Consider the following 57,671-nt stretch of genomic DNA (forward strand, 5'->3'; position numbering starts at 1 on the left):
ACAATCATCACATCCCACAAAAAGCCCTCAACTTCTTGTCTCCGATTGAGGCTATGAAACAGTGGCAGGTTAAACAGCCGGATCTGTTTACGAGGAAAGTTTATAAACAGGCGGAACCTGACACCTATAGCCATTGAAAAGTGGGATAAAAAAAATATAAAAATTAGCTTCTTTCCCATTGCCGAGCCCGCCACATTTCTGAAGTTAATGTTATTGCATTGCCAGGTATTGAATTCTGGCAGGACTCAATAGTTATAAAATTGAAAATCCCCTATTTCTCAACTGTGAGAAACTTTAGAAGAATCGGTGCGTGGTGATGTGCAGTGTGTGCCGAAAAAAGAGTACCTTTGATTTTAACTGATTTACCTAATAAAGGCCGAAGCTCCTGATATTCCTTTTGTCTTAGTAATAGTTGCACCAAAGAAACACCTGTCATTGGCGTACTGCCGGGCTCGCTTTGGTCGCCTACGGTGCAAATGGGATTTCTGACTACCAAATAGAATCCCGTTTCGGGATCATCACCATTCCTGATACTTTCGAAATTAGGAAGGCCCGGAAATGTTTTGCGAACCAACTTCCCTGAGAGTGTGACCACTTCTGGCTCGTATTTGAGGCATTCTGCATTCGCACATGACGTAAGAACCAAAGCGTAAAACAACAGGTAGCTTGCACGAGAAATTGACATGGCTTTTGAACGCATACCGTTAAATTCGTAGAAGAAGCTGAAAATTTAGTTCAGTTGCATTTCTGGCGGATCTGGATGGAGAGAACATCTTCCGCATTCAAGGCGACCAGCGCTGACTGATTGGAGCCGCTTTAATCGATGACAACCACTTGGTTGGCCATACTGAGCCATGGCTTGCTGAAAGCAACTCAGGGCAGCCGCATGATCCCGCTTGTCACAGAGCAGGACGTCCACGGTTTTGCCTTCGGAATCGACGGCGCGATAGACATACTGCCATTTCGCCGAGATATGGACATCGGTCTCAGCCATCCGCCACTTTGTACCCACTGCCTTTTTCTGTTGGCGAAACCGCTCAGTCAAGACCGGCAGAGAGCGGATCGCCCAGCGCTGTAGCGTACGATGATCCACCTGAACGCCTCGTTCGGCCATCATTTCCCCAATCTGCCGGTCACTCACGGAATAGGCCACAACCCAGCTGACACACTGCCGGAGGATTTCCACTGGAAACCGGAACCGTTTCACGTTCAACATCGATTTTCCCAACCGATTTGACCAGCCCATAGCTTACAAATGACCACTGATTGGTAGCTAATGCAACAGAACCCCTGATAGCGCCTTCAGAGTAGTACTCGCTTGTAAAATGCCAGTTCTTCTTCCACTACTTTCTTTATGGTCTCAGGGCGTCTAAAGCCATGTGACTCGCCAGCAAATGGAAAGTACGCGACCGGCACATCCCGAGCCAGCACGGCTTCGTACATACGAGAAGACTGCGACGGTGGCACCACTTTATCTTCCAGCCCCTGGAACAAGATAAGTGGCTTGTTCAGCCTGTCCAAGGCGTGGATAGGTGACCGCTCAATGTATCTTTGCCTCTCGGTCGGATAGGGGCCGATCAGCTTTTCCAGGTCGTGGGATTCAAACTTATGCGTCTCATGCACCAAAGATTCCAGATCGGCGATACCGTAGTGACTTGCCCCAGCTTTGAAGTCATCGAACTGGATCAAGGCAGACAAGGTGGTAAATCCGCCAGCACTGCCGCCACGGATTGCCATTCGAGACGCATCAACCTCGCCCCGCTCCACCAGAAATCTGGCACCGCAGACGGCATCCTGGCTATCCACGATTCCCCAGCGCTCGCGCAATCTTTGCCGGTATTGGCGTCCATATCCGGTACTGCCACCGTAATTCACATCGAGTACGGCGAAACCACGACTGGTCCAAAACTGGATCGAATACTTGAGCGTGCTGGTGGTCGCACCGGTCGGGCCGCCATGTACCATTACCAGCAACGGCGGTAATTTGTTGGCATGAGAAGAAAATTCAGGGTGACTTGGCCGGTAAAAGAAGCCATATGCCCGCTCTCCGTCACAACCCGGAAAGCTAATTGACTCGGGAATTGACAGATAGCCGGGTTCAATCTGGGTGTCGAGCGTACACCTGAGTGGCTGGCAATCGAGTGGTTCCAGTCCGACTTTAACGACGGCATGCGCTTGGTCCGGGGCGCCAGCAATCAGCACCGCATCATTGCCTATCATCTGCAGGGCATTGAAATCCCGGTAGGGCAAGTCAAAGGTCTGCGTGCGTCCGCTTTCCGGATCCAGCCGCGCCAGATGCCATTCGCCTCGCTGGCAGTAGCTGCAGACGATGTGGCCCGACGCATCAAACCCATAGCTGGACATGCCTAACGACCACTGTGGCCGGGCAAATTCCGCTTCTATGGTCCAAAGTGGCTCAATTTTGCCTTGCCGTTCTCTGTAGAGATTCCACCAACCGGTGGCATCCGATACCCAGTGCAGCTCACCTGACGGAGACCATTCCGGTTGAAAGATCGAGACTTCGGCCCCCCCATCAACCAGACGCTGGTCGCCTAGATGCCCGGCCGGCCCAAAATAGCCGCACCACAATTCGCAGCCATCCCACGGCATATTCGGATGTTTCCAGCACAACCAGGCTATCGCTACGCCATCCGGGCTCAAGACCGGTGAGGAATAGAAGTCATGCCCTTCTGCCAGTATCTGTTCCTCACCATCGTCCAGACGGATAGCAACCAGATAGTTCACCGGCGAAGCAGGCTGCGGTAGATGGCGCTCACAGACGGCAATCAGGCGGTTTCGGGCCGGGTCGTAGACCGGTTCCGCGTAACGCGACTCAGGCTGACGGCTGATCTGAAATACTTCGCCGTTACGCTCCCGGCAGTAGAGTTGCTGATCATCGGCATTCACAAAAAACACTCTGCCATCGCGGACTGAAAACTCACCGCCGCCGTATTCATGCACATCGCTACGGGCTTGAAACGGTGCATTCAGCAAGGTCTGCTCGGTACCATCCGGAAAACGGCAGACGACGGCCATTCGCCCCCCCTCGGTGGGACGGCTTTCATTCCAGTAAATACGATCGTTTTCGACAGCCAGCTGACCAAAGCGAAGACAATGGCGCGCCAGAATGTCTGAGGACACGGGAGAGGGCCAGTAACCGTATTCCACGGTATTGGCGGAACTTTCATTAGGACTGTTCATCAACGACTTTCAAAATGGATGGCCGAGCAAGGTCTGCCGCTAGTCAGGCATATTCAGGTTGCGTACTGGCGGGGACCAGATCATGCAGTCGATCCTGGCTTGGTAACCCCGCATACTGTTCAAGGGTCAACGCCACCTTTCCCTCCTCCTCATAATTCCGGAACACACGCTGAAAGTGCGCGGCCTGTCTTGAAAATTCAGGCTGACCCAGTATCTGCTGGATCTGGGCATGCAAAGAGGTCGCTGTTGCTGTGGCGGGGTCGGCGACCAGACCAAGACCGTGATAGGCAATGCGGGCGGCCATTCCCGGCTGGTCCGCATATTGGGGCAGTACCAGAAGCGGCACCCCACACCACAGTGCCTCTTTGGTCGAATTGGCGCCACCGTGGTTGATCAGCAAGTGTGCCTGCGCCATAGCCGAGAGTTGCGGTGCCCACTCGGTAATCTGGATGCGCTCAGGCCAATGACTACGGGACTGCTTCAAGTGCAGGGCGGCCTCGGCATGGCCTGTTGCCAAAACCAGCCGCCAGTCGGACGCGGCCAGAACAGCCTGGAGGACACTCTGATATAGCGCCAGCTTGTGGGGGCTCATCTGTTTACCCACGGTTCCCAGATTGCAGTAAATCAGCGGGCCCTCCCCTGGCGGGGGGGTGAATGCCTGGGTGGCGCGTTGCAGATCAAGGCATGGCCCCAAATACGCTACGCCAGTGGGTAAGGGTCTGGCACGAGGAAAGTCGAATTCTGCCGCGTGAAGTACCAATTCCGGTACGGAGCGGAAACTCAAATCAAACGCCAGAGGGCGAGTACGGTTCTCCTGCTTCAAGCAAAACCCCGTATGACGCGCGGCCAGTAATAAGGCTGAGCGATGGGAGATACCATATCGCCACTGTTGCCACAGGCAATCCACCCGATAGCGGAGGTAGCGCGCACGCATACGCCACCATTCCCATTCCACTCGCACCCTTCCCTGCCAGTCATGGGTAGGCTTCAGACCACAGGTATACGGCGGGACCCAAGGGTCGTAACTCAGCAGTGGTTTGGTACTGAAAGACACTGCAGGCAGGTTCTGGCGCTGAAAAAAAGGATAGACACCCAGCTGGAATGGCTGAAACAACAGCAAGTCGGGCTTGAAGGTGGCGGCGACTGCAGCCGCCCCTTGCTCAGCCACGCTTAGCCAGTGGTCAAACTCTGCCAGGCGGGCTGGTTTGGGGAGTTTGAATAACGCATCCTCATCCGGGCTATCCAGCCAGGGGGCGGGTAGATGGCTGAAGCCTGCCGCCTCAATCGCCGCAGGCGAACCAGCACTCAGAAAAGCCACCTGATGCCCGCGCAGCTGCAGGCGACGTGCAACGCCCAGCACGGCATGCAAATGGCCTGTGTGCTCGCCGACGACAAACAGAAAGCGCCCCCATCGACGTGTTGTGGATGGGTGATTCGATTCAGCAGATCCCATACATCCCTTTCTCTCGCCATTGTCCGGCCTGTGCCACCGACACCATGCCCAACAGCGACATGGCCCGGGCCACATCCTGCTTTAACAAGGCAATCAGGTGCTCGACCGCCGCTTCGCCACCGCTAGCCAGGGCAAACAAAAATGGACGCCCCAGGAACACCATGCCTGCCCCCATGGCAATCGCTTTCACGATGTCCTCCCCGCTCCGGACCCCGGAATCCAGCAGCAAACTCGCAGCCGGGATGCCACCGGCAGACATCGCCGGCAGCATGCTGAGCGGCGCCGGCGCTGAATCGAACTGCCGGCCACCATGATTGGATACCACCACCGCATCGAATCCGAGTCCAAGTGCTTGTTGGGCATCTTCAGCGGCCAGCACGCCTTTCAGTATCAGCTTTCGCGGCCAGCGCTCACGTATCCTGGCCAAGGTGGCCCAGTCCAGTGTTCCGCCGGTCTGCCAGGCCATCAACGACGAGAAGGACAGCGCGGCCTGATCCTCGCCGGGCATGGCCAGATTGGGGAAGGTAATCGGCCCTGCCAGCACCCGTCGCGCCGCCCAGTGGGGATGACAGAGGGTGGTGACGATATTTCCAAGACTGGGCCGCAAAGGCAGCTTCAAGCCATGCCTTAAATCTCTCAATCGTTTGCCTGGCGCAGCCACGTCCGCCGTCACCACCAGAACGGGGCATCCTGCCCGCTCTGCCCGATCAAGCAGACTGTTGGCGGCGCTGGTGGATTTCGGCGCATAAAACTGAAACCAGGGCGCTTGCCCGAGCGCATCCGCAATCTGCTCCAAAGGGGTGTTGCTGGTCGCGCTTAAAACAAACGGTACGCCGCAACGCGCCGCCACACGCGCCAGCATCTGATCGGCTTGCGGATGAACCAATCCACATAGGCCCAGGGGGGCAATACCGAACGGCACCTCAAATCGTTGCCCCATGCAATCCACCGAAAGATCCTGCTGGGCATGGCACGCCCCCAGGCGCGGCACCAGTTCGACGCGGGCGAAGGCAGTGGCATTACGCGCCAGCGCACGTTCAGACCCTGCGCCGCCGTCGATGAAATCAAAGGCATATCGCGGCAGGCGACGACGGGCACGCTGGCGAAAGTCATCGACCGTATGAAAATCAGCAAACAAGGACATGGTTTTCTATCTGACCGCCAGACGCAGACAACGCCGGTTCGGCCATTGCGGGTAGCAGGAAATCTGCAAAATCCCGTTCAGGGCGGGTAAATGGCGTTTGCCAGGTCCCCCCCGAACACCAGAACAGGGCGGGTTCGGGGTCTGCCAGCAGGGCAGCAAACGCACGGCCGGCATAAGTCTGGTCCAGCGCCACATTGTGATGCTGCACAAACAGCGCAGAGGCGTGCTGTGCGGCGTCCGAAGCCTCACCGTAAGCGGCAGAGGTGCTGCTGTTGACGACATGCAGCCGCTCCAGAACGGCTGTGACGGCCGGCGCATCCCCTGTCCAGGCAGCAAAGGCCTCGTCCAGCAAAGTTTCGAAAGCTTCTGCCGAGGCAGGGGTATCCGCCGATACGCCGACGGCAACCACCTGCAACGGCGACTTGGCCAGCGCCAATCCGAAGGCCAGACCCAGTGCCAGGCGGCCCGTCGCGGCGGCCACATAAACCCGCTTCGGCTTGGGTTCCAGTTGCCTCACCTGCGAAGCCAGTTCGAGCCCCGCCGCGATATAAGCTCGCGGTGCCAGCGGATGAGTACCACCAAAGGGCAGCAGGAAAGGTCTTGCCCCCTGTGCGCGCAAATCGTCAACAAAGCGAAGCACCCAGGGGCTGCTGCTGCGCAGTGAGACCCCATCTGGGGCGGCGTGATAATGACAACCGTACGTCATCCCCAGATTCATGGCCTGCCGGGCCCCGGCGGACGCCACCTGCCGCCGAACCAGGGCATGGCAGGAATAGGCGGCCTGATGGCAGGCGTACGCACTGGCAGCCACCAGCGAAGACCCCGCGCTGGCAAGGCAAACCAATGTATCCGCGCCGGCTTCTGCCATCAGCGGCAACACCACATCCAGCAAGCGCCACTTGGAACAGCCAGCCCCCGCACTCAAACGATCATCCCATTTGATGAAGGTAGGCGTCTGGCGCCAGGCAAGACGCTCAATGGGGGTAATGGGAAGCGACACGTCGCATCAACCCAGCTGCGGACCAGACCAGTTTTGTTCGATCCAGCTCAGGCATTCAGCCCGGCTCCCCTTCATGTCCAGAGGGTCCCAGCCTGCAGGCAAGGTTTTTACTGAAGGCCAGATCGAATGGTCGCCCTTGGCATTGCGTACCACCAGATAGTGTTCGAAGGGGTCGCGTTCATCGTTTGTTTGAACCGTAGACATCGGTTGCATTCCTCTAATGTGTGACAGGATTCTCAATAAAGTTTGCCGGCTTCCAGCGTCCGGAAGAGCCGTTCGACAGAACGGTCGGTAAAGGCCCCGCCGCGACGCTCAATCAATTCGTAGCGCACTTCCGAGTCAGGTGTCCGACCCAGGAAAACCTGACGGATGCCGTGATCAACGATCATGGGGGTATCCATCACAATGCCGTTTGCTTCCAGACTGGCTACGGCCCGGTCCAGATCTGACACGGCCAGCGCCACATGCTGGACCCCCTGACCATGACGGGCGATGAATTGCGAAACCTGAGACGCTTCGCACATGCCTTGCACCAGCACGACCACCGCCTTGCCTGCCTTCATGACGGCAGACCTCATAGCCGTATGTTCGCCGGTCGTGACTCTGCGGCTGACTTCCGTGAAGCCCAGTGCCCGGCTGTGCCACGCTACGGCAGCATCCAGATCTTCAACGGCGATGGCGACATGATCGAGTTCCAGAATCAAGTCTTGAATACTGGCCAAAGCGGGCTGTGAATGGGGAGTGGTAAGCGTTTCCATATTTGTTTTTGCCTCGTAGAAAGGATCAGGATTCCTTGCCTGCCGTTTGCAGGGTTTGTACCAACGGCGTCGTCAGGTACTCGATGTAGCGGCGCTGCCCGGTTTTGATTTCGACGGTGGCTCGCATACCGGGCATCAGCTTGATCCGGCCACTGCGCAAGACCTCCTGCTGCGGATCAATCGTGACGCGCACACGATAATTGCTGCTCTGAGGATCGGTGCCGATGGCGTCGGCAGATATGCCATCCAGACGTCCGGCAACGGTTCCGAACTTGTTGAACGGGTAGGCGGCCAGCTTGATGGCAACCGCCATGCCCGGCCGGACCTTGGCAACATTGGTGTTGGCCAGCTCTGCCTCGACCGAAAGCAGAGCCTGACGAGGCACCAGCGACAGGATCTGGCTGCCCGGCGCCACCACCGCACCCGCCGCATGGACTTTCAGATCGGTCACATACCCCTCGGCCGGGGCCGTCAAGCTGGCATTACGGCTTTCCTGCTCGGCCTTGGTCAGCTCATTGGCAATCAGTACGACCTCTGACTCGGCCTCGGTCTGACGTTCAAGCATGTCTGCATTGAAACTGCTCCGGGCGGCAGCCAGCTGGTTCTGCAATCGGGCCATCTTGTGCTCGGCCTGAGTCAGTCGGCGTCCTGCGGCCTCCAGATCAAAGCGTTGCTGGATAGCCTGCTGCTCGGTTTCGAGCAGCTTGAACTTCGACACATAGCCAGTCCCTGCCAACTCCCGGGTGCCGACCAGCAATTTTTCAGTAATCTGCAAGGATTGCGCTGCGCGCTTCTGGTCTGCCCTGGCAACCTCCAGTTCATCACCCAGTTGCTGTTGTTCCCGTGCCAGATCCTGCAGGCGCTGACGCTGCATCAGTACCGTCTGGCGAACAATCGCATCGTCCCGGGCAAGCAAGGTGGCAGGGATGCCTTCTGACTCCACCCCTGACAAAATCGCCCGATAGCGAGCGGCCTTGCGCTGGGCATTCTCAAGACGCTCGCGCGTTTGCTGAAGATTGGAATGGCTGACGGTCGTGTCAAAATCGAGCAACGCGGCGCCGTTGCGCACCAGCGTTCCTTCCGTCACATGAATCCGCTTGACCACGCCGCCATAAGGCACCTGAACCGGGGTAACGTAACCATGCGGAATGACACGGCCCTCGGCGACAACCACCGTATCCACCCAGCTCAGATAGGCCCACAGCGTTCCGGCCACCAGCAAACCCAGGCATAACCATAAAACGGTTCTCCCAAGCGGACTGGGTGGGCGCTCATTCAGGGCCATGATTTCTGGCAGAAAATCGTAGTAATCCGGACGCGATGACGTCTGCTTTGCTTGCCGGCGGGGAAAGAAAGACGATTCCATCTCAATTCACCGCCTGCATGGACCACATGTCGGCATAACGACCACGACTTGCCAGCAAAGTATCGTGATTGCCCATTTCGACGATGCGCCCCTGTTCGAGAGTGATAATGACGTCGCACTGGCGTACGGCGGACAGCCGGTGCGCAATGATCAACATGGTGCGGCCGTGAGCGATCTGCTGCAGGTTGCGCTGTATCACCTGCTCGGTTTCCACATCCAGCGCGGAGGTCGCCTCGTCAAAGATCAACAAGCTGGGATTGCGCAGCAAGGCGCGGGCAATGGCAATCCGCTGCCGCTGTCCGCCCGAGAAATTACTCCCCCGTTCTTCCACTGCCGTGTCGTAGCCTGCGGGCAAGGCACTGATGAACTCATGTGCGCCGGCCAGTCGCGCCGCTTCCATCACCTCTGCCAACGATGCCTGGGGATGACCAAAAGCGATGTTGTCGCGGATGCTGCCCATGAACAGCATGTTCTCCTGCGCGACCACCCCGACCTGACTGCGCAAGGAAGCAGGGTCGATAGTCGAAATATCCACGCCATCCACCAGCACACGGCCCTCGGTAGGCAGATACAGCCGCAAAGCCAGCTTGGCCAGCGTTGACTTGCCCGAGCCGGATTGACCGACCACCCCAATCATCTGGCCAGGTTCCACCCGTAAACTGATGTTCGACAGCACATCCTTGCCATCGGGTTGATAGCGGAAGGCAACATTTTCCATGTCGATCTGACCACGCAGTTTGGGCATGGCAACCTGGGTAAGGCTGGTGACTTCCGGGCTCGCATTCAGAATGTCACCCAGACGCTCCACCGACAGCCGCATCTGCTGGAAGCGTTGCCACAGCTCGGCAATGCGCAGGATGGGCGCCGTCACTTGCGAGGCAAGCATATTGAAAGCCACCAGCTGCCCCACGGTCAGCCGCTCGCCCATGACTTCGAGCGCGCCGAAGTACAGAACCAGCAGGAACGAAAACTTGGAAATGGTCTGGACAGTGCCACCCACCCACAGCCCCAGCTGTTCCACAGCAAAACCCGACTTGACATAGCTGGCAAGCCGCCGCTCCCAGCGGTGCTGCAGCAAGGGCTCAACGGCCATGCCTTTGACGGCCTCGACGCCGTGAATCGACTCAATCAGGAAGGCATTGACCTCTGCCCCCCGCTCAAATTTCTCGTCGAGCTTGCGTTTGAGGATTGGCGTTGAAATCACACTGACCACCACATAGCCCAGCAGCGACAGGGCAACGATGCCAGACAGCATTGGGGAATACAGGAACATCGCCACCAGGAATACCGTGGCAAACACCAGATCAATCAGCAGCGTAATGGCGGATGAGGTAATGAACTCGCGGATGTTTTCGAGTTCGCGCACCCGCGACAAGGTGTCGCCCACCCGGCGCGACAGAAAATACGCCACGGGCAGCGAGAGCAGATGCCGGTAAAGCCGCGCACCCAGCTCGACATCCATGCGGCTGGTGGTATGAAACAGGATGTAGCCGCGCACGGTACGAATCACCGTATCGAACACGATCAGGCCCGCCATGCCCACACAGACCACCAGCAGCGTCGCCATCGCGCGATGCACCAGCACCGTGTCAATGACCATCTGGAACAGTAAAGGCGTTGCCAGGGCCAGCAGCTGCAAGGCTACCGACGCCAGCATCACCTCCACAAACGGCTGGCGAAAACGCAGCATGGCCTGGGTAAACCAGCTGATATCAAACTTCGGCTGGCCGCTCTGTTGTGCGCCAGCCGCTACCAGAACCACCTCGCCAGCCCAGCGCTCGCTGAAGGCAGCCAGGCTTAACGACTCCGGCCTTCCTTCGCGTGGATCGTGATACAGCACCTGACCATCGACCACTGCGGCAATGACGGCGAAATGACCATCCCGCGTGGGAACAATCGACGGCTGCGGCAAGTCGGCCAGACCCTCCAGCGCCGGCTTGACGCGGCGGGCGCGGTGGCCAAGGCGTTGGACCAGGCTCACCAGATCCTGGGCATTGATCAAGGGACGATTGGCCTGCACATGCCGTAGCGACAAATATTCAACCGGCAGGTGTAACAAGCGCATGGCCAGAACGAGTGAGGCCAGCCCGGTATCGAGAGGTTGGTCTTGCGGGTTCATGGCTGATTGCCGGTCTGGCTCGCCCATTTGCCGATTTCCTTGCTTACCGCAGCGATCAACGCTTCGCGCTCGACATGGGCAAGCTTGCTGGGTCCGACCAGCACAGCGGTCAGAATCTTGCGGCCGCCCGGAGCGTAGATGATGCCGACATCGTGCGTTGCCAGATTGATGCCGCCGGGCAGCTCGCCGGTGCCAGTCTTGTGTGCGAGCTTCCAGGTCTCGGGTATGCCCGCCCGCAGGCGTTTACGACCGGTTTGAACCTGCGCCATCTTCTCGAGCACGATGCGGGTGGACCGTGCAGACAGCAGTTTGCCTTCGGTCAACCGTTGCAGAAGGGTGATCAGCGCCGCACCGGTGGCCGTGTCCCGTTCGTCTTTCAGCGAGACCTCACTGGGCAGTTTGTCCTGATCCGTTGTGATCTGGCGCTCGAAGCGATCAACCCGGATACCGCTCAGCTGATGACGTGCCAGGAAGCGGTTGACGGCCTCCGGGCCGCCGATCGCCTTCAACAACACATCGGAAGCGGTGTTGTCACTTTCCATCAGCGCTTCATCGGCCAGCTCGCTATAGCTCATGCGCTGGGGGCCTTTTTCAGCCAGTGTCTCGGCCAGGGGGCTGTAACCTCCAACCGCCTGAGCCGGGGTGATGGTAATCACCCGATCCAGCTTGAAGCCTTTGTCCGCCGCATCATAAGCCGCCAGGACAATCGGCAGCTTATAAACGCTCATCATGGTCATTGCCCGTTCGGCATTGATCATGACCGTGCATTGGCTGCTGGGCTCCAGCACGGCCACCGCTACCGGCGTCTGTGGCTGGCGCGCCAACACCTGCTCAATATTGCTCCCTAACTCCGGACAGGCAGCAAGGGCCGAGGCACTGATGGTTGCCAAGGCCAAAGCCAGAAACCCTAAACGCAAGGGGGTGGAAATTCGCAGTGTCACGTTCATTACCTGAAAGACTTTCTATCTAATAAATTGCAAATCAATGTGCCGATCCAAGCGTGGTCAAGGCAGGCCGCAACCTTGCGGCTTCACACCACTTCAGCCACGGCCAGCTTGGTCTCGATAAACCTGGCCAGGCGCTCGACGCCGCGCTCGATCGTGTCTGCATCGGCATTGCTGAAGGCAAGGCGGATCTGCCTGGTCTGATTCCCCACCGTGGAAAATGCCTGCATCGGCATCACCAGCACCTGATGCTGCGACATACAGCACTCGAACTCGACCTGGCCAAACTCGAACGGCAGGTCAAGCGCCAGAAAGAAGCCGCCTTCGGGAATCTGCCAGCGGATGCCGCGTTGGCCGCTAGGGCCGAAATGGCGAATCAATGCCGCAACCAGCGCATCACGGTTGGCCGCAAGCTGATTGCGGCGGGGCGCAATCCAGCGTTCCAGGGAATAGGCTTCCTGCTGCAAAAGACCCGCCAGCATGGCCTGGGTGATCGGTGACGTCGCCACCGACAGATAGCTCTTGATGGAAGACAGCCGCTGGGCCAGACGCGTGCCTTGCGCGTCCTGATGATCTGCCAGTAATACCGCGAGCCTCAGGCCGGGCAGGACTGACTTGGCAAACGACTCGATATAAACAACCCGCCCCTGCTGATCCAGTTGCTTGATTGCCGGCAGCTGGGTGCCTTCGTAGCGATACTGGCGATAGGCGGCGTCTTCAACGATGAAGAAGTCGTACTGCGCGGCCATTGCCAGCAGACGCTGCCGCTCCGCCAGGGTCATGACGCGTGTGGAGGGATTGGCGAAATCGGGAATCACATAAACACAGCCAATCGGCTTGCCGGGCCCCTCAAGCCGGGCTTGCAGGCGATCCAGAAACTGCGCGTCGTCGAGGGCGGTTTCCAGCGCAACGCCCATGGCATCGGCCGCCCCGGCAAAGCCGACGTAACAGGGGTCGGGCGCAAAGGCGACTTTGTCTCGTCCCGCCAGGCCTGCCAGACAGATTGCCATGGCCTCCTGTGCGCCGTTGCTGATCAGGCAGCTGGCCGCCTCGGCCCCGGCAAAACCGGCTTGCTGCAGATATCGGGCCACATGCTCACGCACCACGCCATTGGTATCGCTGTATTGGCCAAGCTCAGTCCATTGCTGTTGCCGGCCAGCGGGTGTGGCGTGGCTATGCTCGATGAAATGCTGTAGCCAGCCTGTGGCAGGCATGGCATCCACGCTGTGCTGGGGTGGCCGGCCGGCCAGAAAGGAAATAGCTGCAGGATAACGCCGGGTGGCTTCATTCAGCAGGTTCATGGTGTCGGTAATTGCCGCGCACATGGTGCAGTCCCCGCTCAGGCTGGCTGTGCCGCAAGGCCGCCAAGGTGGGTCGCGAAATGCGTGTAGACCGGGTCATCGCCCCAGTACGGCGTCGGGTTGACATCGACGATGTAGATCTCGTTGTCTTCGTCGATCAAAAGATCCAGCGAGCCGAAATCCAGACCGAACGCATCAGCAAAGCGGATCGCCTGTTCGAAAGCCCGTTGCTGTTGCGGGCTGATGATGCTCGGCAGCTCTTCGTGGCCATACATGGAACGGGTGATACGGATATCCCGTCGTTCCGACGCATCGCGGTTGATGCGCTTGACGATCTCTTGCGATTTGCCTTCGCACAGAATGCAGTTTTCACCCGCCATGAACACGCGGAAGAACAAGCCATCGCGCCTTTCCACAAAGCGTTCGATCAACAGTTCGGGCGCTTGCCATAACTCAGCCGGGACTTCGGCGACGGTCATGGTCGGATATTCGGTCATGCCGGCAACTCTTGAGCGCTTGATGTTGCCCAGGCCAAGCTTTTGCAGCACCGTATCTTCGAGCCGGAACTCGGCACGCCCCAGCGCATTGACATCGGTCTTGATCATGACCCGTGCCTGGGGCGATAGCTGGTTTGCATCCAGCACTTGGGTGGAGGGCAGCCCGTTGCGACGGCATACGCGATGCATGCTGGACTTCCGGGTATCCCGGATCCGGCCATTCCAGACACTGCCGCCCGAGCCGATGATCAAACGGATAAAGTCGTCCATGCCATCAATCACCTCGCCCCAGAGGCTGATGTCGATGTGCAGCAGAACCGTCGGCCCGGCGCCCGTCAGCCGCAGGACCTGGTGCGCCACCTGCACCCAGTGCATACCGGGACTGACATAGATCACCGGTGTACCCGGATACAGATGCGAGGCCAGATAGCCCCCCCAGCCATTGGCGGCAACAATCACGCTTGGCAACACATTATCTTTACTCATCGGCTCTTCCTGAATCAATTCGGTGAATATTCGGCAGAAGGTGGCCAGCCACCTTCTGCCGGGCCGGGGACTGCTCCCCCCGGCCCTACCGGTTATCAAGCGTCAAACGAACGACGCTTGTTGGCCGGCAAGCCCTCTTGCCCTGCGGCCGAGAGCAAGGACATCGCTTCACGCCCATAAGGCTTGTCTGCCGCTTCGAGCGCGGTGCCGCCGGTCTGGTTGTGGAACGAGGCTTTGGCCTGAACCAGCAGGCTGAGCTGCTTGTCCAGCTGGGTGGCCACATCCACAACATGGCTGGCGCGTTGGCCTGGCTCGACCGAAGTCAGCACGTCTGCCACTTGCGGACGCTTGCCCTTGCGAGCGGCTTCAACGATCTCAGCAGCCTGCGGACGCTTGCCACCACGAGCAGCTTCGACGATGTCAGCCGAAGCAACTTGAGGACGCTTGCCCTTGCGAGCGGCTTCAACAATCTCAGCAGCCTGCGGACGCTTGCCACCACGAGCAGCTTCGACGATGTCGGCCGAGGCAACTTGAGGACGCTTACCCTTGCGAGCGGCTTCAACAATCTCAGCAGCTTGCGGACGCTTGCCACCACGAGCAGCTTCGACGATGTCAGCCGAGGCAACTTGCGGACGCTTGCCCTTGCGAGCGGCTTCGACGATGTCAGCCGAGGCAACTTGAGGACGCTTGCCCTTGCGAGCGGCTTCAACAATCTCAGCAGCCTGCGGACGCTTGCCACCACGAGCGGCTTCGACGATGTCAGCCGAGGCAACTTGAGGACGCTTGCCCTTGCGAGCGGCTTCAACGATCTCGGCAGCTTGTGGGCGCTTACCTGCGCGAGCGGCCTCGACGACTTCAGCAGCTTGAGGACGCTTTTTCTTCTTGCGGCCTTCTACAGCGTCAATCGCGTCATCAATTTCCACCAGCGCGGCTTGCGGACGCTTGCCACCACGAGCGGCTTCGACGATGTCAGCCGAGGCGACTTGAGGACGCTTGCCCTTGCGAGCAGCTTCAACGATCTCAGCAGCTTGTGGGCGCTTACCTGCGCGAGCGGCCTCGACGACTTCAGCAGCTTGAGGACGCTTTTTCTTCTTGCGGCCTTCTACAGCGTCAATCGCGTCATCAATTTCCACCAGCGCGGCTTGCGGACGCTTGCCACCACGAGCGGCTTCGACAACTTCAGCAGCTTGAGGGCGCTTTTTCTTCTTGCGGCCTTCTACAGCGTCAATTGCGTCATCAATTTCTACCAGCGCAGCTTGCGGACGCTTGCCTGCGCGAGCGGCCTCGACAACTTCAGCAGCTTGAGGGCGCTTTTTCTTCTTGCGGCCTTCTACAGCGTCAATTGCGTCATCAAAGTCAACCAAAGCGGCTTGCGGGCGCTTGCCACCACGGCCAGCCAGTTCAACATCCAGAACCAGGCCGGACTGAGGACGCTTGCCGCGTGCTGCGGACAGCTCTACGTCGATTACAGCGCCCAAAGCCGGCGCCTTACCCTTACGACCGCCTAACTGAGGTACGTTTGTGGGAGTCATTTGTTTCTCCATTGATAAAAAAAACAGCCATCTTTGATGGCACCTGATAAGCCAACCTGGCCAGACATCTGCCAGATTCGCCTATGGGTGATGCCGGCATTTCACCGGCAAATTCCTCGACGTACCCAAGTCAGGCAGCCCATTGGGGCGACTGGCCTTTGCGTAATAGATAAAACTCAAACAGGGCATGCCTGGCAGGTGTTGCGGCAACACTCGACAACACCTCGAAACCCTGCATCTCAAACCATGCAGCCGGTAACTGAACCGGTGTGTGACCAAACACCAGGCAGTAACCGCCTGCGCGTAATGTGCTGGCGGATGCCAGAAACAGGCTTGCAGCATCGGCAGCTGTCACGACTTCAACATTCAGATGGCGTAGCACCAACAGATCGACCGACTCGGCGGCCGGGGCCGGTTGAATGCTGTCACCGCAAAACACTTGATCAACCCGCTGCCTGGCCAAGGCCGCCATACCGGGATTGCGATCCTGGCCGATGGTGACCAAACCGCCGTAGGCTTGCTTGAGCCCACTCAGAAAAGCACCGGTCGAACAGGCCGGGTCGTAGACCACGCCCCGTTGCAGACCAAGCTGTTCCAGCAAACTCACGGCGGTAGCGCGGAAATACACTTCGTCGCGGTCAAGCTCTTCAGCGAAGTCCGGGTCCGGATCCCAGGCGTCTGGCGGAGGCACCGACTCTTCTCCACCCGGCAAAATCTTGGCAAAGGGATAGCTGAGGCTGGCCTGTGGGTCTTGTGCGGCCTGCTCGAACAGACGGCTGATCTCGTTGTGTGGCAGCGGTTGGTAGTAGGCGGTGTAGCCTTGTGCCGTCACCCGGGTGGCCAGTAAGCGGCCTTTCACCATATGGGCTTCCACCAGGCTGCACTTGCGCACCGGGCCTTCCGGCTCGAATCGGGCTTCGCTCTTGATACCCACCAGCTCGACGCCGGCAACTTTCAACAAAAACAGGTCGTAGGGTTTCTCGGCAAAGCCGATCACCAAGCTGTTGACCGGCAAGGAAGTCAGGGAAACGCGGTCGTTCATTGCGGGGATTCCTCCAGAGCAGCCCGTATTGCCAAAGCGGTACTGGCCAAGAATTCAGGTTTGAATAGATCGTGATGAACACCCTGCAGCGGACGCAGCGTCAGATCCGGTAGATGTCGGGTAGACCAGCCATTGGCAGGGCCGAGGGCCGAGGTGTCGTCTTCGGCTTGCAGCAAGACCACTCTGCCGGGATACGGTGCTGGCGTGGCCGCCAGCGCCAAGGCGGTGTTATGGCGAATCTCGTCGCGCAGCGCTTCGGTCGGTGCTGCAGCGTCGTGCTGTAGCATCAGGGCGTGCTGGCCCGCCAGCTGGTAGCTGTCAATCAGCAGAACCGTCTCAACCGTGCTGCCATGCGCACGCATCTGGCGAGCCATTTCCAGCGCCACCACACCGCCGAATGACCAGCCCCCCAGCATCACAGGCCCATCGCCGGCCAGGCTGCGTACCCACTCCACGTAGAGGCGCGCCATTTCGGCCAGGCTGGCAAATTTGTCGCGTTCCAGCTGGCGTGGGTTGCTGAAGGCGTAGATCGGCCGCTCTGGCAGGAACTCGCCAAGCGTGGCATAGCAAAGCGCCATGCCTTCCACCGGGTGGATCAGGAACAGCGGCGTGGCACTTGGCGCGGCAGGTTCGCTGACCACCAGAACGTGATCGCGTCCTGACCCCCCTGCACCCGAGTGGATCGCTTCGGCCATGCCAGCGACCGTCGGAAATTTGAACAAGTGGGTCACTTCCACCTTGGCACTGGCATCCAGCCTTCGCCGTACGGCCAGAACCAGGCGCATGGCGGCCAGCGAATGCCCACCACTAGAGAAGAAATTGCTGTGCCGATGGGTAGGTGCGCTACCCATTACTTCGGTCCAGGCTGCCCACACGGCCTCTTCCACCGGATTTTGCGGGCCTTCCTGCGGACCCTCACTGGCAGTGGCGGTAACCGGCAACGCCGCCAGTGCCCGGCGATCCAGCTTGCCGTTGGCATTGACCGGCAATGCGGTATGCATCCGGATCGGCAGCGTCAAGCCATAGGGCAATTCAGTACTCAACCATTGCGGCAAGGCTTCCACCACGGCCGGATCGGCACCGTCGCGCAGGCAAAGGTGCGCGGTCAGGGTCGAAGTCGTGCCCGCTGCGACCACGACCGCCGCATCGCGCACCGCAGGGTGTCTCGCCACGATCTGTTCCAGCATGCCCAGATCAATCCGCTGGCCCCGTAATTTGATCTGTCGATCCTTGCGCCCGTGAAATTCCAGCAAACCATCGGCACGCAAAATGGCGCGATCACCGGTGCGATACATCAGGCTGCCGGGCTCGCCCCAGGGGTTGGGCAGGAAGGCCTCTGCCGTCGCGGCTGCCGCGCCCACATAGCCTTGGCACAGGTTCTCGCCCGCCAGATACAGGTCACCCTCCACACCAACCGGTGTCGGGCGCAGCCACTCGTCCAGCAGATACACGCAGGCTCCCCCACTGGGCTGCCCGAGCGGGACTCTCTGCGCCTCACCATCTTCAGGTCGACACAGGTGGTCCACGACGCTGATCGAAGCTTCGGTCGGGCCGTAACCTTGCCAGAGTGCTGCAGACAGGCCTTGGGCAAACCAGCGGCGGACCAGGCTGGCAGGCAGGGTCTCGCCGCCACTCACCACCGCTTTCAGGCTGGCCAGCTGATCCGGCCTGGCCGCATCCAGCAATAGCTCAAGCAATGAAGGAATCAGGTGCAGGGTATCGACACCATGCAGTCGGATTTGCTCGGCAAAATCAGAGAAGTCACGTAGCGACGTCTCGGAGGCAATCACCACCGTTCCCCCCTGTACCAGAGGGAAAAGCAGCTCCCACAGACCAATGTCGAAACCTGCTGCCGCATTGGCGAGCAACACCGGCTTCTGACTGCCGTAAAGGCTGGCGGTGGTGCGAATCCGCTCCAGCAACCCGGCCTGATGGCACAGCACTGCCTTGGGTTGCCCGGTGGAACCCGAGGTGAACAGAATCATCCGACCCGATGCCTTCACCGCTGGCGGCACCCCGCCAACACCAGCCAGGGGCTGGGGGGGTAGCGGTGTGCCGGGGAGTGCCGCATCGCCATCGGCCAATAGCCAATCCGGCTGAACCAGTGCCGCGCAGGCCTGACGTATGGCCGGTGGATGGCCCGCATTCAGCACAGCGGGTATCGCGCCCAGATGCCACAAGGCCAGCAGGTTGATGGCCAGACGGGCTGAGCGTGGCTGCATCAGCAGCACGACCTGACCACAGGTGACGCCCGCTTTGCTCCAGCTCGCCGCGCAGGCTTCAATTTCTGCTGCCATTTCCTGATAAGTCCAACGCCGGTCGGCGTCGATCAGCGCCAAGGCCGTGGGAGCGGTCTGACCCTGCAGGGCGATGGCGGCATGCAGCGTCCGGTCGCCTTGCGCGGGGGCGGCGGATTGCAGTACCGGCAGCAATGGCCCCGGCAGATTGGCCAGCACGCCGTCAGGCTCGTTGATCATGGCGTCGAGCAGGCCGCGATAGATCCAGGTCAGGCGCTCGACTTCGGCTGGCGCGAAATGGGCGGTATCGAAGTTGAAATGCAGTTCCAGCGCCTTGCCCGGCAGCACGATCAAGCCAAACGGATACTCGGTTTTCTCATCGCAAAAGCGGTCGATGATGTCGAGCCCCCCGGTTTTGCCTTGCGGCAGATTGTTTTCCGGGTAGTTTTCAAAGGCGATCAGACTGTCAAACAGGCGCTCGTCACCATAGCGACGGCCGCGCCATTGGCCGGCAATCTCGGCCAGCGGCAGGTCTGCCTGTCGGCTGGCTTCGGCCAGAGTACGTTGGGTTTGCCGCAAAAACTCGCTGACCCGCTGACCCGCCTGATGACGTAAGCGCAAGGGAATGGTGTTGATGAAAAGGCCAACCATCTGCTCCGAACCATCCAGCTCGGGCGGCCGTCCCGACACCGCCACGCCATGAATCACGTCGCTACGGCCGGTCTCCATGCCAAGCATCAGGCTCCAGGCGGCTTGAATGATGGCGTTGACGGTGATTTCACACTGACGGGCCAGTTGGTTGAGGCCCTCGGTTTTTTCCGGCGTCAGCTTGATCCGCCAGGTATCAAATCGTCCTTCGGTATCTGGGCTGTGCCGTGAAAACAGCGTCGGCGCGTCATAGCCATCCAGATAATCACGCCAGAAGGCCGGGTTACGTCGTGCCGCACCGTGGTGCCGCAGCCATGTCAGATAGTCGCGATAAGGCCTTGGGCGCTGAGGAGGCAAAGCACGGCCTTCAACGGTGGCCGCATAGTGCTTGAACACATCGCCCCAGATCAGCGACAGGCACCAGCCATCCAGCAAGATATGGTGGTGACTCCACACCAGAAAATGTCGCTCTGGGGTCAGGTGGATCAGGTTGAAACGCCAGAGTCCGGGTTCGCGCAGGTCAAAGGGCAAGCTCCGATCGGCATCCATGAAGGCGGCCAGCCTGGCTTCGATGGCGGCTTCATCCGTGCTGCAATCCTGCCAGTCATGCTCACACACGCCATGACGGGTTTTGGCGGCGATGTGCTGAACCGGGCTTTCCAGCCCTTCCCAGGCATATCCCGTGCGCAAGGCTTCATACCGACCGACAACGGTCATCCAGGCATCGACCAGCGCCTGTCTTTGCAAAGGGCCGTGCAGTTCAATCAGGTTCTGGTTGAAATACGCATCCGACTCCGGCCAGTAGATTGAGCGCAGCAGCATCCCTTCCTGCATCGGCGCCAGCGGATAGGCGTCGGCGGCCTGCGCCAGTGGTCCGGCCAGTGGCCGCGAAGACGGCAACCCGCTGTCCGGAAAATCCTGCGCCAGACGCTGCGGACCTTGCGTGTGACAGCCCTCGTCCAGCGCCTGCAGCGTCGGCGCCATCAGCCGGGAAACCAGCGAAGCCTGGCCACTCCAGCAGAATCGCAGCTGATCTGCCTCCAGCAAGGCCACCAGTAATAGCTCATCCTCTACCGCCAAGGTCTGGGCCAGCAGTTCCAGATATTCAGCTGTCCAGTTCAAAGTGGTGTCTGTCGGTGGCGTCACGGCCAGCACCCGGCAGTTCTGCGCCGGCTCATCCGCAAACTCGGGGGCGCCGGGCAGACCACTGCGCAAGCTACGCAGTGCCATGAACTGCTCGCTGGCCATATGCCAGTTGGCCAGTGATAGCACCGGGGCAACTTCAAGCGCCAGACGACCGAAGCAATGCGATAGCTCCCAGCCCGTCTGCGCTGCCCAGGCACGACTTTCCGGCAGGCGGCAGCGCACGCGCTTCACGCCGGTCGCCGCCATGGCGGTCAGTGCAGCGGCGCTGATCAGATCAATCAGCGGATCCTCTGCCCCGCCAGAGCTGGTCTGACGCTGCTGCCAGTTGGCAGGCAGCGCAAAGTGGCCACTCTGGCAGTACGGGTTTGCGGTGGCCTTGGCGCCAGCGGCAGGGCGCTCCAGAGACGGGGCTGGCAACTGACGGGCGTTGTCAGCCCACTGCCGGAAATCAACACTGCTGATGCCCTGGTCTTTGGCCTCCAGCAAGGAAGCCAGGCGAGGCAAGCTCGACCAGTCGGCACTGTGCGGCGGCAAGGCCAGCATCAGTTTCTGACCATCGCGGGCAGCCGCAAAGGTTCGCTGGGGAGCGGCCGCCAGTTCGGCCACCAGCCGGTTGAGTGTGGCCATGCCCGTTGCAGGCAGTCGCAAGCCTGGCTGTAAGCCGGGCTGCCGATTCAGCAGCAACTGATCCAGTCTGGCCAGCCCGGCCTCCACCTCCCCTTCCGGGGCTTTCCAGTCGAGAACCGCCACAATGCAGTCCTGAGCGGAGAACCCGTGTTGCCACAGGGCAACTGAAGCAGGAGCGGGTTGTGTATCAACCTGTGCATCCGAAATGCCCTGTGCCTGGGCCGCCAACGCACGGACCGTAGGATGCGCAAAGACATCGTTCACCTCAAAGCGCAGACCTTGCGCACGCGCACGCGCCACCAGCTTGATGGCCAGAATCGAGTCGCCACCTGCGGCAAAGAAGTTCGTGCTGGCATCGATTTCCGGCAGGCCCAACAGGTTTTGCCAGATGCTGGCCAGCGTCTCTTCCCGCTCGCCACTGAGCGGAACCGTACCGGCAGCGGCACGTACCGGCTTGGGCAATGCGTTGCGATCAAGCTTGCCATTGACCGTTGTCGGCATGGTGGCAAGGCCGATCCACACCGCCGGGACCATATAAACCGGTAGTGCCTTGGCAGCCGCCGTGCGCAATTCGGCTTCTATCTCGGCCAGCGACCGGCCTGCGGAAGGAACGATATAGGCCATTAGCTGGCGTGGCTCATCGCTGACGATGACGGCTGCCTGGCTGACACCGGAGTGTTTGCGCAGAACTTCTTCAATCTCGCCCAACTCGATACGGAAGCCCCGCAGCTTGACCTGCATGTCGCGCCGGCCAAGATATTCGATGGCACCGTCGGCATGGCGACGGACAATGTCACCGGTTCGATACATCCGGGCACCCGGCAACGCGGAGAACGGGTCGGGAATAAAACGCTCGGCCGACTGGGCAGGGCGCCGCAGATAGCCAGCGCCGACGGCAATGCCTCCCAGATACAACTCCCCCTCGGCCCCGACCGGCGCCGGGGTCAGATCATCCCGCAAGACATGGGCGTCTACGTTATCGATCGGCAGGCCAATGGGCACAAATCCGTAGTCCTGCTCCGGGTCGAAACGCCAGGCGGTGACATCAATCGCCGCCTCCGTCGGACCGTAGTAGTTATACAACGCGGCATCAAGGCGCTGGCTGCAACGCAAGGCAGTGGCCTTGGGCAGGGCTTCGCCGCTGCAGACAATGGCACGCAACGAGGCACAGCCTTCCAGCGAATCCTGATCCAGAAAGGCATCGAGCAAGGTCGGCACGAAGTGACAGAGGCTGACCTGATGCCGCGCAATCAGCCCTGCGAGACGATGCGCGTCACGCGCATCCTCGGTGTCGGCAATCACCAGCGTCGCGCCGGTCATCAGCGGCAGCAGCTGTTCCCATACCGAGACGTCGAATCCAAATGCCGTCTTGTGCAGGATGCGGTCATCCGGCCCGACCTGCAGCGCATCGCGCATCCACACCAGACGGTTGTACAAACTGTCATGGCGGATCGCACAGCCCTTAGGCTGGCCGGTCGAACCGGAGGTATGAATGATGTAGGCGTAGTCAGATACCTGGCGGGCTGCCAACGGCAGGGCATCGCTCGCAACAGCCGGTGCTGCGGCACCCAGATCGAGCGCCTGGTCGATGCCAAGGGCTTGGGCCGTGGCGGATGTGGCTACCAGCAGGGCCTGGCCGCAATCATCGAACTGCCGGCGCAAGCGCTCGGTGGGGTGGTCCAGGTTCAGCGGCAGGTAGCAGGCACCACAATGCAGGGCGGCCACCACGGCCACCATCCGCTCTACGCCCGGTGGCAAGGCAATCGCTACCGCCGTGCCCGGTCTGGCGCCTGCCGCCATCAGAATTCGGCTGCCGTGCACCACCCGCTGCCAGAAGGCACGGTAACTCAGCACCTCATCGCGGTAGACCAGCGCGGTCCGGTCGGAATATTGCTGCACTGCGCGTTCAATCAGAACGTCTACATAGGCATCGGCAGGCAATTCGACGCGACGGCCATTCCAGACCTGGTAGCGCATCAATTCATCGTCATCAGCAGCCAGCAGTAACGAGAGCGAGTCGTCGAAGTTAGTCATGCTATCGGGTCATTCCTTGTTGTTAGGCGCTGTTGACGTTTTGTTTCCGGTCGCGCCGGGCCGGAGGGTTTCGCCGGATTTGGGCCTGCTGCGGCGTTGAAAATCACTTGCTTAGTCCACTAAGCGGCGCGCTTTTCGCCTTGCAGCAGGCCCAAATCCGACGAAACGCGATCCAGAAATAAAATGTCAACAGCGCCCAGGCACGGCCGAGTCGGCCAGTAAGCGCAGGATGCGGCACAGGGTCTGCTCGATTTGCTCGGCCCTGGCGTTCAGTGCTGGCTGGTCAGCCAGAATCAGTTCAAAACTCATCTCGGTATCGGGCAGGCAGACCAATACGAAGGGCATGCCGCCGTGTTCATGCGAAGGCAGTACCCGCAGCCGGCCAGCGTCGGCCAAGGCCACCCCCTGCCGGTCGCCGGGATAGTTCTCGAAAACCAGCATGGAGTCGAAAGGCAGGCCGGGCGCGCCGGTTGGCCGGGCCTGGCTCAGCGAGCCGTGGCTATGGTGGAGCGCATCAAGCAGATGCTGGCCAACCGATTCCAGCAGAACGCCCAGCCCTTTCTGGCTGTCGATATCCACAACCAGAGGTACCGTGCTCATACACAAGCCGACAATGGACTCGCTGCCGGCGACCTCGTCCGGCCGTTGCGACACCACCAGACCGCACGCCACCTTGGTCAGTCCGGTCAGGCGTGCCAGGGTCAAGCCCCAGGCAGCAAGCACGACCCCATGCAGGGTCTGACGGCGATTGGCGGCCAAGCGTCGCAGGGCTTCCGACTGGGCGGCCGTCAACGTGAAGCAACGACTGCCGGGTTGCCGGTTTGTGGCAGGAAGCGGAGGTGCCAGCAGGCAGGGTCGGCTCAAGCCTGCCAAGGCATCCCGCCAACGCGCAGTTCTGGATGGCTGACGGATCGACCAGGCAAGGAAGTCGCTGTATTGAGCCGATGGGGGGGCCAATTGAACGTCCTGGCACAAGGCGGCGTATTGGCGACCGACGTCTTCTGTTACCAGCGGCAGGCTCCAGCCGTCGAACAGCAGATGGTGGTGCGACCAAAGCAGGCAGCAGCCGTCGTTTGCCTTGATCAAATAGAAGCGGGACAACGGAGGCGCGGCGAGGTCAAAGGGCTGGGCTCGGTCTCGTTGCAAGCAGGCCTGGAGCGCAACGGCGACACTATCGCCCTCGGCAGAGACTTCCTCCCACGCAAATGCCAGCGACGCGTCGCATACTTGATACGGCGTCTCAAGGCCATCCCAGCGGAAGCGGTAGCGGAAGACCTCATGCGCCTGGCACACCCGCCGCCAGGCTTCACGTAGACGGCCAAGGTCCGGTTTGCCGTCAAGGGCAAAGCAAATCTGGGTGTGATAGGCGCTGCGATCACGCAGGCTGTCAAACAGCATGCCCGTCTGCAATGGCGTCAGGGGATAACGACGCTCCGACCCCCTGTCTTCGGCCATCGCTTCGAGTGCTGTGCCAAGCAGCTTTGCGAGTTGCTGCAGTTCGACAACGGCAAACTGCCCGGCATCCAGGTCCAGCGCCACCTCCAGATGGTCGGGGTGACACACGGCCTCGACGGCTATTGCATGGCACGGTGGCAACTCCAGATACCGGCTACCGGCCAGATCCAACTGCCAATCATCTGAATAGGGCGTCGAGCCCGACTGCACCAGATTCAGCACGACGGGGGCCAGGGTTTGCCCTTGCAGCAAGCTGGCCTGGCGATAGGCCCACTCTGTCTGATCCAGCCAGTTTTCGGCTGCAGCGGGCGTCTGCACCTGTAACCGTTGCAGCGTCGTAAACCAGCCAAGCGGGTCGGCAAGGTTCGCTTGCGCGATCCATTGCCTGCCATCGGCTTCAAGATCGATGTCGATATCGGTCTGCCTGAAGCATTCCGCCATCGCTCTGGCGGTGGCCGCTGCCAACAATGCTTCCAGAGGCAGCCGACGTTCGTTGGCACGGTTGCGCAGCCGCACCAGCAGCCCGCCATCAAAGGTCAGTGAGCACGTCAACGACTCGCTACCCAATCGCCGGGGGGTGAAGCGGGCCTGCACGGCCTCGGGCATGCCCCCCTGCCAATGGCAATGCTGATGCAGCGTGGCCATGGCCACGCTAAACGAAGCGACCGGCGGCAACGGCTGGTCGGCATAAGCGGTTTTCAGTTCGGCCAGCAGCTGTTGCCAGCCCTGCCAGTCAATCGCCAGGTGATGAATGGCCAGCACGGCCTGCGGGGCACTCCCCGCTCCCAGGCCGAGCACGGCGGGCTGGCCCATGTGCACATTCACCGCAGCCATCGTTGCAGTAAACCGCTGATCGACCTGTTCGCCGGGTAGATCGGCAGACCATTCGATGACCGGTGCCTCGCCAGCAGCGGTCTGAATATCGACTTTCCAGCCCAGGCTGGCGTCTGCCACTACCCGTTGGCGCAAGCTGTCGTGACGACGCCAGACGGTGGTCCAGGCTTGCCGCAGGCGCTTTGTGCAGCTACCTGCCGGCAGCTGCAACGAGACAGCCTGAATGCCTTGTCTGGCGTCCGGGCCGGCATAGTCCAGCCAGCCCAGAGCGGCCGGCGCCAGCTGCAGTGGGCCATCGCCAGCCGTACCGGCAGAATCGGCGACTGCCGCGCGCTCCCGCAAAAAGGCGGCCAGTGCGGCCGGGCTGGCATGGCGGAAAACATCCCCCAGCCCTAAGGCCTCACCTTGACTACGTAAGCGTGACACGATGCGGATGGCGCTGATCGAGTCCCCACCGACAGCAAATAAGTCATGATCCAAAGCCAGTTCCGGGCGGCCCAATACCTCGCGCCAGACCTGTAATACCTTGTGCTCCAGATCATCGGCAGATTGTCTGGCAGCCTGAACCGGCAAGGTCCAGTCGGGTTCAGGCAGGGCACGTACATCAACTTTGCCGTTCAGGGTGAGAGGCAGATTCGGGAGCACCACCAGTACTCGCGGTCTCGCGTTTTCCGGCAGACGTTGTTTCAGCGTGGACTGCACCGCACGCTGCAGCGCAGGCGGATCGCCAGCCCCCGGCCCGGATAAATACGCCACCAGACGAGGCGTACCACCCGGGTCGCGCTTGAGCATGGCCACGGCCTTGGTCACACCTACCGTGCTTTCCACCACCGTTTCGACTTCTGCCAGCTCAATGCGCATGCCGTTGATCTTGACCTGCCTGTCCTGCCGGCCGTGGTATTCCAGATGGCCATCCGCCCGCATCCTGATCTGATCGCCGCTATGGAAACGGCGTTGTCCGTCGCGATGCGGCCGGAAGCGTCGGGCAGTCTCGCGGGCATCACCGAGATAACCCTGGCACACCTGCGGCCCGGAGATACAAAGCTCACCCAGCAAACCACGCGGCAGGACAGCCCCTGCTTCATCGCAGACTTCGATGGTGCAACCATCAATCGGCTGGCCGAGTGGCAGGCGGTCTGCCAGCGGGTTCGGCCCCTGGCCACGCCAGCACAGCATGAAAATCGAGGTTTCGGTGGGGCCGTAGCTGTGGTGCAGGACCGCACCCAAGCTGCGTACCCCCTCGTACAGCGCAGGCGACAGGGCTTCGCCGCCGGCAATGACCTGCCGTAAAGAGGAAGGCCGGTCTGCTACTTCCAGAAACGGCCCCAGCAGGCTGGGTACAAAGTGGGCAGCAGTAATGGCCCGGTCTCGGACCCGCTCTGCAATGCAGGTAATGTCGCCATGCTGGGTAGCCGGCAGGATTTCGAGCTGAGCGCCGCTCAACAGCGGGTGGAACAGCTCCCATAAGGTGATATCGAATGCCGGGGCGGCCAAGTGCAGGAACCGGTCGCCCTCCCCCAGCGGAATTTCCCGTCGAGACCAGCCAAGCAAGGTGGCGAATCCTTGCCAATGGCACATGACGGCGCGTGGTACGCCTGTCGAGCCGGAGGTGAAGGCGATGTAAGCCAACTCGCCAAGCGCCTGAGGGGGAGGCAACGTCGCCTGATGAGGCAACTCCGCCACGTCAATCAGACTACCGGCACGCAGTCCGGCACGCCGGCCGTCATCCAGATCACGAAGCAGGATGGCTTGCAGCGGAGTGCGGGCGCACAGGCTGCCCAGTCGGTCTGCGGGGTGGGCGGGATCAATCAGCACGGCAACCGCCCCAAGCCGCCAGATGGCCAGCAAGCTGGCGAGATGGTCACTGGAGCGTGGCAGTACCACCCCGACCTGACATCCCGGTGCGACACCAGCGCCTTGCAGACGGGTGGCGATGGCCCCCACCCGATCGGCCAATGCGCGCCGGCTCAGGCAGAGGTCACCCTCTCGCACCAGCATCGTATCCAGAACAGGATTACCGGAAGGCTCCAGCAATCGGACCAGCTCGCCCGCCATATCGAGCGGTTCCGCCAATGCGCCAGCGGTCTGGCGGGCAGCCAGCGGTGAATGCGGGTCGATCAGCCCTTGTTGCGCCAGCTTGCGCTGTGGCTGGTGTACGACTTGCAGCAGGAAGTGCCGCCACGAACCCGCCCATGCCGCGACGGTCTCGGCATCGTAGAGCGAGGCACGGGCGCGAATCACCAATCGCGCACCCTGGATACGCTGTTCCAGCGAGAACTCGACATCGGCTCTCACCTGGCGGGTCGGCACAGCAACCACGCTTGCCTGGCAGCTGCCGAAATCCAGCGTTGCGGCTTCACGGCTATCGGTCAAATCAAACAGAAACGGTGGCAGACCATTGCCCGACCCCGCTTGCCGTAGCAATCGACTCAAACACGCAGCAGACACGGCCGTGTGGTCCAGCAGCTGCCCCAAGGTCTCGCTGATCCGGGCTTGTACCGCAGCAAAATCGAGGTCGGCATCCAGACAGCAACGCGCCGGCAGCATGGCCAGAAGCGGTCGGATGGTTTCGCTGCAGCCCTGCTGTTCGGCAGTGGAAACTGCAAGCCCCAGCAGAAAATCTGGACTGCGCGTCGCCCGCTGCAACCATGCCACGGTGACGGCCAATACACGGGCAAACAGGGTGGCTGATCCCGCCGTTTGCAGTGCGCTCAGCAGCGCGGGCTCAAGGTCGATCGCCACACTGTGGGCAGCGGTTTTGGCGTTGCCAGTGGCCGGATGGTCGGTGGGCAGGCTGATGGTGGCATCGGCCCCCGCCAGTGTTTGCTGCCACCAGGCATCGGCGGCGGAATCCTCCGCGACAACCGGGGTGGCCACGTCAGCCAGGGGTTGGCCCCGATAGGCCCGTGCCAATTGCTGCCAGAACACCGCAATGCTGCGACCATCCATGACGGCGTGATGGACCCGTAACGTCAGCAGCTGCTTGTCGGCGCAGTAGTGCAGGCGCCAGCCTGGCGCAGTGTGCAAGGCAGGATCGGGACCGGAGAATGGTCCGTACACCGCTTGCATGACCTCATCCAGTGCCAGCGTTTGCCAATGCCCCGCCAGCTCGGTATCCAGCCGTCGGGCCAGATGGGGCTGTACGCCAACCAGCGCCCTGAGTGCATGTTGCAGCTGGCTTGCGTTCAACGGCCCATCCAGCTGCACACACTCTTCGATCCAATACGGGCTTTCGCCAGTCTGCAGCGATTCATCCAGCAGGATTGCCGTTTCGATGGACGAGCAAGCCATCGACGCAAGGGGCGCAACAGGTAGCGCTGACGTCGTCAGTTGGGCGAGAAGACTGGCAAAGTCGGGGGCATTCAGCAGGCTGCTTACCGGCAGCCTGAGCGACAGGCGCCGACGGGCCTCGCCGACCAGCTTGAGCGCGAGCAGGGAGTGGCCGCCAATCGCCAGGAAATTCTGTTCCGGGCGTACCGATGGCAAACCAGCCAGTTCGGCAATCAGCGCCAGCAGAGGATGATCCGATGCGGCGTCAATAGCTGGCTTTGCCACTGGCGTCGCGAGCAAGACCGCTACCGCCGGTCGATCAATCTTGCCGCGCAGGGTGGTGGGCCAGCTGTCAACGGCGATCAGGCGGGATGGCCAGCAAGGTGATGCATACTGGTTCCGGATGGCTGCCTGCACGGCTTCGAGCTGGGTATTACCGGCCAGCTGCACCGCCAGCTTCAGCTGGCCTTGCTCAACCACGACAATGGCTTCAATCACGCCATCCAGCTGGCGCCAGGCGGCTTCCAGCGCCGAAGGTTCCAGCCGGTAGCCGCGAATTTTCACTTGCCGGTCGCTACGGGCCACGAATCGCAGCTGGCCATCGACGGTACGAATGGCCAGATCTCCGGTTTTGTACATACGGGCGCCGGCTTGGCTGGAGAAGGGATCAGGCAGGAAGCGGTCAGCGGTGGTGGCGGCATGCCCCAGATAGCCCCGCGCCAACGACGGGCCACCGATATACAACTCGCCCACTTCGTTGTGGGAAACAGGACGCAGCCAAGGATCGAGCAGATACAGTCCGACCCCCGGTCGCGGGCTGCCCAGACCGGGCGCATCGCCAGCACTGACAACAATCGTGGTCTCGGTAGGCCCGTAACTATTGAGTAGCGTGACCCCAGGCGCAACGGCGTGCCATTGTGCAACCAGCGCTTCGGTGGCCGCTTCGCCGCCGATGACCACCAGCCTGAGAGAGGCGGGCAATCGCAACCCGGTCTCAACCAGCTCACTCACCAGTAGGCGGAAGAAACCCGTCGGCAAGTCGGCGACACTGATCTGGTGATGGTCACAGAATTCAATGAAGGACTCAGCTGATGCCGACGCAGCCTGACTGCGCAATACGATGGGGGTTCCCCTTCCCAGCGCTGGCAGCAGTTCTTCGAGGCTTGCATCAAATCCGACCGAGCAGAATTGCAGCATACGGTCTGCCGGACTCAACCCTGTCCTGTCCACAAACCAGCTGGCATGCTGAGACAATGCATCTACCGTCAATACCACTGGACGGGGTACGCCTGTGGTGCCTGAAGTGAATAAGAGCAAGGATGCCGGCAAACCACGGTATGCCAGTGGGTCACTGGCCGAGTGCGGTCGCAGGGGGAGCTGCCACTGCGGACAGGCGCTCGCAAAGCGACCGGCGGTGGTGGCACTGACAAGCACCAGATCAGCCGCAACGGCCTGGCAAGCCCGGCTCTGCATAGCCGGTGCTTCTTCAGGATCAAGCAGTGCAAGCCGATGGCCACCCGCAAGCGCCGCCAGCAAGGTTGCTACCTGTTGCGGGGATCGTTCCGCACAGAGCACCAGCGTTGCCGGGCGCCCTACTTTGGCGACAATCGCAGCGTCGATGTCGGCGGCCAATGCGGCCAGCCCACCCGCTGTCCAATTGCCTGACTCCGTCACCAGCGCCAGGGAATCCGGTTCAGCCGACAAGCGGCGAAGCATGGGTGCGACCCAGTCGGTTGCCATGCTGTCCGCCCCCATCCAGGTGGCCATCGCACTTCCCGGCATTGGCCCGTTCAAGGTGGATAAGGACAGATTGATTTCGCCAAGCAGCGCCTGTTCCAGCATGGACAGCAGACGACGGGCAGCGGGCGCATCAAAGCGTGGCACGGCGTAGTCAATCGCCAGCCAAAGCCCTCCCGCCGCGTCCGGGTGGGCAAGAATGGTGAAATCAAGCAGGGTCGGGTATGGCTTGGGTGGGCACAAACGCAACTGGGCACGCCCCATTTGCCAGGTTCTAGCCTCTCCCCCCCAGGCAAAGACGGTCTGAATCAGTGGCGAACCCTGGCTGCCAGACAGGCCCAGTTCCCTGACGATCTCGCTGAATGGCAGCTGGCGATGCTCAACCGCCCCGGCCAAGCGCTCTTGCGCCTGCATGGCCAACGATGCCAGGGTACTGTCGCCCGTCAGGTTCAGGCGCAATGGCAGGGTTTCCACAAAGGGGCCGATAGCCGGCACCTCCAGCGCCAATAAGTCGTGCAGGCCAACCGGGATGCCAATCACCTGACTGGTCCCATCGCTCAGGCTGGCCATGGCCGCAGCACAAGCCGCCAGAACCACCGCCTGACGCGTTACGCCCAGCGCGCGGGCCTGCGCACAGATCCGTTGATAGGCAGCGGCATCCAGCTGAGTTTCAACACGCTCAACACCGGTTGCCGTCACCGAGCTGCCAAATCGCCAACGCGAGTGGGTTGGCGCCCCCTCCAGCGCGCCCCGCCAATAACGACGTGCGGCGGACAGGGCCGACTCCTCGGGAAACAGGGGTGTGATCGCAGCACGATAGTCAAGGGGAAACACGCCATCGGCCGGAACACCCTGCTGGTAGTACGACACCAGCTCGTCCAGCAGATACTCCATCGACAGGCGATCTGCCGCGATGTGATGAAAACAAAAGCGTAGTCGGTAGACGCCCTCCCCAATCTGATGACAAATCAGCTGAAGCGGTCCAGGGGCTCGCACATCCGCCGATCCTGTGGGAGCGTCTTGCCCGGCCCACACCAGTCGGGGCAAAGACAGGGGCAAGGTGCTGTCATCCCAAGGCGTGATATGCCCTCGAAGCACCGGATGGCGAATGGCAACTGCCTGGAGGGCGGCATTCAGGCGGGCCTTATCCAGCACCCCTTGCCAATCCAGTTCAACCTGCACCTGATACAACCCCGGCTGATCAGCAGCCAGGCACTCATAAGCCAGCGCGCTTTGCAGCGGCAGCAATCCCAAATTAGCCATGCTGATTACACTCTGGAGAGGGGGGCGGAAGCGTCTGTAGACACCACAGAGGACATACCCGTCCCCACAAGGGCGGCACGCTGCCGGAGTTGGCTACGGCGATGAATCTCCTTGATTGCCAGCTGCGCCAATTTACTTAGCGCATGCAGACCATCCGAGATCGGATACTGGCCTAGCGTTGCCGGCCCCAAGACAAAGATTCCGCCTTGCTCCCCCCGATAGGCCGAGTGCTGCTGGCCGGCAGGGATGGCTTCCATGGTTTTGGGGTTAAGGTGAATGCCGCCTGGCAGGTAATAACGCAAACCATCAATCACTGTTTCATCCGGACCGGCAGCGCCGCTGCCCAGGCATGGCACCAAGGTGGGCTGGATCAACCCTCTTCTCAACAGAGATTGCAAAAGCGGGGAATTTGCGGCGGCGATGGACTTGGTCTGGCCGCGACAATCAACCGCCAGATCGAACTCACGATGCGGTGAGGGGGAATCTTCGGCACTCACTAGCACACCGCGCTTCGTATTCGGGCGTACCGACCCAGCAAGCTTGGTCACGGTCAGCACACCCGCTTCGATCAGCGCCTGCAATCGCGTGGCATTCCAGTGATTGAGCGTGCGCTGGTGGGCCAGCAAGGCGGTCTCCCGCTGATCCAGCCATCTTCTGTCCTCGCCGCCCAAAGTTTGCAGAGCGATCCGGAAAATGTCGGTTTTTTCCCAAAGCAGACCTTGCCAGGGGATGTGGCGCTGCCGCTGCAGGCTGATCCCGCTTATTTCCAGATCTGTCCGCAACATGGCTGCCGCAGGCTTTGACTGCCAGGCTCGCAGCCATTGGTCTAGCCGAGCGGTGGCTGAGCGGCCAGCCATGCCTAAATGATGTTTGAGAGGAAATTCGTCGAGCAAGGCGGAGAGGATTGCCTCCAGCGGCACTCTGCCAGTGTTCGGATCAGCCGCTTCGACCAGCAAGTCGGCCAGCAAATGCGACGCATAACGCTGCGTTGCTAAGGGATCACCTTGCCCAGACGTGGTACCAAAGCCGCTCACTCGTGGCAGGCAGCCGCTGCGTGATGCCAAGGTGATGGTGCAGGCGTGTTTGGGAATAAACCGCAGCTGATGATTAACCTGACGGAACTCGCCAGCCCCATCAGCTAGCGTGAGGGCCGCATCAATCGCCGTATGGCTGGCGCCAATAAGCAGAATGTCACCCTGTGCCCGTTCTCTTAATGCAGAAGCCGGCCAAGGCGATGGCAACCAGTCCGGATGACCGGCATAGGGGTTGGCAGCGGACCAGTGGCCACTTGCCAGCACAATATGATCGACCCGCTCGGCTTTGCCATCCTCACCGCGCACCACAAAGCCGGGGCCATCGTGCTGCACGTCCAATACCTCAACCCCGCCGCGTATGCAGATTTCCATGCCGGAGCGGCGCAATGCAGCCAGCGCACTGATCAGGCGATCACCGAGTTCTGCGCCCTTTTCCTGCCGGCTGATGGTCTGATTAGCGGCAAGATTGTGAAAACCAAGCACGGTGTCCGAGTCGTAAACCCAGCCACACCCAAGGCGCGAGCGACGTTCAAATAAGGTAAGGCGACGGAAGTTGCGACTAATATTTTGAGAAGCCAATATCGCTTCGACAAAATAGACAGAGGCAGGCCCCCCGCCAATAACGGCAACATGCTGAAGTACTGGCAATTTCAATATCTCACTCGCGCACCGCAGACAATCCGGACTGCCATCAATCAGGTGCATTGATGAGCATTCAGATATTACGCTGCAGCAGCTTTTTATTTGTTTTACCTAAGCAGCCAAAGCTAAAAACCAAACAGATCGATCACCCGATACGTAAAGACTTTTGCATGGCATGTGCTTAGGTCTGAATTTTTCAAAATTAGTATACAAGTAATTGCTGATATCACCAATACGCCAAAACATAGTGATCAATATAATAATACTTATTCATGCTGTTATTTTTTTTAAATATCATATAAATCCATTTTTCACATCACCCAAATAGATGCAAATATTGATTGAAAATTTTCAAACAACCTGTAATTTTATTATCCGTTTGAATTAATTCATTCCATATCACCCAATCTCGATCGAACCTGCTTGTTCCACCCACTTACGAAGGTGTTGGCTAGTTAATCTAGACCCTAGCGGCAAGTTAAGGCGTCGGCATGAACAAGGATCTCCCCCGCCACGGCTTCCTGGCTGAAATCCTCGGCCATGCGGTTTGGCTATCCACCGATTCAGCATCAGCTTCCGTGATATTGAGGAGTGACCGGCCTCACAGGGCGAGCTCGTCAGCAACGAGACGATCCGGTAATGCCGTCTGATTCGGTCAGGCCTACGTCAACCCCCCACGGCACAGCTGCCTCAGGCGGGGAATACATGGCATCTGGATGAGATCTATCTCTGGAGGAATGGCAAGCGCCATCATCTATGGCGGGCTTTTGATCCGGAGAGCCCCGCACTGGATATCCTTGCGCAAGCAGCTGAAAGGGTTGCGCGGCCTGGATTCGGAGAACAGTTCGATTCGCGTGAATTTCACGCACCAGGAGATGGCAATGGCAATAATCAAACGACCTTGTCAGTACCGTCACCCCGTCGCCCTTCAAAAGTCAGTGCAACAGTTCCACCCCGAAAATACACAATTCGCCTGATATAAACGTCCAATCCTTATCAGTAGAATCCGCCATTCCTAACGAGGAGGTTACTGATGAAGACAAATTACTTGACCCACTTGGCACTCATTACCACGTTAGCCATGGCTACCGCCCATGCCAAGACAATCAATTTCTCTGGCTACACTTGGGACGTGCGCAATGAAGCTTCGGGCGGCCCCGGCCCCAATCGCTGGGATGAAAACAATGTCTGGGTCGACTGGCAGGGTCAGCTGCATCTGAAAATTGCCAACCGTAACGGCCAGTGGAGCTCCGCTGAACTGTTCTTACGACAGCGCTTGGGTTTTGGTACCTATCAGTTCAAACTGATTGGGCGACCAGACTGGTTTGATGACAATGTGGTGCTTGGCCTATTCAGTTACACCCGGCCGGATATTGGCCCCGATGGCACCAATGAAATCGACATCGAGCTGTCGCGTTGGGGCAGTGCGGGCAATCCAGTCGGCAACTACGGGGTCTTCCCTGCGGTGAGGGGATACCCACAGGCTGTGCGCGCTTTTCACATGGGCTTGAATGGCGATTACACGACACATCGCTTCTTCTGGACGCCGTACCAGATCACTTTCCAGTCCCTGCACGGCCACCAGGATGGAAACGAGAACGAGATGAGTCGCTGGCAATTCAGTCCTGCCGATTACTACCAACGAGTACCGCAAAACGCGCTACCTATCCACATGAACCTCTGGCTATACCAAGGCATGCCGCCCAAGAACGGCCAGGAAGTCGAGATCATCATCTCCGAGTTCAAATTCATCCCGGCTTAGGGGTAGAGGTATTGACAAGTTAACCGGCCACTTTGGCATTGTCATTTTTCAGTGCGCAAAAACGTCACAGATCGAGTTGCTCGTCGAATTCAGGCCGCAAATTGGGCTTGAGTAACAATCTGCCACGCGAGAACAGCCTTTTCGCGTGCGACACAGTAGTCGATCCGGCTGATCAGAGGGTAGATCGGCATCCAATCGTTATCACCCCGGGTTGTGCAACCATCTGCTGTTTGGTGGGGAAACCTGGGGTGGTGATCAGGGTGTCAAACGCAACCTCTAACTGATACAGCATCCAGCGCAAACACACACGTAAATTGATACACCCACTTAAGTGCTAATGCGGGTAGGATTCGCGAGTGATGACTCCTTCCTTATGCCGTAGGCCGGGCTTGCGTTGCATCGTTGGCAAAGGCCTGACCCCACTGATCAAACGGCAGATTGCTCTTGAAAACCGAGCTGCCCATCTCGTTGATGATCAGAAGTCTGTACGGTTTGACGAGGCACTTGGGTATCCCCATTTGGCCGATGACTACGAACGTCGAATCCGCTCAGCTGCAGTCGATTCGTCCGCCGAGGCGAAGAATTGTTCAAATTCCTCTTTTGAGGAAAACGACGCACGCACATGCCGCATGCGCTCTCCCAAAGCTTTTCCAGACAAGCCCGTCAGCGCAGAAACGTTGTCCCCGTTGAAGTAACGATGCACCAAGATCTTTCGCGCGTGCGCAGCCATTGCTGCGTCGTAAGCAAGCTTGAAGGCGGGTACCGCGACAAAAGCACGCTGCAGAAATTCGCGTCTTTGTATTTCTCTTTCCTCACTGCCGGGAGCACCCCATGGATAGGCCGCCATTGCGTCTGCAGGCTGCTGCGCCAACCACGCCAGGAAGCGGGTGTAGGTCGGCCGCTTGGCATCACGCATGCGCGCCGAATGATTCCGGTTATCAAGCAGATAAATATCCCTGTTCATAAACGGCGACGTGGCCACATAGCGGAAGATGTCGTCCAGGGTGTTGAACCCACCGCTGGTTCGCATGACATTGAAAGCCTCGAAGTCATAGCCCATCAGGGTGAGCGCGGTGGCAAAGTCATTGGTGATAAGCACCTCATCAATCAGGTGATCACTATTGCCGGGGTCGCGCAAAGGGTACAAGAGACCAAGATGCCCGAATTTGGCGCCCAACTTATGCCCGATGCGACCGAACAAATTGCCCATATCGTTGTACGAGAAGTAGTGCAATGCAAAATCGAACGACTCTGATGGCACCCTGATCAAGTCAATTTGAAAAATCCCTTCAGCGATAGAGATCCCGATGCTGGTGACATCGCCATTGCGGACAAGCTCGGTCGCTTGCAGCTGCTTTGCAATCGCAAGAGGATCGTATTCGGCACCCCCTTCAATGATGACATCCATGTCACCGAAGTCTGGTTTTGATGCATACGCGGTCACCGCCGCTACCCGCAACCCCTGAACAAAAGCCGTGAGGCGGGCAATGATTTCGTCGGCCACCACATAGTAGCGAGCTGCTGGCAATCTGACCGATTCAACCGATAGCGCTCTCCCTCCCATGGTTTGTATTTCCTCCAATTTGATGACTTGTGGGGTTCCGCCAGAGCCCTGATCGAGATCGCCTCTCAAACGTCAATGCAACAGAACCGAGGCGGCATTGGCTCACTTGCATATAACAAAGTTCAACAAGTTACAGCCCATCTACCGAATTTTGGCATTTATCACACTCCTGCCCACAAGCCGGCAAGCATCGGTTACAGTGCCGCCGCTGGTCTTCACTTGTAGATCGGCAATCTATCCCTAAAACCTGATATTGAAAGAAATTCAATGAAAAAACATATCATTAATAGGCAGGCCCTTACCTTAAAAGTCCTGGTTGCCAGTATTGCCGCAATCGCCGCCTTCCCTGCACACGCCGCTTTTGGCGATGCAACCATCAGTGCCGCCACACTCGCCACACCTACCAGCCCGGCGAGCGCCATCACAATCAAAACCTGCGGGTATGACGCCGGTGCAATCTGTTCTCTGAACTGGAACGGCGTGGAGTTTATCAACGACTATGATCACGGCCGCCAACTGCAGTCCGCATCCAGTTTTGATAAAAGAGGGGAAGACTTCAACCCGACCGAAGCGGGTGCTCAATTGCAACCCCAGGGGCAGGCAAGCCGCAGCACTTTATTGAAGATGTCCTCCACGGCAAACTCGCTGACCACACAAACCCGCATGTCGTTCTGGAAATTCTTTTTCAACGATCCCGAATCCAAGCATGTGCTGGACAAAAAAGTGACCATTGGCTTACCGGGTTTGCCCAATGTGATTGAGTACTTGAACACCTTCACCATTCCGTCCGGCGAGTCTCATACGGAAGGGCAATTTGAAGTGCTCACCGGCTACATGCCACTGCACGTATTCAAAAAATTCTATACTTTCAGCACTGATGGCGTACTGGCACCACTGGAAAACACCCAGGTTGGCAGCAGAGAACAGCGGTTACCGATCATTTTCGCCAACAACACTGGCAGCCACGCGATGGGGATCTATTCGCCTGACTCGCCCCAGAATGCCTCAGTCTATTCGCGCGGTGGTGGCTATGGTCGCGGCTATTTCGTCTTGGACAAAACGGATGAGACCAAAGCGGTCAATTCCGTCAAATGGAACACCGTGTCGCGTTTCAACAACCCGGTTGGTAGTTACAGCTTCCGGTCCTACGTCATCGTAGGATCACTGGCCGACGTGCAGGCTTCGATGAAAACGTTGTACTCGACCGTTAAACCGTACCGGACAGCAGGCGCTTTCAATGGCCCAGCAAGCAATTACACGGTGAGCAAGGTCAGTGCAACCGAATTCAGTGTGACGGACATCAATAATGTGGACGGTATTACCACCATCGACAGCCTGAAAACACCGGTTATCAAGTTCAGCGATCGGGCAACCGCGCTTGACATCAACACCAGTGCCGGCCAGGTCTTCCGCCTGTATCGTGCTGCGTTCTACAAGCGGCAGCCGGACGCAGGGGGAATCGGATATTGGGCAAAGATACGGGACAATGGCTCGACTCTGGAGGCCATCGCGGGTCAATTGCTGTCCAGCCCCGAATATGCCTCGACGTATGGTGCCGAGAATGCCAGCAACGACCAGTTCGTTCGCAATCTATACAAGTATGCACTGAACCGGCTGGAAACACGTCTGCCGATCACAGACGCTGAAGTCAGCTACTGGGTTGGCCGGCTAGCGGCTGGCAGTACCAGAGCAGCAGTGATGGCTGCGATTACCGAGAGTGGAGAGAGCAAGGGCCTGAAAGTATCCAATCCCAATGGTGGCATTAGCTACGTGCCACATATGCCCACCTACGGCGCATCCAGCCCCATTTTCAAGTAAGGGTTGAAGACAGGACATGCCACGCTTCGGCGTGGCATGTCCGATTCAAGGTTAACTTGTCAAAACACACATGAAAGACATCAGCCGTAAACTGGAGCGGGTCGCGACCTGTTTCCATGACCCCGATGTCAAATAGGCTGCACACCCTATTGCCCGACCGTATCAATAAATCCAACCACCACTACCTGATTCGAATCCCGGCCGCAAGGTGAGATGGTCGGACGGCTATGGCCTTCTTGCGACTCAGCCTTATTGATAAGCACCTGCGGAGTAAGTCAGTTCATAACTGTGGCTGTAGATTTCCAGAATGTTGCCGAATGGATCTTCCATGTAGACCATGCGGTAGGGCTTTTCGCCGGGAAAATATTCCCTTACCGGCATACGCTGCTTGCCACCAGCAGCCACCACTTTGGCGGCAAGACCTTCTACGTCGGGATCCTGCACGCAGAAGTGGAAAACACCACTTTTCCAGTATTCGAAGTTATTCTCGCGTTTTTCTGCATTGCGAAACTCGAAGATTTCCACGCCTATGCGATCACCTGTCGAAAGGTGAGCAATACGAAATGAACCCCAGCCCGCGCCGAATACATCGGTACACATGACACCGATCGCTGAGTCATCTTCGCTGATTTGGGTTGGCGGCATGATCAGATACCAGCCCATTACCTCGGTGTAGAACTTCACGGCCGCATCAAGATCGGTAACCGACAGGCCTATATGGGAGAAGCTGCGAGGGTAGACGAAAGACATGGCATGTATCTCTGTACGAATTGGACAGGTGCTAGTCTAAAAAAGCGAATCAATAATTAAAATAATCATCCGATTATTGAATTGATAAATTATCGTTATGTTGAATCCGCTATGGCTACGAAGCTTCTCGGTTCTGGTGGAGCTAGGCAGCTTTACCCGTTGCGCCGAACAACTGGACCTGACTCAAGCCGCCGTCAGTCAACACATTCAGAAGCTGGAAGAGCGCCTTGGCCCGTTGCTGATACGCCGTCCACGCCAGATTGAACTCACGCCAGCCGGGCGGGTGCTGCTGGACTATTGCAAAGAGGTGAGTGCGGCCGACTTGCGCTTGCAGAATCGTTTGTCTGCGCTTGATGAATTACTCGGCGAAGTAGGGTTGATCTGCCCAGGGAGTATTGGCCTGATGGTCTTCCCGCTTCTCTTGGACCTGCAGCAAGGCAACCCCGGCCTTGTCATTCGCCAACGCTTTGCACCGGATTGGGAAGTGCTCGAAGCGGTTCTGGATAATCGCTTTGAACTCGGTCTGACCACCATCAAGCCAGATGACCCTCGCCTCAGCACGCATCGTTTTGCAGAGGAGCCACTCGAACTTATCGTCCCTGCCGCAGAGCAGGTTGATAGCTATGACGACCTACTTCGCATTGGTTTTATCGATCACCCCGATGGTCGGGCAATGGCTAACCGTTTACTCAGTCGCTACTACCCCGACACCCCAGGCATTAGCAAACTGCCTTGCCGTGGGTTCATCAATCAAATCGGCCTGATTCTGGAACCGGTAGCGCGCGGACTTGGCTGCACGGTACTACCTCGTTACGCCCGCCAAGCTTTCTCACGACCAGAAGCCATCAAGGTAATAGAAGGGCCGGTAGTGGTCATGGATACTCTATGGCTATTACATCGGTCCGAATGGCCACTTACCGCCAGAGCGGAACGGATCATTCAGCAGTTGCGTAGTCATCTGCAGCGAATTTAGTTGGCACGCCCCTTTGCCTGGGAAAACTGCGGGGCCGTTCAAGGACCAACCTCTTAAATAAAAGTCAGTGGCACCATGACGAGCAAAGCAAGTGTAGCAAGTTACTACACTTCCAATAATACGCTGCCCCTGAGCTGGTAGCGCCACCTTGAATTGTTACAATCTAGGATGTATCGTATTCAATATCAACATACATCGTAGAATGAAATGAGCGATTCAGTGGAAACCAGCACAGCAATCATTGCTGTGTGTAATCACAAAGGGGGTTGCGGGAAGACCACAACCGTTGTCAATCTTGCTTATGAGATCGCAAGAACCGGATTGAGCGTGCTGATTGTCGATCTGGACCCTCAGGCCAACCTGAGTTTGCACATTGGCAAGCAGCACCCGAGCGAGATTTCGGTCACCAGTGCCGAGCTGCTACTGGGGGATGTCTCGACGCTCGCCACCGCAATTCACGAAGATACCTATCTGCCAGGCGTATCGCTAATTTATGGCTCCCTCAACCTGGACAAGGTCGAAGACGATTTGTGGGACGTGGCAACCCGTCCCTACGAGGAGTTGCGCGCAAAGCTTGAGCCCTTGAAGGGCTTATACGACGTCATCCTTCTGGACTGCCGGCCGAACATCAAACTATTGACCAGTAATGCACTGGCGGCAGCCACGCATCTGATCATCCCGATCGAGAGCGGCTCGCAGTACAGCCTTTATGGCGCGGCGGATCTGACAAAACACATTACGAAGATGCGAACGGTCAATCCGGAGCTGCAGTTACTGGGGGTGTTGTTGACCCGCCACGACGCCCGACAAACCGCCTGCGCCTTGATCGCTACGCTGGCGACGAACACCTTCGGCAGCGTTCTGCCGGTCACGGTGGGTACGAGTGCCGCCAAGATCAATCAGGCAGTGATCAACCAGAAAGCCATTTACATGCAAGACCCCAAGGCGAAAATTGCGAAGGAATATCGACGGCTGGCTCGTCATGTCATTTCAGCAATCGGCCTTGCCTCGAAAGCAGACTTGAGCGGTGATATTGATGAGAGCGAGACGGAAGATGTTTGAGAAGAAGTCAAAAGTTGAATTGCTGGCGGAAAAGCTGAATCAGACACATGGCCGGCACATTCAGGCCAATCGGGATGAGAGTCCGCTCAAATTTGGTGATCGCCTGGAAAAGCTGCGTCTTAACCAGCTGATTCCCAGCAAGCATCAACCACGTCGCCGCTTTGCCGAAAAGGAAATCCAGGAGCTTGCTGAGTCGATCAAGGAGGTTGGCTTGCTGCAGCCGGTATTGGTCCGCCCCTCGGGTGAGCTGTATGAGATATTGGCCGGGGAGCGTCGCTGGCTGGCCCATAAGCACCTCAATCTGGAGACCATCCAGGTCATCATTCGTGACGCCTCCGATTACGAAATGGCCGCCGCCGCCCTTGCCGAGAATATCTCCAGGCAAGATCTGACGGATTACGAAATCTGCAAGGCACTCAGGCGGATTGAGCACTCCTTTCAGAACAAGACCCGCCTGGCGGAAGCCGTGGGCCTGAATCGTGAGGATATGTATAAGTACTTCTCGTTTGAAGAGTTGCCATCTGAGATTCAGACAACGCTGGACTCCCGGCCAGAGTTATTGGCCCGAAAAGCAGCAACCGATATTCGGGCGGTACTGAAAAAAGACCCCGAACATGCCATGCCGCATCTGTTGGAAGCTTGGTCCATGCTGGAAGCCGGCAAGATCGAGCAGACCAAGATTGCGCAATACATCAAGCAAAGACTGGAGCCGCAGAAGGAAAAAAGTCTGCCGGCAACCCATGCCCTGATGCGTGCGGGCAAGGTGGTAGGCAACACGCAGCGCACCGATAAAGCCGTTACGGTCCGAATTGATGCCAAGGCAATGACGGAAGACATGGAACAGAAGCTGGTCAGCTTTCTGGAAAAACTTTTGGCAGATCAAGCGTAGCTTCCAAGCGCATTATTGCCAGAGCTGGACACCGGAAAATGTGTAGCAAGTTGCTACACATTTTCCGCAACAAAGACAGCGCGCTGAGGCGTCAATACAGGGCTGCATTGAATCCCACACCTGAAAGCGATCGGACACATTCCATGGCCCGGCCGAGCATCATGGAAAGCTGCCACAGCGCGCCATGACTTTTAAGCACCCCATTCTCAAATCAAGCACCAGACATTGACTTGGGATCAACATCTCCCGACACATCACTTTAAAAGGAAAACCCATGCCAACCATTCAAATCTTTGATCCCGCTTTGTGTTGCAGCACGGGGGTATGCGGTGTAGACGTAGATCAAACACTGGTGAACTTCGCCGCAGACTTGAACTGGGCTAAACAGAATGGCGCGCAGATTGAACGATTCAATCTAGCGCAACAACCGCTCAATTTTGCCGAAAATACAACGGTCAAAGCATTTCTGGAGCGCTCAGGACAAGAAGCCTTGCCACTGATTCTGGTCGATGGCGAAGTCGCCATGGCGGGGCGGTACCCTAATCGCACAGAACTCGCGCGTTGGGCCGGAATGACCGATGCACGCAACGAGCAAAACAAAAGCCCCTGTTGTTCCGGGCCCTGTTGACGTTTTGTTTCCGGATCGCGCGCCGCTTGGTGGACTAAGCAAGCGATTAGTAACCCCACAGCAGGCCCGGATCCGGCGGAACGAGATCCGCAGGCAAATATGTCAACAGCACCTAACGGCCGTTGCTGCCAACACGGAGTACCCATGCACTTTCTCGATCAGCCTCCCCGCCATCTTTTCTTTACCGGCAAGGGAGGCGTAGGCAAAACCTCCATTGCCTGTGCCACGGCTGTGCAACTTGCCGCTGCAGGCAAGCGTGTTCTGCTCGTCAGTACCGACCCAGCCTCCAATGTTGGTCAGGTGTTTGGCGAGCACATCGGCAATCAGATCACCGCCATTCCAGCGGTACCCAAGCTGTCAGCGCTTGAGATTGACCCCCAGGCAGCCGCCCAAGCCTATCGGGATCGGATCGTCGGTCCGGTGCGGGGTGTCTTGCCCGATGCCGTCGTCAAGGGCATTGAAGAACAGCTTTCCGGAGCCTGTACCACAGAAATCGCCGCGTTTGATGAATTCACCGCACTATTAGTCAATGCCACGCTGACAGCCGATTACGAGCACATCGTCTTCGATACGGCGCCGACGGGCCATACCATCCGCCTGCTACAGCTACCGGGTGCCTGGAGTGGCTTTCTGGAGGCCGGCAAGGGCGATGCCTCCTGCCTCGGACCGCTGGCAGGACTGGAGAAGCAGCGCACGCAATATCAGGCTGCGGTTGCGGCACTGGCCGACCCGCAGCGAACCCGTCTGGTTCTCGTGGCCCGCGCACAACGAGCCACCCTGCACGAAGTGGCTCGCACCCATCATGAACTGGCAGCGATTGGCCTGACCCAGCAATACCTCGTCATCAACGGCGTTCTCTCACTTGAGACGACAGAACACGATCCGCTCGCAGTAGCCATCCAGCAACGGGAACAATCTGCGCTAGCCGCCATGCCACAGACACTCCAGGCCTTGCCTTGCGATCAGATCGCCTTGAAGCCATTCAATCTGGTGGGGCTCGCCGCACTGCGGCAGCTGCTGACTACCACCATCCCGTCGAACGATGCAGAAGCCATCAACCTGCCGACACAGCTTGATGCCCCTGCACTGTCTTCACTCGTCGATGCAATTGCCGTGGATGGGCATGGTCTGGTGATGCTGATGGGGAAAGGCGGCGTTGGCAAAACCACCCTGGCGGCAGCCATCGCCGTTGATTTGGCGCTTCGGGGCTTGCCGGTACATCTGACGACCTCCGACCCGGCGGCACATCTGGCAGAAACCTTGGAAGGTTCTCTGCCTAACCTTATCGTCAGTCGGATCGACCCTCATGCCGAAACCGAGCGCTACCGCAAGCACATACTGAACACCAAGGGCGCCCGCCTGGATGCCGAAGGGCGGGCATTACTGGAAGAGGATTTGCGATCCCCCTGCACGGAAGAGATCGCCGTGTTTCAGGCTTTCTCCCGGATCATCCGGGAAGCAGGCAAGCAGTTTGTGATCATGGACACCGCCCCAACCGGCCACACCCTGCTGCTGCTGGATGCCACCGGCGCCTACCATCGTGACGTGACACGGCAAATGGGGGCCACGAGCCTGCACTACACAACGCCCATGATGCAGTTGCAAGACCCCAAACAGACCAAGGTTCTTATCGCTACCCTGGCAGAGACTACACCGGTTCTGGAAGCCGCCAACCTGCAGACCGATTTACGCCGAGCCGGCATCGAGCCATGGGCATGGATCATCAACAACAGTGTCGCCGCCGCGCAGCCAACATCCGCATTGTTGCGTCAACGCGCCTATAACGAGCTGCCTGAGATCCAGCAGGTGGCGACACGGCATGCGCAGCGCTATGCCGTGGTGCCGCTCTTGCAACAAGAACCTGTCGGCATAAACCGACTACGGGATTTGGGTGGGCACCGCCATCGGGATGGAGAGGTCGAGGGCGGCGCCACTGCATCGCGCGCAGAAAATTCCATTGATACCTCGCCGCTGTACGGCAACACATAAGTGCCATCCCCCCTTGCTGTCGTCCAGCGAGGTAGAGATGGCTGCGGTGATACCCAACGGATCAAGACGACCCTGCTACTTCGGAACAAAGGTGAGTCGATAGCGTTCCTGCTGCGGCAGCAGGGGACGTGGCCTGCCCTCCACCCAGGCGCGGTGGTCCGCCAGGAAGAAAGGGCTCAGAGGATGACCACTCTGCCCGCCCGGCATGTTGAAGAGTGCTTGATCTTCACGGCCGGGCGACACCACCAGCCGTTCTGACTGCCCGAAGTCCGGCGCGCTGACAAGGGGCATATGATCATCGCCGGATAACGGCGTTGCCGGTGCCGCCAACCAGCGGCCCAGGCCGGGCAAGGCACTGGCCAGTGGATGCGCAATGGCCGCCGTGTTCAGTTTTCCCCAGGCGGCATCACGCAGAGACTGGCCGCCATCGGTCAATTGTCGGATCGCGTCATCAATTGCCGCCAGCTCCACGCCATCCCATGTTCGGCCAGCCGGCAGCCAGCCAGCAGGACGTTCCTTGAGCAGGCGCAGGATCACGGCAGGCCAGCGCAACGAGGCCCGGTTGAAGTCCGGCCTGCCGGGCAGACGGGCCAGCTCTTCATCGACCTTTCCAAACAACTGTTCATACAGGCAATGCATATACGCCCGCGCCAGACGATAACCTGTCGCCCCCACGTCGGCCTTGCCCGTCCAGCCGGTTTGCAGCAGACGCCTGAATTCAGCCCGCTGTGGATGCTGACTGACCGCCGCGTCAGTCAATGCCCGCAGCGCCTGTTCGCGCCAGATGGCCGCGAAGTCGGCCCGATCGTCCAGAAAGATCTGATAGGCTGCCTGCTCATCCGCCTGCGTCAGCGACTGCAAATGATCGCGGATCTGCCGGGCCCGCGCGCCGAGGTCGGCGCCGCCATCGTTGAGCCGACCATACGCCTCGCCGCCCAGCTGCCGGTTATTGGCAGTCCAGATGGTGCCGCTGGCAGGCTTCTGCCACTGCGGGTACTCTGCCGCCGGCAGCAAGCCTGACCAGATCGCCGACTTGCCGGCCGCACGTTGCGGAATCGCCCCGGCAATGGTCCAGCCAATCTGGCCACCGGCATCAACCAAGCTGATGTTCTGAGCGGGAATGCCCGCACGCGCCGCCGCACCAGCGGCCTCAGAGATGTCCTGAACGGACTCCATCGCCGTCAGACGCAGATTCACCGCATCGGGATGCAGCGCCACCCAATGCACGGCATAGTGGCGTCCATTTACGGTGCGTACAGGTCCGAAGCGGGTCTCCTGCACCGAGAACGGCACCGTCGGCTGGCCTTTGACGGCAATCGGTTCCTGATAGGTCGTTGCCACCTCCCAACCTTCGCCAGAACGGAAACGACCGGGCTGCGCCGGATCGTGCCCAAGTTCCACCAGATCGAGATAATCACCATAACTATTGGTAAAGCCCCAGGCTACTTTACCGTTACTGCCGACCACGAAATTCGGTGCGCCCGGCAGGGTCAACCCCGTTAACTGCCGTGAGGTGCCGGCCACCGGGTAACGCAGGGTGGCGCGATACCAGGTATTGGGTAGACGCAGGGCCAGATGCATATCATTGGCGAGAATGGCGCCGCCATGCTTGGTACGGCTACCTGCCAGGGCCCAGCTATTGCTGCCGACGGAGGTATGACGACTGTCCGGGGCTGCCGCCAGACTGCTCTCAGCCGGCGCTGCGAAGCCAAACCAGGCCGGGGCCGACGCCGGCAACGGTGCATCGGAAGGCGGTATCGCCTGCATATCCAGCGGGGCATCGAACTGGCTGGACTGCGGCAGCAGCACGGCCAACTGCTCGGGCGTAGCATGCAACTGCAGCCAATTGCGGGCATGCTTTCGCTGCTCCTGCTTATTCTGCAGGGTCTGATACATGGCATAGGTCACCAGCAGGGTGTCTTCGGCGCGCCACGCCTCGGGCTGTGCCCGTAACAACAGATACTCGAATGGCCGCGCCCCCAGACGGCCAAGGCCGTCATTCACCCCCGCCACATAACGCGTCAGCATGGCGTAGTCGGAAGGGTCCAGCCGCTTTAGCGCTGCCTGGGCCCGTGCGCGGAAGCGGAAAAGGCGGTTGCCCTTATCCATCTCCAGCAGATTGGCGCCCAGCAAGGCCGCCAACTCACCGGCCGCCGCCCGCCGCAGCAGATCCATCTGGAAATACCGTTCCTGAGCATGCAGATATCCCAGCGCATACGCGCCATCATTCCGATCTCCCGCCGCAATCAATGGCACCCCATCGGCATCACGCGAGACGACCAACCTAGCCGTCAAACCGGTCGCCGGCACCTCGCCCTCTAGCTGTGCCAAACTGGAGCGCAATCCCCACCAGACGGCCAATGCAGTCAGTCCCAGCAATCCCAGCACCCCCCACAGACCATACCGGCCTGCGCGACGCCACGTTTTCTTATTCATCGTTTTTATCTCCATCAATGGTCATGAGTGACTTGGCTTGCGGTTGTCGAAAGTAAACACCGGCCCCTGCCATTGCGCGTTATCGAACAACACTTCCTGAAACTCGTCGCGCGTGACACCCGCAATCACCTTGCGCCAGAAAGCGCTGGCTGGCGTATTGGCCTGATGCACACACAACTCCCACCGGGCTGGCGTGCGTGCAAACACCGCTTCTGCAACCTGCCTACCCAGGCCGTTCCGCCGGTATTTACGCAGGATGAAAAAATTATCCATCGAACGCTCGCAACCTTCCTGCAGCACATCATCCGAGGTCAGAGCAAAGCCCGCCCATTTGCCATCCACCTTCACCACCAGCACCTCGCGCTGGGGTTCCAGCCAGTAGTAGTCAATATCATCAAAGCGGTAACAGCCGTGCTCATCGAGATCGAAGTGATCGAACTCCGAATAATCGTAGAGATAAAGCTCCAGCATGCGATCCACGACGATCCGGTCACTCCAGCTGGCTTCGCGCAGTTCAAAGTTCATAGTCATGTCAGGTATTCCCGTTACCAATCTGCCAGGATCAGGCGATTGCGGCTGCCGTACGAGGCAGCTCGACTCGCCAAGCCGCGCAGGGTACACCATGAAGAGGCCATGCAGCTCTTGGCTTGCATAGCCGAAAGCGCCCCAGCTTGTGTTTCCGGTGAAATTCGCCTCCGCGCCTGATCAAAACAAGCCAACCCGGCCGGGCAGACGCAACACCGTCCGGCAACGCGAAGTGGACCATGATCAAAATTCAACCTCGGGAAATTCCCATGCGTGAACGAATGCCCGGAAGTGGCCTGGGCTTTGAAGCAAAGCGCGCTTGTGACGGCGCGCAGAGAGATAGAGGCGCCGTCTTCACAGACTTAGGCCTTATGACGCCGAGCAACACGGGCAGGACTTACCTGACGGCACTCACCACCCACACCGCTCACCGCAGAGACACTCAGCAGTTAAGCCAATCATCAAGCGGCTTCGCCCAAGGGGGAGCTAGCAGGAAGCTGCACCCGCCTCCAGAACCTCGGCAATCAGTCATGCTTACACTCTGCATAGATCATCGTTTGGGAGAGGCCCACATTGTGAAAGCAGCGCAACGTTTGGCTCGGCACTACCAGTTTGTTTTTCAGAAAAGTTGGCATTGGAGCCCGATGGCGTATTGGGTCCACGGCCAGCGGGGGCGCCCCTGGCCTCTGGATGTCACCGACCTCAATGCCCCTCGCCCAGTGGGACGATGCGGCTACCCGGTGTTAGTGGTGGAATTTGGTCGATACCGGCTGCAATTCAGTTCGTCGGCGCAACTGGAACACTGTATTGAAGTGCTATCACGCCAGCCATTGCCCCCAGCCTGGCGGCTATGCGCAGAACGTGGGCTACCCTTTTGTAGCAACAGTCACTGGCTAAGTCGCCTGCCTGCAGCGCTAAAAACAAGCAAAATGCGCGCAGCACTGGTTCGCCGTCTACAGGGCATACAAACACAGGTCGTCGGCGCTGACGGCCAATTCCTGGCAAACCCACCACTGAAGCAAATAGCCGGTGCCGACTAAGGGGCACACATGCCACAGAAGAAGGCATTCTGTCGTCGCAGGGGGTGGCACTGATGGCGCACCTATTGCTGTATGAAGATCTAGCTATGGAGCACCTGCCCACTTACATCGAGTCTGAACTCGGGTTGGTCATCGACTGCCATTGGCAACAAGCCGTGCAATGCGACGCCATGGAAACCCTGCATGCCGTAAGCACCGCTTTGCTGCGCAATCGGCGCATGTCCGATCTATTGGTTGACTGCGTCAATTTCAGTGGCGATGTTGACAGCGTAGCGGCCATTGCCTTGGGATTGGCCTCTCTATCGGCTGACTATGAAGCAGATATTCCTACCGTTTTACGAAATAGCCTCGAATCTGGCTCATATGGCATGGACTTCCTGATTCGTAAGGACCAGCAGCTCGCCATGAAATTTCCTGCCTTGCAAAAGCGGCTCCAACCAGTCAGCGCTGGCCGCCTTGAATGCGGAAGACGCCCCCATCATCCAGATCCGCCAGAACAAATACCTGAACAACCTGATTGAGCAGGATCACGGGGCCATCAAGCGACGAACCCGGCTGATGCTGGGCTTCAAGGATGCCGCCTCTGCCGCAATCATCCCGAGTGGGATTGAACTCCTGCATGCGTTAAAGAAAGGACAGCTAGATGCAGTGCCCAGCCCCTGACGCCTGCGGCGCAGTTTTACGCCCTGGCGGGATAATTCCGTCCGGAATTCGCCGGGCTTTGCGTGAGCCTACCCCGAAGACGCCTGGCAAAAAGCTAATGCGACAAAACCTACCAACCTCTGGGCCCGTTCAATCAAGAACACCGACTTTTCGTTAGATTGGGAGTCAGTATTCAACAGTCGGGTCATTGCCAGGAAACAGACGCTGACGCGCGGCGGCAATAGACTCATGCAGTTTGGCTTGTAACGTATCGCGAGAGGGAAGTACGGTCAGATACTCGGCAACATGAATACCACTTTTATCCAATTCCAGAAGTTCGATCTGCTCCCGCTTTTTTCCTGCACAAAGAATGATTCCAAGCGGCGACTGTTCGTCAGCCTCCTGCTCGTACTTTGCCAGCCAACGTAAGTAAAGTTCCATCTGGCCTTTGTATTCGGCGCGGAACTCACCAATCTTCAAATCAATAGCCACCAGCCTTTTTAGCTTGCGGTTATAAAACAGCAGATCAATATAGAAATCGTCGTTATCGATCTGCACCCGCTTTTGCCGGGCGACAAAGGTAAAGCCTGCGCCTAACTCCAGCAGGAACAGCTCAATCTCGCGCAAAATCGCATCTTCCAGATCGCGCTCAAGATATCGATCATTCAGCCCGAGAAAATCGAGCAAATAAGGATCTTTCAGCAACAAAGCCGGGCTTGGTGGCTCATCCCGCCGCAAAACTTCCAGTTCATGCCTGATCGTAGCTTCTGGCAACTTCGAAATCGCGCTACGTTCGAACAGCATGGACTGCATGCGTTCCTGCAACTGCCGTACACTCCAGTGCTCGAGTTGACACAGCTCGACGTAGAACTCGCGCTTGGTCGGATCATCAATCGCTGCAATCAGGCGCAGATGCGACCAAGTCAATTTGGCACACAGTGTGTGCACTAATTTTTCGTCCGTGTAGGTCTGAGCGAAGCGGATGCAAAGACGAAGATGGCGCGCACTCCAGCCGCGGCCATACTCGGCGCTCAACTGCTTACCCAACGAGGCGACCACTTCATCCCCATAGCCAGCGCGCTGCCCACCCAGAATATCCAGATGAATGCGCTGCCCAACCTGCCAGTAAAGCAGGGTCAGCTCGGCATTGACTGCCACAGCTGCCCGCTGCCGAGCGCTGTTGATCATCTGCCGTAATTCAACCATCAATGTTGCAGGCAACGAATCGACTGCCAAATTTTGATCGCTCAAAAAACTACATCCTTTCCTTTAGTAAAGGTAGGTTCGGTCACACCAACCCGTGAAAGGTGAACTCGGGATAGGCTCACACGGAGCCCGAAGTCACCCCCAGAAAATTAATGCGATAGAACCATCTGCCGGTAGCTCGGGGGATAAGCGACAACCCAGCGAATACACTGCAGGATGATTTCAATTGGAAACCGGAACCGTTTCACGTTCAACATCGACTTGCCCAACCGACGCAACCAGGCCGTAAATTGCAGCAGACCCCCGGTTGACTGTTAATGCAACAGAACCCGATTCTACTAAATTTCTCTAAAGTAGATTCTTATCTTACGAAAATAAGCTCATTGTTCTTCATAGAATGATCTTCATGCTGCAATGAGTCTTCTAACTAAAGAGCTAGTAACTATCTGGAAATTGCCAGAGGTTTCAAAGGCCTTTAAAAGGCTCTTTTACCATATGAATCGATCTACGATAACGATGGAAATATCATCATGCAGGGCTAAATTTCTGGAATTTCGTTACAGCATAGCTTAGTTTGTAAATGGTTTTACAAAAAGACATTTTTCAAATTTGAGCATAATGGCGTTCTGCGGCGGATAACGGGTAAACCACCGATCCACAGGTGCGCTGTGGAATGACTTCTACGGGAAGCCAATTCGTTTTCCTATACATCGACTCGGTATCTGAATTGGCTTACCTGAGGTTAAAAATTAGTTGAGTCAACAGAACCAATCTAGCATTCTTCCGCCCATAATACGGCACTTGCTGTTATCCACACCAACACGACCGACAGCATCTTTTATGATTTAGGATTTCTTCCTTCCACCACGACTTTGATACCTTCCACACTCTCTCCATCATCGCTCCCCCAACCACGAAAGGTTTTACTTGGTGCAATATATGTATCCTGCCGGCACCCCAGCATTTCTGGATTGTCAATATGCATTTCAGTGCCTTTATTTCCCAAGAATAAATCTCTACTTTTTATATATTCTATTAAAATTTTCCGCTGCGCCTCTATATTAAACTTGGAATCCCCATTTTCAGCGGCAACTTCGAGTAAATTATTCATAGCACTCAACAATCCCAGCAGCCCATTCTTCATTGAGGTTATATCATGAATTATTTTTGTTCTGATTTTCACATAATATTCCTCAACAACTTTTTTATCTTTAGTTTCATTCAATAACAATTGAACATAATTTTTCCAAATTCCAGCATTAGGGTTAATTGAACCAGCAAGACTGTTCGAATTCTCTCCAATCCACTTATCCAAACAATCTACCCCCTTCTTAACCTCCTCACGCCCACTCTCCATTTTTTTTAAATCATTTACATCTTTTATAATTTCCAGCTTACTTGAAGCCAACGCCGTAACCGGGTCCGTCTTAACCCAAAAATTTTCCAGATCTTTAATGTAAGATGCAATGCCTGTAATTGCCTCCTCATTCTGTGTCATTTTTTTATCTACTTTACCCTCATTCATCCAGTTAACTTGAATATCTCCTGCCCTTTTTATGGCAAAACTAGCGATAGTACTCCCAACAGAAGAAGTAATAAAATTTCTCAAAAAATAAGGTGCGCCCTCAAATTCTTTGATAAAAGACTCAGGATTTATAAATTTTCCAAACACTTCTTTTACTGTCACCCTCCCATTTTTCTCCATCCCTACATTTTCAGATGCCTTATCCAACTCATACAAGTATGTCGCAAAATTAACTTGAGGAGGATCCAATTTACCTTTACTTTTACCTTTATTTTCCAATTTAAAATCAAAGTCTTTTCTTTTTATTCTACTACCTGTAACACTTTTTATCACGTCTTTGCCTTGTCCAGCGCCAACATTCCAGTGATTCGATGCCGGAACCTCTTCACTTCTCTCCCATCCTATGCCATGACCATTTATCTTCCATACATCCTCAGTCGCCTCCGCCAATGTTTTCCCATTAAATTTATTTGCCACCTCCTGCACTTCGGCCGTCACGTTACTCTTCAACGCCTGAAACTGCGTTTTATCTGGAACGGAATTAGTGCCCTCCTCTACCTCCACCGAATACGGCGGCGTTACCAGCTCAATGGTGGAATGCGCATCCGTTTCCAAAAAATAGGGTAGTTCAAAATCCCCAAACCCCTCTGTTGATTTAGCCAGGCAAAAGTGTGTCAACCCGAAATAAGGGTTATTTTTCTGGTCAGCCGTCCATAAATCAAACTCAAATCCAACTGAGGTTGTTTTTCGGCGAACAGGTGCATTTAATTCCTCAGCTGCCATTGTTGTCGCATTCACATGCATCATTTTTAATTTTCCTTTTGAATAATTTCATTTAAAAAATCAAGTCATCCCTACTCGCATTAGCCATAGAAGTTATCTCTGGCCAATCAACTTCTTCGACAGCAGATTCATTTTTCACCCCAACAAACCCATTAAAACAAGCTAATCAAACACCAATGAAGATGGATTTACTTTCGAAAAAATTAAAAAGCCAAACCCCATGCCAACTTTCATTCCCGGACATTTCTCAAGGTTTTTTTTCAGGCAAATGGCTCACACTCCCCACCCCTCTCACCACCATCGGCACGGTGCCGAGGCCGCCTTCGGCGACGGGGATGGTGACGCTGGTTTCGAGGATGGGTTTGGGGGCGGCGCCGAGGGCGGTCCAGTAGTCGCCCTGGCGTTGGGTGCGCTCGCGTTCGACCAGTAGTTCGATCTGAATGCCCCAGCTGCCGCTCTTCAGGCCGAATTGTTGTTCGAGGTCGGCGGGTAGCAGCGGTTGGGCGGCGAGGCCCTGCACCAGGCGGGACATGAGTTGCTGTTCGACCAGGGCGCGGTTGGTGCGGGCGGCGACCCAGGTGGTCAGCATGTAGTTGAGTTCGATAAAGCGGGGGCGGGACTGTAATTCGACTTCGCTCTGGCGCGGGCGGCGTTGGTAGACCTCGAACGGGTCGCTCTGCCGGCGTGCGATGTTCTCGCGCAGGCTGGCCAGATAGAGGTTGACCACCGGTCGTTGCGACAGCTTGCTGACGAAGTCGCGGTCGGGCGCGTCCAGGCTGATGTCGATATCGGTGCTATTGGCGAGCACGTCGCGCCGGATCAGCGCGGCCAGTGCTTCGCTCACCTGGTCGATGGGCGTGAGTAGGGTCGGAGGGGTGGCCATGAGGGGGCTCCTGTGGGGGGGTGAAGTCGGGAGAGGGTGGGGGGCAGGCGCCCCGTCGTACGGGCGACGGGGCTGTGGTGAGGCGTGGTCAGCGCTCGCTGCTGCCTTCCAGCCAGCGCTGGATGCGGGCCTGGGCATAGAACCGCTGGTCGGCTTTTTCGTATTCCCGGCCCAGGGCGTGGGCGATGTCTTCGCGGCGGGGCGAGCCATCGTGGCGCAAGCTGGCCAGCCGGGTGGAAAGGGCCACATTGGCAATCTGGGCCGGGCTCAGTTCAAACTGTTCGGCCAGCCCTTCAAGGGTGGCGGCGTCCAGCCCCAGCCGGGTTTGCCAGCGCTGCCAGAGCCGTTGCCGCCGGTTGACGTCGGGCAGGTTGAACTCGATGGACAGCGACAGCCGGCGCAGGAAGGCTTCATCCAGATTCTGTTTGAAGTTACTGGCCAGGATCACCAGCGCGTTGCTGGCTTCCACGCGCTGCAGCAGGTAGCTGACGCCCAGGTTGGCATGGCGGTCGTGGCTGTCCTTGACTTCGCTGCGGCGGCCGAAGACGGCATCGGCTTCGTCGAAGAACAGTACGCAGGGGTAGCGTTCGGCTTCGTCAAACAACCGTTCCAGGTGCTTTTCAGTTTCACCGATCCACTTGCTGCTGACGCCTGCCAGATTCACCTGATACAGCGGCAAGCCCAGCTCGCAGGCGATGGCTTCGGCCGCCATGGTCTTGCCGGTGCCGGGGCGGCCCCAGAACAGGGCGGCCACGCCGCGCTGGCGGCTCAGGCCCTCGGCCTGCAGCAGGTCGCGATGCCGGTAACGCCCCATCAATTCTTGCAGCGCGGTGGTTTCTGCGGCCTCCAGTTCCACCTGATCAAGCGGCACTTTGGGCAGGATGCGCCGCGCCAGACCGGCCAGCTGCGCCGGTTCGCGCTGCTGGCAGGCCAGCTGTAGCCGCTGGTCGAGCGGGCCGCTCAGGGTTTTGGTGGCGTGGATGACGGTGAGCATGTCGGCCGGCTGCAGCGGGTAGCGGCTGGCCAGCCCTTCGGTCACCCCGGCGGAGCCCAGGTAGTGGCTGCCAAAATTACGCCAGAGGGCCGCTGCGTGGGCCGGCGAGGCCAGTCCCGGCGTGTATTCGGCCGCCAGAAAAGCCGGGGCCAGTGCCGGCTGACTGCTCAGGCGGACCAGACGGCGGCGAGGGTTGCCCTGCAGCCATTGCTGCAGGTGGGCACAGAAGATGGGCTGGCCAACCAGCTGGTCTTCATCCGGCCACAGCAGATAAGCATCGTGCAGATCGACGAAGGTCAACAGGTCGGCCAGCAGGTCGTAGGGGTCGTCAAACTGCCAGAGGCGGACGGCATCGAGCTGGTAGACCGGGCGCTCGCCCGCAGCGGCCAGCACGGCACTGCGGCGGCCGCTGCCGGGCAAGCCGACCACCTGCCACCCCGCAAGGTCCGGGGTAGCGGTTTCTGGCGGCAGCAGCGGGTGGGCCGGTCGCTGCAGGCGATGCAAGACCCGGTTGAAGTCGTGCGGTGGTGGCGCCGGGTGAAGCAAGGCCAGCCGCAGCTGCGGGCTCAGTCGTAGCGGGCTGGCCGGGTTACCGGTTTCTGCCAGCTGCAGCACCCGTCTGCGGATCAGCGCGCCGGTCAGCAGCTCGCCCGTCGCGGCGTCGGCTTCCTGTTGGCTGTTACTAAGCAGGCGCATCGCCAAGGTCAGGCTGAAGTGGGGGGCGGCGAGGGCTTCCAGCCAGTGGGCAGCGAGACCATGCAGGCCGACGCTGGCACACAGGGCAAACACGGCCTGTTCCAGCGGGCTGAACGCCGGCGGCGCCAACCGCTGCAGGCAGGGCGCGGGCGCCGCCAGCAAGCGTTCGCGCCAGTGTTCACGCTGGGCATGCCAGCGGGCGAAATCCGCTTCGGTGGGGTCTTCGCATCGGAACAGCGTCACGGCTGCCTCGAACAAGGGGCTGGCATCCAGATACGGCGCGGTGTCAGGGCTTTCAATCGAAATCGGGTTCATGACGCAACCTCATCGGCAGGAGCAGGGCGGGTAAGCGGTAACGTGGGGCGGTGCCAGTGCACATGCAGCAAGCCGGCGTGCCAGGGGTGGCGAATCACCGAGACACTCCAGGGCAGGGCGCTTAGCAGGATGTCGTGCGCCTGCGGTTCCACCACCAGCGTCCAGCCTTGCGGCTTGCGTTGCCATTCGCCTTTGCGTTGCAGGAACAACAGACGCAGCACGCTGGCGAAGTCGTGCGACTGCTGCATGGCCCGCTGCGGCCAGTGCTGGGCCAATGCGGCCAGAAACTGGTCCAGATGCTGGCGACTGGCGGCGTCGAGTTCGCCCTGTGGTGCGGGCTCGTCGATTTCGAAGCCCAGCAGCAGACGGGCGGTGTAATCGTCTTCCTCGTGCTGGCTGCGCCCCCCCAGATAGCTGAGCGCAGCCAATGCCTTCAGTCGGGCCGCGTCGTCCAGGAACCTTCCCTGCGCATCCATCCAGCCCAGGTGGCTGAACAAGGACGGCAGAAAGTGCCAGAGCAGAACCAGACCGGCATCGCGCGCGGGCCAGTGCAAGTGGTCGGCGTCGTGCTCGGCAGCGAGCTTCTGCTGCAATTCGCGCGCCATCTCGCCCAACTGTTGCCGGGTCTGGCCACGCAGCTGGCGGCAGGCGGTGTGGCCGGATTGCCATAGCTGCTTGAATTTCGGATCGGTCTCGGCGTCGAGCCGGGCGGCCATCGTCGCACCCTCTTCGCTGAGCAGATCCGGCCAGAGTCCGGCGATGCCATCCTGACTGGCACATTGCCGCGCCAGCGTTTCGGCCAGTGGCTGCCAGGGCGCGACCAGGCCCGACCACAGTTGCAGGCGGCGGCGGCGCAGCTGCTGCAGTTCCCGGCTGCCGACCAGAAGCCCCGGATGGTGGCGCGCCAGTGTTGGCAGGATCAGTTCCAGCCGCAACAGACGGTCGGCCAACAGGCGGCGGTCGGCCTCACTCGGCGTCTGGCAGGCCAGCCGGGCCGCCTGCCAGAGCGCGCCACCCTCGGGGTAGCCAGCCAGGCGGCGCTGCCAGTCCCGCAGCAGATCTTGCGCACGCGACTCCCAATGCCAGCGTTCGGCCTCGGTCTTGCCTTCGGCCCACTGTCGCAACTGCCGGGTCAGTTTGCTGCGCCAGGCCGCATTGGGGTCGTTAGCCGCCAGAAAACGCTGCAGATGATCTGCCAGCCGTGCTGGTAGCTGCGGGCTGGCCAGCCACAACGGCAACCAGGCGCCATCGGCCAGTCGTTGCCGCAAGGTGGCCGTCAGCGGATGAGCCAGCAGATCGGCCAGCTGACCATCCAGCAGGCTGATCCAGGCCTGGGCCTGTTCCCAGGACAGCCCGGCCAGCACCTGGCGCAGACGGGCAATCGCCTCGGCCTCGCTGGCCGGCCAGGACCGGCGCTCGTT

General features: G+C 58.7%; 35 protein-coding genes and 1 pseudogene (1 of these 36 running past the window's edge). 9 read left to right on the forward strand and 27 right to left on the reverse strand.

Annotated elements, in window-relative coordinates:
* Window positions 1-271 precede the first annotated feature (271 nt).
* The 18 genes from PZA18_RS15275 to PZA18_RS15360 form a co-directional block, all read right to left on the reverse strand.
* A complete protein-coding gene (locus tag PZA18_RS15275; protein ID WP_284101728.1) occupies window positions 272-700 on the reverse strand; it encodes a DUF4431 domain-containing protein in 429 nt (142 codons plus the stop codon).
* A gap of 30 nt (window positions 701-730) precedes the next feature.
* Window positions 731-1,216, reverse strand: coding sequence for an IS6 family transposase (locus PZA18_RS15280; RefSeq protein WP_284101729.1), 486 nt, complete (start codon window positions 1,214-1,216; stop codon window positions 731-733).
* Window positions 1,217-1,302: 86 nt separating this feature from the next.
* Entirely contained in the window at window positions 1,303-3,201 is a 1,899-nt protein-coding gene (locus tag PZA18_RS15285; RefSeq protein ID WP_284101730.1) for a S9 family peptidase, read from the reverse strand.
* 43 nt (window positions 3,202-3,244) lie between these two features.
* Window positions 3,245-4,654 (reverse strand): nucleotide disphospho-sugar-binding domain-containing protein, encoded by a 1,410-nt coding sequence (locus tag PZA18_RS15290; protein WP_284101731.1) that lies wholly within the window; start codon window positions 4,652-4,654, stop codon window positions 3,245-3,247.
* Window positions 4,641-5,798 carry an alpha-hydroxy acid oxidase gene (locus PZA18_RS15295; RefSeq protein ID WP_284101732.1) on the reverse strand — a complete coding sequence of 386 codons (1,158 nt, stop codon included), beginning with the start codon at window positions 5,796-5,798 and terminating at the stop codon, window positions 4,641-4,643. The genes PZA18_RS15290 and PZA18_RS15295 overlap by 14 nt, the downstream gene beginning before the upstream one ends.
* The gene (locus PZA18_RS15300) at window positions 5,782-6,798 is read right to left on the reverse strand and encodes a pyridoxal-phosphate dependent enzyme (protein ID WP_284101733.1); all 1,017 of its coding nucleotides are present in this window, start codon (window positions 6,796-6,798) and stop codon (window positions 5,782-5,784) included. Before PZA18_RS15300 ends, PZA18_RS15295 begins: the two co-directional genes overlap by 17 nt.
* A gap of 6 nt (window positions 6,799-6,804) precedes the next feature.
* The gene (locus PZA18_RS15305) at window positions 6,805-7,002 is read right to left on the reverse strand and encodes an MbtH family NRPS accessory protein (RefSeq protein WP_284101734.1); all 198 of its coding nucleotides are present in this window, start codon (window positions 7,000-7,002) and stop codon (window positions 6,805-6,807) included.
* Window positions 7,003-7,034: 32 nt separating this feature from the next.
* On the reverse strand, window positions 7,035-7,556 hold the full coding sequence (locus PZA18_RS15310; RefSeq protein ID WP_284101735.1) for a VOC family protein: 522 nt from the start codon (window positions 7,554-7,556) through the stop codon (window positions 7,035-7,037).
* Window positions 7,557-7,581: 25 nt separating this feature from the next.
* Entirely contained in the window at window positions 7,582-8,922 is a 1,341-nt protein-coding gene (locus PZA18_RS15315; protein WP_284101736.1) for an HlyD family type I secretion periplasmic adaptor subunit, read from the reverse strand.
* Window position 8,923: 1 nt separating this feature from the next.
* Entirely contained in the window at window positions 8,924-11,068 is a 2,145-nt protein-coding gene (locus PZA18_RS15320) for a peptidase domain-containing ABC transporter (protein ID WP_284101737.1), read from the reverse strand.
* Window positions 11,038-11,982 (reverse strand): class A beta-lactamase, encoded by a 945-nt coding sequence (gene bla / locus PZA18_RS15325; protein WP_284101738.1) that lies wholly within the window; start codon window positions 11,980-11,982, stop codon window positions 11,038-11,040. The genes PZA18_RS15320 and bla overlap by 31 nt, the downstream gene beginning before the upstream one ends.
* 89 nt (window positions 11,983-12,071) lie before the next feature.
* Window positions 12,072-13,310, reverse strand: coding sequence for an aminotransferase-like domain-containing protein (locus PZA18_RS15330; RefSeq protein ID WP_284101739.1), 1,239 nt, complete (start codon window positions 13,308-13,310; stop codon window positions 12,072-12,074).
* Window positions 13,311-13,324: 14 nt separating this feature from the next.
* Window positions 13,325-14,269 carry a hypothetical protein gene (locus tag PZA18_RS15335; protein ID WP_284101740.1) on the reverse strand — a complete coding sequence of 315 codons (945 nt, stop codon included), beginning with the start codon at window positions 14,267-14,269 and terminating at the stop codon, window positions 13,325-13,327.
* A gap of 95 nt (window positions 14,270-14,364) precedes the next feature.
* Window positions 14,365-15,801, reverse strand: a complete 1,437-nt coding sequence (locus PZA18_RS15340) for a hypothetical protein (protein WP_284101741.1) — start codon at window positions 15,799-15,801, stop codon at window positions 14,365-14,367.
* A 130-nt stretch (window positions 15,802-15,931) separates the two neighbouring features.
* Window positions 15,932-16,843 (reverse strand): class I SAM-dependent methyltransferase, encoded by a 912-nt coding sequence (locus PZA18_RS15345; RefSeq protein WP_284101742.1) that lies wholly within the window; start codon window positions 16,841-16,843, stop codon window positions 15,932-15,934.
* Window positions 16,840-23,535 (reverse strand): non-ribosomal peptide synthetase, encoded by a 6,696-nt coding sequence (locus PZA18_RS15350; protein WP_284101743.1) that lies wholly within the window; start codon window positions 23,533-23,535, stop codon window positions 16,840-16,842. The genes PZA18_RS15345 and PZA18_RS15350 overlap by 4 nt, the downstream gene beginning before the upstream one ends.
* Before the next feature lie 186 nt (window positions 23,536-23,721).
* Entirely contained in the window at window positions 23,722-32,094 is an 8,373-nt protein-coding gene (locus PZA18_RS15355; RefSeq protein WP_284101744.1) for a condensation domain-containing protein, read from the reverse strand.
* Between the two features lie 5 nt (window positions 32,095-32,099).
* Complete coding sequence (locus PZA18_RS15360; protein ID WP_331488623.1) at window positions 32,100-33,833, reverse strand: FAD/NAD(P)-binding protein; 1,734 nt, start codon at window positions 33,831-33,833, stop codon at window positions 32,100-32,102.
* Window positions 33,834-34,803: 970 nt separating this feature from the next.
* Here PZA18_RS15360 and PZA18_RS15365 point away from each other — a divergent pair.
* Window positions 34,804-35,532 carry a glycoside hydrolase family 16 protein gene (locus tag PZA18_RS15365; RefSeq protein ID WP_284101746.1) on the forward strand — a complete coding sequence of 243 codons (729 nt, stop codon included), beginning with the start codon at window positions 34,804-34,806 and terminating at the stop codon, window positions 35,530-35,532.
* A 529-nt stretch (window positions 35,533-36,061) separates the two neighbouring features.
* Here the strand turns inward: PZA18_RS15365 and PZA18_RS15370 are convergent.
* Window positions 36,062-37,060 (reverse strand): nucleotidyltransferase family protein, encoded by a 999-nt coding sequence (locus tag PZA18_RS15370; protein ID WP_284101747.1) that lies wholly within the window; start codon window positions 37,058-37,060, stop codon window positions 36,062-36,064.
* A gap of 303 nt (window positions 37,061-37,363) precedes the next feature.
* Between PZA18_RS15370 and PZA18_RS15375 the strand changes: the two genes are divergently transcribed.
* On the forward strand, window positions 37,364-38,914 hold the full coding sequence (locus PZA18_RS15375; RefSeq protein ID WP_284101748.1) for a DUF4214 domain-containing protein: 1,551 nt from the start codon (window positions 37,364-37,366) through the stop codon (window positions 38,912-38,914).
* Between the two features lie 249 nt (window positions 38,915-39,163).
* Here PZA18_RS15375 and PZA18_RS15380 read toward each other — a convergent pair whose 3' ends face one another.
* Window positions 39,164-39,664, reverse strand: coding sequence for a lactoylglutathione lyase family protein (locus PZA18_RS15380; protein ID WP_284101749.1), 501 nt, complete (start codon window positions 39,662-39,664; stop codon window positions 39,164-39,166).
* Between the two features lie 97 nt (window positions 39,665-39,761).
* Here PZA18_RS15380 and PZA18_RS15385 point away from each other — a divergent pair, with 97 nt between their 5' ends.
* The 5 genes from PZA18_RS15385 to arsA all read left to right on the forward strand — a co-directional run bounded on the left by PZA18_RS15385 (window position 39,762) and on the right by arsA (window position 45,205).
* On the forward strand, window positions 39,762-40,637 hold the full coding sequence (locus tag PZA18_RS15385; RefSeq protein ID WP_284101750.1) for a LysR family transcriptional regulator: 876 nt from the start codon (window positions 39,762-39,764) through the stop codon (window positions 40,635-40,637).
* Between the two features lie 207 nt (window positions 40,638-40,844).
* Window positions 40,845-41,699 (forward strand): ParA family protein, encoded by an 855-nt coding sequence (locus PZA18_RS15390; protein WP_284101751.1) that lies wholly within the window; start codon window positions 40,845-40,847, stop codon window positions 41,697-41,699.
* Window positions 41,692-42,588 (forward strand): ParB/RepB/Spo0J family partition protein, encoded by an 897-nt coding sequence (locus tag PZA18_RS15395; protein WP_284101752.1) that lies wholly within the window; start codon window positions 41,692-41,694, stop codon window positions 42,586-42,588. Before PZA18_RS15390 ends, PZA18_RS15395 begins: the two co-directional genes overlap by 8 nt.
* Window positions 42,589-42,862: 274 nt before the next feature.
* A complete protein-coding gene (arsD, locus tag PZA18_RS15400) occupies window positions 42,863-43,216 on the forward strand; it encodes an arsenite efflux transporter metallochaperone ArsD (protein ID WP_284101753.1) in 354 nt (117 codons plus the stop codon).
* 144 nt (window positions 43,217-43,360) lie between these two features.
* A complete protein-coding gene (gene arsA, locus PZA18_RS15405; protein WP_284101754.1) occupies window positions 43,361-45,205 on the forward strand; it encodes an arsenical pump-driving ATPase in 1,845 nt (614 codons plus the stop codon).
* Between the two features lie 75 nt (window positions 45,206-45,280).
* Here arsA and PZA18_RS15410 read toward each other — a convergent pair whose 3' ends face one another.
* Both PZA18_RS15410 and PZA18_RS15415 read right to left on the reverse strand, forming a co-directional pair.
* Window positions 45,281-47,641: a penicillin acylase family protein gene (locus tag PZA18_RS15410; protein ID WP_284101755.1), complete on the reverse strand. Its 2,361-nt coding sequence runs from the start codon at window positions 47,639-47,641 to the stop codon at window positions 45,281-45,283.
* A 21-nt stretch (window positions 47,642-47,662) separates the two neighbouring features.
* Window positions 47,663-48,172 (reverse strand): GNAT family N-acetyltransferase, encoded by a 510-nt coding sequence (locus tag PZA18_RS15415; protein WP_284101756.1) that lies wholly within the window; start codon window positions 48,170-48,172, stop codon window positions 47,663-47,665.
* Window positions 48,173-49,160: 988 nt separating this feature from the next.
* Here PZA18_RS15415 and PZA18_RS15420 point away from each other — a divergent pair.
* A complete protein-coding gene (locus tag PZA18_RS15420; protein ID WP_331488625.1) occupies window positions 49,161-49,727 on the forward strand; it encodes an ADP-ribosylglycohydrolase family protein in 567 nt (188 codons plus the stop codon).
* A pseudogene (locus PZA18_RS15425) lies at window positions 49,630-49,904 on the forward strand (DDE-type integrase/transposase/recombinase); the annotation flags it as partial. The gene PZA18_RS15420 and the pseudogene PZA18_RS15425, both read left to right, overlap by 98 nt.
* A 130-nt stretch (window positions 49,905-50,034) precedes the next feature.
* On the opposite strand, the gene PZA18_RS15430 reads toward PZA18_RS15425, so the two are convergent.
* From PZA18_RS15430 to PZA18_RS15450, 5 genes are all read right to left on the reverse strand, one after another.
* A complete protein-coding gene (locus tag PZA18_RS15430) occupies window positions 50,035-51,099 on the reverse strand; it encodes a PDDEXK nuclease domain-containing protein (RefSeq protein WP_308447401.1) in 1,065 nt (354 codons plus the stop codon).
* Between the two features lie 793 nt (window positions 51,100-51,892).
* Window positions 51,893-53,386 (reverse strand): hypothetical protein, encoded by a 1,494-nt coding sequence (locus PZA18_RS15435; protein WP_284101758.1) that lies wholly within the window; start codon window positions 53,384-53,386, stop codon window positions 51,893-51,895.
* 223 nt (window positions 53,387-53,609) lie between these two features.
* Window positions 53,610-54,245 (reverse strand): Pvc16 family protein, encoded by a 636-nt coding sequence (locus PZA18_RS15440; protein WP_284101759.1) that lies wholly within the window; start codon window positions 54,243-54,245, stop codon window positions 53,610-53,612.
* 88 nt (window positions 54,246-54,333) lie between these two features.
* Window positions 54,334-56,250 (reverse strand): ATP-binding protein, encoded by a 1,917-nt coding sequence (locus PZA18_RS15445; protein ID WP_284101760.1) that lies wholly within the window; start codon window positions 56,248-56,250, stop codon window positions 54,334-54,336.
* On the reverse strand, window positions 56,247-57,671 hold the 3' portion of the coding sequence (locus tag PZA18_RS15450; protein ID WP_284101761.1) for a contractile injection system tape measure protein. It continues 990 nt past the right edge of the window; 1,425 of the gene's 2,415 nt are visible here — the last part of the coding sequence; the start codon falls outside the window, past its right edge — the gene reads right to left on this strand; the stop codon is at window positions 56,247-56,249. Before PZA18_RS15450 ends, PZA18_RS15445 begins: the two co-directional genes overlap by 4 nt.

The sequence above is a fragment of the Parachitinimonas caeni genome (assembly GCF_030129945.1).
GTDB classification, from domain to species: Bacteria; Pseudomonadota; Gammaproteobacteria; order Burkholderiales; family Chitinimonadaceae; genus Parachitinimonas; species Parachitinimonas caeni.

Excerpts from the sequence above, each read along its gene's own strand:
- PZA18_RS15445 (WP_284101760.1), bottom strand. The coding sequence starts at position 56,250 with ATGAACCCGATTTCGATTGAAAGCCCTGACACCGCGCCGTATCTGGAT.
- PZA18_RS15280 (WP_284101729.1), bottom strand. The coding sequence starts at position 1,216 with ATGTTGAACGTGAAACGGTTCCGGTTTCCAGTGGAAATCCTCCGGCAG.
- PZA18_RS15375 (WP_284101748.1), top strand. The coding sequence starts at position 37,364 with ATGAAAAAACATATCATTAATAGGCAGGCCCTTACCTTAAAAGTCCTG.
- PZA18_RS15385 (WP_284101750.1), top strand. The coding sequence starts at position 39,762 with ATGTTGAATCCGCTATGGCTACGAAGCTTCTCGGTTCTGGTGGAGCTA.
- PZA18_RS15380 (WP_284101749.1), bottom strand. The coding sequence starts at position 39,664 with ATGTCTTTCGTCTACCCTCGCAGCTTCTCCCATATAGGCCTGTCGGTT.
- PZA18_RS15275 (WP_284101728.1), bottom strand. The coding sequence starts at position 700 with ATGCGTTCAAAAGCCATGTCAATTTCTCGTGCAAGCTACCTGTTGTTT.
- PZA18_RS15345 (WP_284101742.1), bottom strand. The coding sequence starts at position 16,843 with ATGAACGACCGCGTTTCCCTGACTTCCTTGCCGGTCAACAGCTTGGTG.
- PZA18_RS15440 (WP_284101759.1), bottom strand. The coding sequence starts at position 54,245 with ATGGCCACCCCTCCGACCCTACTCACGCCCATCGACCAGGTGAGCGAA.
- PZA18_RS15360 (WP_331488623.1), bottom strand. The coding sequence starts at position 33,833 with ATGCACCTGATTGATGGCAGTCCGGATTGTCTGCGGTGCGCGAGTGAG.
- PZA18_RS15390 (WP_284101751.1), top strand. The coding sequence starts at position 40,845 with ATGAGCGATTCAGTGGAAACCAGCACAGCAATCATTGCTGTGTGTAAT.
- arsA (WP_284101754.1), top strand. The coding sequence starts at position 43,361 with ATGCACTTTCTCGATCAGCCTCCCCGCCATCTTTTCTTTACCGGCAAG.
- PZA18_RS15315 (WP_284101736.1), bottom strand. The coding sequence starts at position 8,922 with ATGGAATCGTCTTTCTTTCCCCGCCGGCAAGCAAAGCAGACGTCATCG.
- PZA18_RS15365 (WP_284101746.1), top strand. The coding sequence starts at position 34,804 with ATGAAGACAAATTACTTGACCCACTTGGCACTCATTACCACGTTAGCC.
- PZA18_RS15340 (WP_284101741.1), bottom strand. The coding sequence starts at position 15,801 with ATGACTCCCACAAACGTACCTCAGTTAGGCGGTCGTAAGGGTAAGGCG.
- PZA18_RS15330 (WP_284101739.1), bottom strand. The coding sequence starts at position 13,310 with ATGTGCGCGGCAATTACCGACACCATGAACCTGCTGAATGAAGCCACC.
- PZA18_RS15305 (WP_284101734.1), bottom strand. The coding sequence starts at position 7,002 with ATGTCTACGGTTCAAACAAACGATGAACGCGACCCCTTCGAACACTAT.
- arsD (WP_284101753.1), top strand. The coding sequence starts at position 42,863 with ATGCCAACCATTCAAATCTTTGATCCCGCTTTGTGTTGCAGCACGGGG.
- PZA18_RS15295 (WP_284101732.1), bottom strand. The coding sequence starts at position 5,798 with ATGTCCTTGTTTGCTGATTTTCATACGGTCGATGACTTTCGCCAGCGT.
- PZA18_RS15410 (WP_284101755.1), bottom strand. The coding sequence starts at position 47,641 with ATGAATAAGAAAACGTGGCGTCGCGCAGGCCGGTATGGTCTGTGGGGG.
- PZA18_RS15435 (WP_284101758.1), bottom strand. The coding sequence starts at position 53,386 with ATGATGCATGTGAATGCGACAACAATGGCAGCTGAGGAATTAAATGCA.
- PZA18_RS15415 (WP_284101756.1), bottom strand. The coding sequence starts at position 48,172 with ATGACTATGAACTTTGAACTGCGCGAAGCCAGCTGGAGTGACCGGATC.
- PZA18_RS15350 (WP_284101743.1), bottom strand. The coding sequence starts at position 23,535 with ATGACTAACTTCGACGACTCGCTCTCGTTACTGCTGGCTGCTGATGAC.
- PZA18_RS15290 (WP_284101731.1), bottom strand. The coding sequence starts at position 4,654 with ATGGGATCTGCTGAATCGAATCACCCATCCACAACACGTCGATGGGGG.
- PZA18_RS15310 (WP_284101735.1), bottom strand. The coding sequence starts at position 7,556 with ATGGAAACGCTTACCACTCCCCATTCACAGCCCGCTTTGGCCAGTATT.
- PZA18_RS15395 (WP_284101752.1), top strand. The coding sequence starts at position 41,692 with ATGTTTGAGAAGAAGTCAAAAGTTGAATTGCTGGCGGAAAAGCTGAAT.
- PZA18_RS15355 (WP_284101744.1), bottom strand. The coding sequence starts at position 32,094 with ATGGCTAATTTGGGATTGCTGCCGCTGCAAAGCGCGCTGGCTTATGAG.
- PZA18_RS15285 (WP_284101730.1), bottom strand. The coding sequence starts at position 3,201 with ATGAACAGTCCTAATGAAAGTTCCGCCAATACCGTGGAATACGGTTAC.
- PZA18_RS15335 (WP_284101740.1), bottom strand. The coding sequence starts at position 14,269 with ATGAGTAAAGATAATGTGTTGCCAAGCGTGATTGTTGCCGCCAATGGC.
- PZA18_RS15320 (WP_284101737.1), bottom strand. The coding sequence starts at position 11,068 with ATGGGCGAGCCAGACCGGCAATCAGCCATGAACCCGCAAGACCAACCT.